General features: G+C 66.9%; 41 protein-coding genes. 21 read left to right on the top strand and 20 right to left on the bottom strand.

The genetic code is table 11. The features are described from left to right. From V7787_RS32850 to V7787_RS32840, 3 genes are all read left to right on the top strand, one after another. The coding region (locus tag V7787_RS32850) for a DUF7507 domain-containing protein (protein WP_336091586.1) at window positions 1–6,576 on the top strand (6,576 nt) is incomplete at its 5' end. 10 nt (window positions 6,577–6,586) lie between these two features. Next, complete coding sequence (locus V7787_RS32845) at window positions 6,587–10,345, top strand: hypothetical protein (protein WP_336091585.1); 3,759 nt, start codon at window positions 6,587–6,589, stop codon at window positions 10,343–10,345. A 236-nt stretch (window positions 10,346–10,581) separates the two neighbouring features. Further along, entirely contained in the window at window positions 10,582–10,797 is a 216-nt protein-coding gene (locus tag V7787_RS32840) for a transcriptional regulator (RefSeq protein WP_036110112.1), read from the top strand. Window positions 10,798–11,306: 509 nt separating this feature from the next. On the opposite strand, the gene V7787_RS32835 is transcribed toward V7787_RS32840, so the two are convergent. After that, the gene (locus tag V7787_RS32835) at window positions 11,307–12,173 is read right to left on the bottom strand and encodes a LysR family transcriptional regulator (protein ID WP_336091582.1); all 867 of its coding nucleotides are present in this window, start codon (window positions 12,171–12,173) and stop codon (window positions 11,307–11,309) included. 106 nt (window positions 12,174–12,279) lie between these two features. Between V7787_RS32835 and V7787_RS32830 the strand changes: the two genes are divergently transcribed. The 4 genes from V7787_RS32830 to V7787_RS32815 all read left to right on the top strand — a co-directional run bounded on the left by V7787_RS32830 (window position 12,280) and on the right by V7787_RS32815 (window position 15,230). Next, window positions 12,280–12,717: a tautomerase family protein gene (locus tag V7787_RS32830; RefSeq protein ID WP_336091580.1), complete on the top strand. Its 438-nt coding sequence runs from the start codon at window positions 12,280–12,282 to the stop codon at window positions 12,715–12,717. A gap of 369 nt (window positions 12,718–13,086) precedes the next feature. Further along, window positions 13,087–13,866 (top strand): HipA family kinase, encoded by a 780-nt coding sequence (locus tag V7787_RS32825; RefSeq protein WP_336091577.1) that lies wholly within the window; start codon window positions 13,087–13,089, stop codon window positions 13,864–13,866. Further along, on the top strand, window positions 13,844–14,242 hold the full coding sequence (locus V7787_RS32820) for a DUF3037 domain-containing protein (protein ID WP_336091575.1): 399 nt from the start codon (window positions 13,844–13,846) through the stop codon (window positions 14,240–14,242). Before V7787_RS32825 ends, V7787_RS32820 begins: the two co-directional genes overlap by 23 nt. A gap of 115 nt (window positions 14,243–14,357) precedes the next feature. Further along, a complete protein-coding gene (locus tag V7787_RS32815) occupies window positions 14,358–15,230 on the top strand; it encodes an EcsC family protein (RefSeq protein ID WP_336091574.1) in 873 nt (290 codons plus the stop codon). Window positions 15,231–15,348: 118 nt separating this feature from the next. Here V7787_RS32815 and V7787_RS32810 read toward each other — a convergent pair whose 3' ends face one another. Beyond that, entirely contained in the window at window positions 15,349–16,650 is a 1,302-nt protein-coding gene (locus tag V7787_RS32810) for a sensor histidine kinase (RefSeq protein WP_336091573.1), read from the bottom strand. Beyond that, window positions 16,634–17,359 carry a response regulator transcription factor gene (locus tag V7787_RS32805; RefSeq protein WP_336091571.1) on the bottom strand — a complete coding sequence of 242 codons (726 nt, stop codon included), beginning with the start codon at window positions 17,357–17,359 and terminating at the stop codon, window positions 16,634–16,636. The genes V7787_RS32810 and V7787_RS32805 overlap by 17 nt, the downstream gene beginning before the upstream one ends. Before the next feature lie 337 nt (window positions 17,360–17,696). Between V7787_RS32805 and V7787_RS32800 the strand changes: the two genes are divergently transcribed. Both V7787_RS32800 and V7787_RS32795 read left to right on the top strand, forming a co-directional pair. Continuing rightward, window positions 17,697–18,512, top strand: coding sequence for a phosphatase PAP2 family protein (locus tag V7787_RS32800; RefSeq protein ID WP_336091569.1), 816 nt, complete (start codon window positions 17,697–17,699; stop codon window positions 18,510–18,512). Beyond that, window positions 18,509–20,182, top strand: a complete 1,674-nt coding sequence (locus V7787_RS32795) for a phosphoethanolamine transferase (protein WP_336091568.1) — start codon at window positions 18,509–18,511, stop codon at window positions 20,180–20,182. Before V7787_RS32800 ends, V7787_RS32795 begins: the two co-directional genes overlap by 4 nt. Before the next feature lie 3 nt (window positions 20,183–20,185). Here V7787_RS32795 and V7787_RS32790 read toward each other — a convergent pair whose 3' ends face one another. The 3 genes from V7787_RS32790 to V7787_RS32780 form a co-directional block, all read right to left on the bottom strand. Beyond that, complete coding sequence (locus tag V7787_RS32790; RefSeq protein ID WP_336091566.1) at window positions 20,186–21,457, bottom strand: patatin-like phospholipase family protein; 1,272 nt, start codon at window positions 21,455–21,457, stop codon at window positions 20,186–20,188. A gap of 307 nt (window positions 21,458–21,764) precedes the next feature. Then, window positions 21,765–23,165: a glycosyltransferase gene (locus tag V7787_RS32785; protein WP_336091565.1), complete on the bottom strand. Its 1,401-nt coding sequence runs from the start codon at window positions 23,163–23,165 to the stop codon at window positions 21,765–21,767. Window positions 23,166–23,175: 10 nt separating this feature from the next. Continuing rightward, window positions 23,176–27,192, bottom strand: a complete 4,017-nt coding sequence (locus tag V7787_RS32780) for an amino acid adenylation domain-containing protein (protein WP_336091564.1) — start codon at window positions 27,190–27,192, stop codon at window positions 23,176–23,178. An 881-nt stretch (window positions 27,193–28,073) separates the two neighbouring features. On the opposite strand from V7787_RS32780, the gene V7787_RS32775 reads away from it, so the two are divergent. Then, window positions 28,074–28,733, top strand: a complete 660-nt coding sequence (locus V7787_RS32775) for a TetR/AcrR family transcriptional regulator (RefSeq protein WP_336091563.1) — start codon at window positions 28,074–28,076, stop codon at window positions 28,731–28,733. A 52-nt stretch (window positions 28,734–28,785) separates the two neighbouring features. Here V7787_RS32775 and V7787_RS32770 read toward each other — a convergent pair whose 3' ends face one another. The 3 genes from V7787_RS32770 to V7787_RS32760 form a co-directional block, all read right to left on the bottom strand. Beyond that, the gene (locus tag V7787_RS32770; protein ID WP_336091562.1) at window positions 28,786–29,235 is read right to left on the bottom strand and encodes a hypothetical protein; all 450 of its coding nucleotides are present in this window, start codon (window positions 29,233–29,235) and stop codon (window positions 28,786–28,788) included. A gap of 104 nt (window positions 29,236–29,339) precedes the next feature. Further along, window positions 29,340–30,692, bottom strand: a complete 1,353-nt coding sequence (locus V7787_RS32765; protein ID WP_336091561.1) for an ATP-binding protein — start codon at window positions 30,690–30,692, stop codon at window positions 29,340–29,342. Beyond that, window positions 30,693–31,391: a response regulator gene (locus tag V7787_RS32760; RefSeq protein ID WP_336091559.1), complete on the bottom strand. Its 699-nt coding sequence runs from the start codon at window positions 31,389–31,391 to the stop codon at window positions 30,693–30,695. Window positions 31,392–31,588: 197 nt separating this feature from the next. Between V7787_RS32760 and V7787_RS32755 the strand changes: the two genes are divergently transcribed. After that, window positions 31,589–32,098: a hypothetical protein gene (locus V7787_RS32755; protein ID WP_336091558.1), complete on the top strand. Its 510-nt coding sequence runs from the start codon at window positions 31,589–31,591 to the stop codon at window positions 32,096–32,098. Window positions 32,099–32,321: 223 nt separating this feature from the next. On the opposite strand, the gene V7787_RS32750 is transcribed toward V7787_RS32755, so the two are convergent. Beyond that, window positions 32,322–33,323, bottom strand: a complete 1,002-nt coding sequence (locus V7787_RS32750) for an alpha/beta fold hydrolase (RefSeq protein ID WP_336091556.1) — start codon at window positions 33,321–33,323, stop codon at window positions 32,322–32,324. 146 nt (window positions 33,324–33,469) lie between these two features. Between V7787_RS32750 and V7787_RS32745 the strand changes: the two genes are divergently transcribed. The 3 genes from V7787_RS32745 (at window position 33,470) to V7787_RS32735 (ending at window position 35,210) form a co-directional block, all read left to right on the top strand. Next, the gene (locus tag V7787_RS32745) at window positions 33,470–34,345 is read left to right on the top strand and encodes a helix-turn-helix domain-containing protein (protein ID WP_336091554.1); all 876 of its coding nucleotides are present in this window, start codon (window positions 33,470–33,472) and stop codon (window positions 34,343–34,345) included. A 63-nt stretch (window positions 34,346–34,408) separates the two neighbouring features. Further along, the gene (locus V7787_RS32740) at window positions 34,409–34,867 is read left to right on the top strand and encodes an SRPBCC family protein (protein WP_336091552.1); all 459 of its coding nucleotides are present in this window, start codon (window positions 34,409–34,411) and stop codon (window positions 34,865–34,867) included. Further along, a complete protein-coding gene (locus tag V7787_RS32735; RefSeq protein ID WP_336091551.1) occupies window positions 34,857–35,210 on the top strand; it encodes an ArsR/SmtB family transcription factor in 354 nt (117 codons plus the stop codon). Before V7787_RS32740 ends, V7787_RS32735 begins: the two co-directional genes overlap by 11 nt. 5 nt (window positions 35,211–35,215) lie before the next feature. Here V7787_RS32735 and V7787_RS32730 read toward each other — a convergent pair whose 3' ends face one another. The 3 genes from V7787_RS32730 to V7787_RS32720 are packed head-to-tail and all read right to left on the bottom strand — an operon-like array spanning window position 35,216 to window position 37,290. Next, window positions 35,216–35,689, bottom strand: coding sequence for a cupin domain-containing protein (locus V7787_RS32730; RefSeq protein ID WP_336091550.1), 474 nt, complete (start codon window positions 35,687–35,689; stop codon window positions 35,216–35,218). Between the two features lie 31 nt (window positions 35,690–35,720). Continuing rightward, on the bottom strand, window positions 35,721–36,527 hold the full coding sequence (locus V7787_RS32725; protein ID WP_336091549.1) for a hypothetical protein: 807 nt from the start codon (window positions 36,525–36,527) through the stop codon (window positions 35,721–35,723). A 40-nt stretch (window positions 36,528–36,567) separates the two neighbouring features. After that, window positions 36,568–37,290: a glutathione binding-like protein gene (locus V7787_RS32720; protein WP_336091548.1), complete on the bottom strand. Its 723-nt coding sequence runs from the start codon at window positions 37,288–37,290 to the stop codon at window positions 36,568–36,570. A 90-nt stretch (window positions 37,291–37,380) separates the two neighbouring features. Between V7787_RS32720 and pdxR the strand changes: the two genes are divergently transcribed. Further along, a complete protein-coding gene (pdxR, locus tag V7787_RS32715; RefSeq protein ID WP_336091547.1) occupies window positions 37,381–38,844 on the top strand; it encodes a MocR-like pyridoxine biosynthesis transcription factor PdxR in 1,464 nt (487 codons plus the stop codon). A gap of 1 nt (window position 38,845) precedes the next feature. Here pdxR and V7787_RS32710 read toward each other — a convergent pair whose 3' ends face one another. Then, on the bottom strand, window positions 38,846–39,298 hold the full coding sequence (locus V7787_RS32710) for a hypothetical protein (RefSeq protein WP_336091546.1): 453 nt from the start codon (window positions 39,296–39,298) through the stop codon (window positions 38,846–38,848). Window positions 39,299–39,519: 221 nt separating this feature from the next. Between V7787_RS32710 and V7787_RS32705 the strand changes: the two genes are divergently transcribed. From V7787_RS32705 to V7787_RS32695, 3 genes are all read left to right on the top strand, one after another. Next, window positions 39,520–40,005, top strand: coding sequence for a hypothetical protein (locus V7787_RS32705; protein WP_336091545.1), 486 nt, complete (start codon window positions 39,520–39,522; stop codon window positions 40,003–40,005). A gap of 184 nt (window positions 40,006–40,189) precedes the next feature. After that, on the top strand, window positions 40,190–40,675 hold the full coding sequence (locus V7787_RS32700; protein WP_336091544.1) for a hypothetical protein: 486 nt from the start codon (window positions 40,190–40,192) through the stop codon (window positions 40,673–40,675). A 26-nt stretch (window positions 40,676–40,701) separates the two neighbouring features. After that, on the top strand, window positions 40,702–42,195 hold the full coding sequence (locus V7787_RS32695) for an XVIPCD domain-containing protein (RefSeq protein WP_336091543.1): 1,494 nt from the start codon (window positions 40,702–40,704) through the stop codon (window positions 42,193–42,195). Between the two features lie 91 nt (window positions 42,196–42,286). On the opposite strand, the gene V7787_RS32690 is transcribed toward V7787_RS32695, so the two are convergent. After that, a complete protein-coding gene (locus V7787_RS32690) occupies window positions 42,287–45,412 on the bottom strand; it encodes a TonB-dependent receptor domain-containing protein (RefSeq protein ID WP_336091542.1) in 3,126 nt (1,041 codons plus the stop codon). 280 nt (window positions 45,413–45,692) lie between these two features. After that, window positions 45,693–48,458 (bottom strand): hypothetical protein, encoded by a 2,766-nt coding sequence (locus V7787_RS32685; protein ID WP_336091541.1) that lies wholly within the window; start codon window positions 48,456–48,458, stop codon window positions 45,693–45,695. A gap of 804 nt (window positions 48,459–49,262) precedes the next feature. Here V7787_RS32685 and rpoH point away from each other — a divergent pair. After that, window positions 49,263–50,141 (top strand): RNA polymerase sigma factor RpoH, encoded by an 879-nt coding sequence (gene rpoH / locus V7787_RS32680; protein WP_336091539.1) that lies wholly within the window; start codon window positions 49,263–49,265, stop codon window positions 50,139–50,141. Window positions 50,142–50,309: 168 nt separating this feature from the next. Beyond that, complete coding sequence (locus V7787_RS32675; protein ID WP_336091537.1) at window positions 50,310–50,780, top strand: DUF1203 domain-containing protein; 471 nt, start codon at window positions 50,310–50,312, stop codon at window positions 50,778–50,780. A gap of 91 nt (window positions 50,781–50,871) precedes the next feature. On the opposite strand, the gene V7787_RS32670 is transcribed toward V7787_RS32675, so the two are convergent. From V7787_RS32670 to tal, 4 genes are all read right to left on the bottom strand, one after another. Beyond that, on the bottom strand, window positions 50,872–51,669 hold the full coding sequence (locus V7787_RS32670) for a phytanoyl-CoA dioxygenase family protein (RefSeq protein ID WP_336091535.1): 798 nt from the start codon (window positions 51,667–51,669) through the stop codon (window positions 50,872–50,874). A gap of 253 nt (window positions 51,670–51,922) precedes the next feature. Further along, a complete protein-coding gene (locus V7787_RS32665) occupies window positions 51,923–52,729 on the bottom strand; it encodes a phytanoyl-CoA dioxygenase family protein (protein WP_336091534.1) in 807 nt (268 codons plus the stop codon). 217 nt (window positions 52,730–52,946) lie between these two features. Further along, window positions 52,947–54,227: an NAD(P)/FAD-dependent oxidoreductase gene (locus V7787_RS32660; protein ID WP_336091533.1), complete on the bottom strand. Its 1,281-nt coding sequence runs from the start codon at window positions 54,225–54,227 to the stop codon at window positions 52,947–52,949. 10 nt (window positions 54,228–54,237) lie between these two features. After that, window positions 54,238–55,191, bottom strand: a complete 954-nt coding sequence (tal, locus tag V7787_RS32655) for a transaldolase (protein WP_336091531.1) — start codon at window positions 55,189–55,191, stop codon at window positions 54,238–54,240. Between the two features lie 163 nt (window positions 55,192–55,354). On the opposite strand from tal, the gene V7787_RS32650 reads away from it, so the two are divergent. Next, entirely contained in the window at window positions 55,355–56,176 is an 822-nt protein-coding gene (locus V7787_RS32650) for an NYN domain-containing protein (protein WP_336091530.1), read from the top strand. The last annotated feature ends 57 nt before the right edge of the window (window positions 56,177–56,233 follow it).

Here is a 56,233-nt window from a genome sequence, read left to right as displayed (position 1 = left end):
CAGCCCGCCGCGTGGACGCTGACGGCCACCGGGCCGGTCACCATCAGTGGCGCCACCGGTGCGGCTGCGGTCACCAACGCATCGGTCGATGCCGGCACCTACTCCCTGTCCGAGTCCGGCGGCCCGACGGGCTATATCGCCGGCACCTATAGCTGTGTGCTCAACGGCGGCGCGGCGGCGGCTTCCAATTCGATCAGCTTGGCGGCCGGAGATGTCGCGACCTGCACCATCAACAACGACGACCAAGCCGCGACTCTGACTCTGGTCAAGAACGTCGACAACACCGCAGGCGGCACCGCGGTCGCCGCCGACTGGACCCTCAGCGCGACCGGACCCAGCACGATTTCCGGACCCGGCGGCATCGCCGCTACCGCCGTCAGTGCGGGCACCTACACGCTTTCGGAAACGACGGGACCGGCCAGCTACACCGCCGGCAATTGGAGCTGCACGGGCGGAGCCCTGGCGGCGAACCAACTGACTTTGACCAATGGGCAAACCGCCAGCTGCACCATAACCAATACGTTCCAGGCCGCGCCGTCGCTGACCCTGCTCAAGACCGCGGGTACGCCGACGGATGTCAACGGCAACGGCTTGGTCGATGCCGGCGACACCATCGCTTACAGCTTCGCCGTGTCGAACACCGGCAACGTCGTGTTGAACAACACGGTGATCAACGACAGCAAGCTGTCGGCCACGCCGATCGCGTGCACCCCGTCCAATGTTCCGGCCGGTGGCACCGCCGATTGCGGCCCGGTGACCTACACGATCACCGCCGCCGATGTCGCTGCCGGTAAGGTGGACAACAGTGCGACGGCGACCGGCACGCCGCCGGGCAGCCCGCCGGTGGACAGCCCGCCGTCGACCACGACCACGCCGACCACCGAACCGAAGCCGTCGTTGACCCTGCAGAAGACTGCGGGTGCGCCGACCGACGTCAACGGCAACGGCCTGGTCGATGCCGGCGACACCATCGCTTACAGCTTCGCGGTGTCCAACACCGGCAACGTCGTGTTGAACAACACGGTGATCAACGACAGCAAGCTGTCGTCGACGCCGATCGCCTGCACCCCGTCGAACGTTCCGGCCGGCGGCACCGCCGATTGCGGCCCGGTGACGTACACGATCACCGCTGCCGATGTGACCAACGGCAAGGTGGACAACAGCGCGACCGCGACCGGCACCCCGCCGGGCAGTCCGCCGGTGGACAGCCCGCCGTCGACCACGACCACGCCGACCACCGAACCCAAGCCGTCGCTGACCCTGCAGAAGACTGCGGGTACGCCGACGGACGTCAACGGCAACGGCCTGGTCGATGCCGGCGACACCATCGCTTATAGCTTCGCGGTGTCCAACACCGGCAACGTCGTGTTGAACAACACGGTGATCAACGACAGCAAGTTGTCGTCGACGCCGATCGCCTGTACCCCGTCCAATGTTCCGGCCGGTGGCACCGCCGATTGCGGCCCCGTGACCTACACGATCACCGCCGCCGACGTGACCAATGGGAAGGTGGACAACAGTGCGACCGCAACCGGCACGCCGCCGGGCAGCCCGCCGGTGGACAGCCCGCCGTCGACGACCAGCACGCCGACCACCGAACCCAAGCCGTCGCTGACCCTGCAGAAGACCGCGGGTACGCCGACGGACGTCAACGGCAACGGTTTGGTCGATGCCGGCGACACCATCGCCTACAGCTTCGCCGTGTCGAACACCGGCAATGTCGTGTTGAACAACACGGTGATCAACGACAGCAAGCTGTCGGCCACGCCGATCGCGTGCACCCCGTCGAACGTCCCGGCCGGTGGCACCGCCGATTGCGGCCCGGTGACGTACACCATCACTGCCGCCGATGTCGCTGCCGGTAAGGTGGACAACAGCGCGACCGCGACAGGCACCCCGCCGGGCAGCCCGCCGGTGGATAGCCCGCCGTCGACCACGACCACGCCGACCACCGAACCGAAGCCGTCGTTGACCCTGCAGAAGACTGCGGGTACGCCGACGGATGCCAACGGCAACGGTCTGGTCGATGCCGGCGACACCATCGCCTATAGCTTCGCGGTGTCCAACACCGGCAACGTCGTGTTGAACAACACGGTGATCAACGACAGCAAGCTGTCGGCCACGCCGATCGCCTGCACCCCGTCGAACGTTCCGGCCGGTGGCACCGCCGATTGCGGTCCGGTGACCTACACGATCACTGCCGCCGATGTCGCTGCCGGTAAGGTGGACAACAGCGCGACGGCGACCGGCACCCCGCCGGGCAGCCCGCCGGTGGACAGCCCGCCGTCGACCACGACCACGCCGACCACCGAACCCAAGCCGTCGCTGACCCTGCAGAAGACTGCGGGTACGCCGACCGACGTCAACGGCAACGGCCTGGTCGATGCCGGCGACACCATCGCCTACAGCTTCGCCGTGTCGAACACCGGTAACGTCGTGTTGAACAACACGGTGATCAATGACAGCAAGCTGTCGGCCACGCCGATCGCGTGCACCCCGTCGAACGTTCCGGCCGGTGGCACCGCCGATTGCGGCCCGGTGACGTACACCATCACTGCCGCCGATGTCGCTGCCGGCAAGGTGGACAACAGCGCGACCGCGACCGGCACCCCGCCGGGTAGCCCGCCGGTGGACAGCCCGCCGTCGACCACGACCACGCCGACCACGGAGCCGAAGCCGTCGTTGACCCTGCAGAAGACTGCGGGTACGCCGACGGACGTCAACGGCAACGGCCTGGTCGATGCCGGCGACACCATCGCCTACAGCTTCGCCGTGTCGAACACCGGCAATGTCGTGTTGAACAACACGGTGATCAACGACAGCAAGCTGTCGGCCACGCCGATCGCCTGTACCCCGTCCAATGTTCCGGCCGGTCAAAGTGCCAACTGCGGTCCGGTGACCTACACGATCACCGCCGCCGATGTCGCTGCCGGCAAGGTGGACAACAGTGCGACCGCGACCGGCACCCCGCCGGGCAGCCCGCCGGTGGACAGCCCGCCGTCGACCACGACCACGCCGACCACGGAGCCGAAGCCGTCGCTGACCCTGCAGAAGACTGCGGGTGCGCCGACCGACGTCAACGGCAACGGTTTGGTCGATGCCGGCGACACCATCGCCTACAGCTTCGCCGTGTCGAACACCGGCAATGTCGTGTTGAACAACACGGTGATCAACGACAGCAAGTTGTCGGTCACGCCGATCGCGTGCACGCCGTCGAACGTTCCGGCCGGTCAAAGTGCCAGCTGCGGTCCGGTGACCTACACCATCACCGCCGCCGACGTGAGCAACGGCAAGGTGGACAACAGCGCGACCGCGACCGGCACCCCGCCGGGCAGCCCGCCGATCACCAGCACGCCGTCGACCACGACCACGCCGACCACGGAGCCGGAGCCGTCTCTGACTTTGCTCAAGACCGCCGGCACCCCGACGACGAACCTGGGCGCCAACGCATCCGCGACCGACGCCGGCGACACCATCGCCTACCGCTTCGCGATCACCAACACCGGCAACGTGACGCTCACCAACGTGACGGTGACCGACGCCAAGCTGGACGCGCCGGCGGTTTGCGATGCGACCACGCTGGCGCCGAACGCGAGCACCACGTGCACCGGTACTCACACCATCACTCAGGATGAAGTGAACGCCGGCAGCGCGAACAACACCGCGACCGCCACCGGCACCCCGCCGAACCAGCCGCCGGTCACCTCGCCGCCTTCGTCCACCCAAACCCCGCTGCCGCGCAACGGCGAGCTGCGTTCGATCAAGGCGTTGACCGCCAACGCCGACGAAGACGCCAGCGGCTCGGTGACGGTCGGCGACACCCTGAGCTACACGATCACCGTCACCAACATCGGCACTATCGATCTGGGCAATGTGGTCGTGACCGACGACAAGATCGCGCCGAGCACCATCACCTGCGCGATCGTGACGCCGGGCGCGACCTGCGTGCTGACCGGTACCTACAAGGTCACCGCGGCCGACGCCAACGCCGGCACGATCCGCAACACCGCGACGGTGGTCGATACGCCGCCTCCGGGTGGCGATCCGGTGTGTCCGATCGGTTCGGCCGATCCCAAGTGCAAACCGCGCGTGGATGTGCCGGTGACGCAGCAGCCGAATCTGACCTCGGTCAAGGCGATGACCGGCAATGCCGATGAAGACGGCGACGGACGTGTGAGCGTGGGCGACACGCTGACCTACACCGTCACCGTCACCAACACCGGCAATGTCGACCTGGTCGATGTGGTCGTGAGCGACGACAAGATCTCGCCGAACACCATCGCCTGCGCCCGCGTCGCGCCGACCGGCACCTGCGTGCTGAGCGGCAAGTACAAGGTCGTCCAGGCCGATGCCGACAGTGGTTCGGTGGTCAACACCGCGACGGTGAACTCCAGCACGCCTGGCGTGTGCCCGGCCGGTTCGACCGAAGCGCGCTGCCGCCCGACCGTGGTCGTGCCGATCCAGGCGCGTCCGGCGGTGGAGATCGTCAAGGTCGCGACATTGACCTTGGATCAAGGCAAGCAGGGCGTGGGCAATGCCGGCGACGTGATCACCTACGCCGTGCGCATCACCAACACCGGCAACATCACCCTCAACGAGATGGCCACCAGCGACGTGATGGAGAACTATCCGGCCACCGCGCTGACCTGCGGCGCGACCTCGTTGGCGCCGGGAGCGAGCACGGACTGCAATCCCTACACCCACACCATCACCCGCGATGAAGCCGACATCGGCGGTACCCTGGACAACGTGGTCAAGGTGACCGCGCGCTACGGCTCCATCGGCGGCGGCACCGTCGCCGGAACGGCGACCGCGCAAGCCAGCGCGATCATGCCGGTCGAGCCCGAAGCCAGCAGCGATTTGTTCGTTACCAAGCAGGCCACTCCGCGCGACGTGAAGATCGGCGACCTGGTCCGTTACACCGTGACGATCAAGAACGTCGGTCAGACCGACACGATCGATGCGACCCTCACCGACACGCCGCCGGTCGGCTTCAGCCTGGTCGCGGGCAGCGTACAGGTGGCCGATCGCGACAGCGCCGGCCGGCAAGTGGGCAGCGATCCGGTCAAGGTCGATCAGATCGACATCAAGGCCGGCGAAAGCGCCAGCGTGATGTACCTGCTGCGAGTCGGGGCCGGCGTGCGTCCGGGTATCCACATCAACCGCGCCTACGCCGAGGACGGCGACCAGCGTTCCAACGAAGCGACCGCGGAAGTGCAGTTGATCGCCGATCCGCTGCTCGATGAGTCGTTGCTGGTGGGTACCGTGTTCGACGACCGCGACAGCGACGGCTGGCAGGATCCGGCCGACTTGACTCGAGTGCGCGTGCAAGGCGGTTTCGCGGCCGAAGCCTATGTCGCCAACTCGACCACGGTCGATCGCGGCGACGGCGCCAAGCCCGAACCCGATGCGAGCTCGCCGATGCTGCACGGCATCGACCTGGGCAAGATCGGCGCGCGTCAGTCCGAGGCCGATCCGGTCGCCGATCACCGTGTGGTGATCAGCCAGTTGTTGCGCGAACCCAAGTTCGACGACGGCTTCGCGTTGACCACGGCGCAGGGCATCACCGTGCGCATGGACGCGGCGGGCAAGACCCGCACCGAGCTCAGCGGCGACGCGGCCAAGAACCTCACCGCCGCCGATCCGAAGGTCGAACGCCAGGTCGCGCAAACCGCCGCGGGCTATCGCGTCGACTACATCGTGAGCAACCACGGCATCGACGAACGCGGCATCCCCGGCGTGCGCATCGCCTCGGTCGAAGGTCTGCTGATCGAAACCGATCAGTTCGGCCGCTATCACCTGGAGGGCGTGGCCGGCGGTCCGTGGGAACGCGGCCGCAACTTCATCCTCAAGGTCGATCCGGCCACCGTGCCGCCGGGCGCGACGTTCACCACCGACAACCCGTTGGTGCGGCGTCTGACCCCGGGCATTCCGGTCCGCTTCGATTTCGGCGTCAAGCTGCCGCCGGGCGAACTCCCCGGCAAGCGCGAGCAGGTCGAAATGCGCATCGGCGAGGTGTTGTTCGCACCGGGCAGCGCCGAGGTCACGCCGCAGTACCTGCCGGCGATCGAGGACATGGCGTCGAAGGTCGAGCAGTACGGCGGCGGCGAGATCGTGATCACCGCCAATGGCGAGAGCGAAGTGTTGGCGCTGGACCGCGCCTTCGCGGTGCGCAAGTCGCTGGAGACCCGGGTCGATCCGCAACTGTTCAAGGCGCTGCGGATCAGCGTGCGCACCGATCCGCAGGATCCGGCCACGATGGTGGTGGGTTTCGCCGAGTGGCCGTTGCTGGGCACGGTGTTGTTCGACACCGACAAGGCGACGATCAAGCCGCAGTACCTGCCGGTGATCGCCAAGATCGCCGCGGCCCTGGAGCAATTGCGCGGAACCCGCGTGATCGTCACCGGCCACACCGACCTGCGCGCTTCGGACCAGTACAACGTCGCGCTCGGCATGCGCCGCACGCGGGCGGTGTTCGAAGCGATCGTCGCCCACGCCGGTCCGGAACTGCGCAAACACCTGCGCGTCGACATCAGCAACGACCCGGCAGCCCCTGCCGATAAGCCGGGCAAGTGAGGGGGCCGCCATGAACATGAAAATGAAACTGCTCGATTACACCTTGATCTGCATCCTCAGCGGCTTGGCCAGAGTCGCCAGCGCGCAAACCGGCGCGCCGGTGCCGGCGCCGGCGGCGCAGCCGAGCGCGTCGCCCGCCGGACCGCGGGCCGGAGCCGAGGTCAACTGCGATGCCTCCGGTTGCGGGAGCGACCAAGGTGTGTTGTTCGAACTGCGTACGCGCGGCGAACGCCAGCCGATCACGCACGGCAACAGCGAGCGTTCTTCGTCGCAGATCCTGCAGCCCGATCGGCGGGTGACCGTCGAGGCCGAGGACGTCCGCTCGGAATGGCGAAACAAGCCGATTCCGGGCAAGGCGGTGGTGGTCGGGAAGTGGTCGATGCAACTGCCCGGCGGCGGGGTGATCTGGGCCACCGAGGACCCCGATCTCGGCCGTCCGGAAATGACCGTGTCGGCGCCTTCGCTGGTCGCCTTCAATGGCGGCAAGATCGCCAAGCCGGTGCGTTTCTACGCGTACAACAACTACGCCGCGTTCATCAAACGCGCGGAGGTGTCGATCTATCGCGCCACCGACACCGATCTGGTCCAGCCGATCGCGACGGTGCCGATGCCGCTGGCGGCGGTCGCCGACGTCGAATGGGACGGCGCGGTGCCGGCCGGAATCGAGTTGCGCGCATCCGATGAGTTGATCTACATCGTGCGCGCCTACGGCGAGGACGGCAGCTTCGACGAAACCTTCCCGCGCCGGATCCAGTTGGTCCGGCCGGAGGAAGCCGAGCGCGGCGCGCAGATCCTGCGCGACGCCGCGCAGAAGCAATTCGGCGCGGCGCTGAGCTTGCAGGAGGCAGAACAACGCAGCCAGGTCGAGAGCATCTTCGGCCAGGACAACCTGCGCCAGCAGAACATCCCGATCTACGGCTCGCGCGTGCGTCTGCAGGGGCGCAACATTCCCGACGGCGCCACGATCCGGATCAACGGCCGCATGCACCCGGTCGATCTGGAGCGCAAGCTGGTCGCCGAGTATCTGGTGCCGGTAGGCAAGCACCGTTTCGACATCGAGGTCGGGCGCAAGAATGAGCCGGCGTTGCAGCACGCGATCGATGTCGACGTCACCGGGCGCTATCTGTTCGCGGTCGCCATGGCCGATGTCACCGTCTCGGGCAACAGCGCGTCCGGTTCGGTCGAGCCGGTGGTGCGCGAGGATCGCTACGACGACAACTTCCTGATCGATGGCCGTCTGGCGTTCTATCTGAAGGGGAAAATCCAGGGCAAGTATCTGGTTACCGCCCAGGCCGACACCCAGGAACGCGAAATCAGCGAGCTGTTCAACGGCTTCTGGGACGCCGATCCGCAAGACGTGTTCCGCCGTCTGGACCCGGACCAGTATTACCCGGTGTACGGCGACGACTCGACGACTTACCGCGATGTCGACACCATGGGCCGGCTGTACCTGCGCGTGGACTGGGACAAGAACCAGGCGCTGTGGGGCAATTTCAATACCGGCATCACCGGCACCGAGTACGCGCAGTACAACCGCTCGCTGTACGGCGGCGCCTTCGACTGGCGCAGCCGCCGCACCACCGCCATCGGCGATCCGGGCACGGCCTTGCGCGTGTTCGGCTCGCAAGCGCAAACCGCGCCCGGCCACACCGAATTGATCGGCACCGGCGGCCGTTTGTACTACCTCAAGCACGGCGACGTGCTGCCCGGCTCGGAGAAGCTGGTGGTCGAAGTGCGCGATCCGACCACCGGCCGGGTCGAGAAGCGGGTCGATCTGGTGCGCGGCGCCGATTATGAAATCGATGAGCTGCAGGGCCGCATCCTGCTCGAAAAGCCGCTGTCGCAGGTGTCGCAGCAAGGCCTGAGGACCTTGACCCACGACACCCCGCTGGACGGTTATCAGCAAGTGCTGCTGGCCGACTATGAGTACGTGCCCGACGGTTTCGACGCCGACGATATCTCCGCCGGGTTCCGCGGCAAGAACTGGTTCGGCGATCACTTCGCGGTGGGCGGCACCTACATCGACGAAAAACGTTCGGGCGAGGACTACAGCCTCAAGGGCGCGGACGTCACCTTGCAGGCCGGTCGCGGCACCTTCCTCAAGCTGGAGCAATCGCGGACCCGGGCGACCAGCGCGCCGGTGTTCTTCTCCGACAACGGCGGCCTGAGTTTCACCGAGCTCAACTCCGGCCTGACCGATCGCGAAGGCAAGGCGCGTTCGCTCGAAGCCAGGGCCAACCTGCGCGAGCTGGGCTGGACCCAGCAGGATTGGAGTGCGGGCGCATGGTGGCGCAAGGTCGACGCCGGTTATTCGATTTCGCGCTACGACGCCGGCTTGCCGATCCAGGAACGCGGTTTCGAATTCTTCGGCGAACTCACCCCGGCGGTGCGTCTGTTCGGCCGCTACAGCGTGGCCGAGCGCGGCGAGGAATCGCTGACCCAGGCCCAGCTCACCGGCGAGTGGCGTCTGAACGACGATGTCACCGTCAGTGCGGAACTGCGACGGGTGCAGGAGCGACGCTTCAGCGGCAGCGCCAACGGCGTGCTGGCGGCGGTCGAGTATCGCCAGCAAGTCGGCACGCAGTGGGAACTGTTCGGCACCGCTCAGGCCACCGTCGACGACGACGGCGGCAAGTACGCCGACAACGACGCGCTGAGCCTGGGCGCGAAGTACTTGTTCGGCGAGTTGTCCAGCGTCGGCGCCGAGCTCACCAGCGGCGACCGCGGCGACGCGGCCAAGCTCAACGCCGAGTACCGGCTGGCGCCCGATCACAGCTTGTACGGCACCTACACCTATTCCACCGACAGCACCGAGCACGATCCCTTGTTCAACGACCGGATCAACACCGGCTGGACCCTGGGCCAGCGTTGGCGTTTGTCCAATCAGGTCAATCTTTTCAACGAAAGCCAGTTCCTCAAGGCGCCCAACGAGTCCGGCCTGGCGCATACCTACGGCATGGATTTCTATCCGGGCGAAGGCTGGAACCTGGGCTTCACCTTGCAGGAGGCGAGTCTGGACCGCAGCGAGGAGTTGGGACAGGTGGACCGGCGTGCGATCAGCCTCAGCGGCGGCCGCAACTCGGTCGATACGCAGTGGTCGAGCAAACTGGAGTGGCGCCGCGACACCGGCGCGGAGCGGCGCGAGCAATGGACCTCGAGCAACCGCCTCATGCACAAACTCAACGACAGTTTCCGCATCGCCGGCCGATTGAACTACTCGCAGACCCACGACCGGATCGACCGCGGTGCCGGCGCCAAGTTCGTCGAAGGCAACATCGGCTTCGCCTGGCGCCCGTACAACGACACCCGCTGGGCCTTGCTCGGCAAATACACCTACTTATACGACTTGTCGGCGCTGCAGCAGACCGGCCCCAACATCGCCAACTACGACCAGCGCAGCCAGGTGCTGTCGTTCGAAGGCATCTACCACCCGAACCACCGCTGGGAGTTCGCCGGCAAGCTGGCGCGAAGGGTCGGCGAAGTGCGTTTTGGCCGGATGCAGGGCGAGTGGGCGGATTCGTCGACCACCTTCGTCGCGGCGCAAGCCCGCTATGAGTTCAAGCAAGTCTGGCACGGTCTGGCCGAATACCGCTGGCTGGATGTCCGCGATGGCGGCAGCAAGCGCGGCTTCCTGGTCGGCGTCGATCGCGATATCGGCAAGAACTTCCGCGTGGGCGTGGGCTACAACTTCACCGACTTCAGCGACGACCTGACCAATTTCGACTACGACCACCGCGGCTGGTTCCTGAACATGGTGGGCAGTTACTGATGTGTTTGTGCATGTCCGCGAATGCGGCCTCGTTGCGATATCTAGGATAACCGGATGCGTGATCAGTGCCTGAACTCGGCTCCGGTGAAACGCGAAGGCGCAGATTTTCAATGGAAATCATGCAAAGGAGGGCATAACCGCCGCCTACGGGCACCGGGTTTTGGATCGGGTTTCGCATCGGGCCGGAGTCGTCGGCCAGCTTGTTCGAACTATTCAGTCAACACACGAGGTGTAAGGTGAAAGAAACCAGACGTCGTATGACGCTCAATCTGGCCGGAAGCGAAATGCAGTTTCTTGAGGAACTGTGCGTGCGCAAAGGCGTCAGCAAGACCGCCGCCATCCGTCAGGCGCTGCGGTTGTATCAGGTGGTCGAAGATCGCGCCGACAAGGGCAAGAAGATGTTCTTCGTCGACAACAGCACCAAGGAGCGATCGGAATTGATGTTGCTCTGACCGCCAGTGCCGTTCCGCCGCATTCCGGAAGGTGCGGTGGAGGGCCTTGGCCGATCCCCGCGCCGCGCCATGCGGTGGCGGTGGATGAGTTCAACGGCAGGCGCACGATCGGCTGGTTCGGATCGACGCGGATCTTCATCGATGCACGTGCTCGAATGAGGTGGCGACGATCGCTGGGAAGGACGGCCCTTCGATAGGGGGCGGCGCCGTTCATGTCGTGAGCCGCTGCGCGAAGCACAGATTCGGCCGTACTTGTGGCCGATGCTCGCGGCGGTATCGCGATATTCAGATGACCCGAATCCAGGCCGCCGGTATCGATGCGCGCGGCCGTGGAAGATTGAGCCGAGGCCGGCTGGCATGGTCGCGGCGCTTGCGGCGATGGTTGTCGATGCTGTCAGAACGTGTGGCGGCTCATGAGGCCGGCCCGCACCGCTGGCGCCAGCCGCAAAACGGGGCCGACGACGTCCGGTGTGGGGCCGCTGTCGCACCCGCCGTCCTGAACGCGCGCGTCAACGAAAGAACTCGCGCAGCACCGCTCCGGCGTCGTGCAGGTTCGAGGCGGCCTCGGCCGGCGGCGACAACAACCCGAAGCTGCATTGCGGCAAGGACGGCAGCCGCGCCGAGCGCGCGATCGCCAGCCCGGGCCCGAGCGCCGAGGCATTGAGACAACCCAAGCCCAACCCGGCGCGCAATGCCGCTTGTACGCCGGCGACGCCGCTTGCGGTGTGGGCGATGCGATAACCGGTGCGCTGCCGCTGCAGGTTGCGCACGGCGGTCTGGTGCAGGCCGCAGCTGGGCGGCAGCAACACCAGCGGCAGCTCGGATTCGCGTCGCAGGTCCAGGCCCGGCGCCGCGACCCAGGCCAGCGGCTCCTGCCGCAACAGCGTGGCCGATGAGGCCGCGGCGCGGCCGCGGCGGGGCTGGGCGATTTCCATCGTCACCGCCAGGTCGTAGTGGCCGTCGGCGTGGCCTTGCGCCAGCGCGGCGCTTTGGCCCACGTCCACCTGCAGGCGCAGGTGCGGGCAGTGCCGGCCCAGGTGGGCCAGCAGTTCGGCGATTTCGTCGGGACGGAAGTAGTCGCTGACGGCCAGGCGCACGTCGGCGCGCAAGGGTTCGTTGCGCACGTCGTGCAGGGCCAGCTCGCCCAGGGCCAGCAGGTGCCGGGCGTGCCCGATCAGGCGCTCGCCGGCCGGCGTGGGCGACACGCCGTTGCGCGAACGCAGCAGCAGGGCGGTGCCGGCGGCGGCTTCGAGCTTCTGGATTTGTTCGCTGATCGCCGATTGCGAGCGGAACACCCGGCCGGCGCCGCCGGAAATGCTGCCGGCCTCGGCGACGGCGACGAACGCGCGGAGTTGTTCGAAATCCAGACTGCGCATCGCAGCCCTCCTTGATATCGGATAAACCGATGGATGGGGTCTGATCTTCCCGCTATTCCGATGGTTCCGGCAAGTCTAATCTGAACCTGCATCCCCGAGCCGAGTCATGCCGGCCCGCCCAGAGCCCGCCACCATGCCGCACCTGAACCTGCAACTGTCCGGAACCCCCGATGCCGACCTGAGCCGCCGCGCCACCGCCTTGATCGCCGATCTGACCGTGGAGGTGCTGGGCAAGCCGCGCGAGCTGATCGCCATCGCCGTCCATTACGTCGACCGCGCGCATTGGTTCATCGACGGCCGCTCGATGGAGGAGTGGGGGCGCAATGCTTACCACCTGGACATCAGCATCACCGATGAGACCAACACCAAGGGGGAAAAGGCCCGCTACCTGGAGCAAGTGCACGCGCGCTTGTCGGAGCTGATCGGCAACGTCCACGACACCTCCTACATCCACATCATCGACGCGCGGGCCGCCGCTTACGGCTATGGCGGTTCGAGCCAGGAGCGGCGGTATCAGCTGGCGCAGTTGCGGGCTGAGCCCTGAGCCCGGTCTCCCGACGCCGCCACTCCCACGCCGTCATTCCGGCGGAAGCCGGAATCCATTTTGCTGTTGCTGTGCGGCGCGATGCGGGAATAGCGCAGAAGCAAAATCAAAATGGATTCCGGCTTCCGCCGGAATGACGGTGAGGGGAGAACGACGGTGAGGGCGAGGGGGCGTAAGCCGCAAGCCGCAAGGCGGTCGATTCGATCGCTGAAGACCCAATAAGGACCAGAACGGCTCTCAACATTCGCCGCCCGCCGTTTGCCCCGCGCCGCTACGCGCCCCTTCCGCTTTTCCGCCCGCCCGCCTAATGTGTGCGCTCCGGGCATCGCGCGTTTCGCGCACGCCCACGCACCGCGCCAGACCGCCATCGTGTTGAGGACCGTCGCCGCCACCCGTTATGTCACGCCGCTGCGCGAAGGCGGCTCGTTGCCGGCTGTGGTCGAGGCCGACGACGAAGGGCTGTACGTGATGAAGTTCCGCGGCGCCGGCCAAGGGCGCAAGGCGCTGATCGCCGAGATCGTCGCCGGCGAACTGGCGCGCGAGCTGCAGTTGCCGATCCCGGAAATCGTGCTGGTCGAGCTCGACGCCGACATGGCGCGGACCGAGCCGGATCCGGAAATCCAGCATCTGATCCGCGCCAGCGCCGGGCTGAATCTGGCGCTGGATTATCTGCCCGGTTCGGTCAACTACGATCCGCTGGTCGACCGCCCGGACCCGGAACTGGCTTCGCGCATCGTCTGGTTCGACGCCTTCGTCGCCAATGTCGACCGCACCGCGCGCAACACCAATATGCTGTTGTGGCATCGGCGCCTGAACCTGATCGATCACGGCGCGGCCTTGTATTTCCACCACGACTGGGCCAACGCCGCCAATGCCGCGTCGGGCCGGTTCGCGCCGATCAAGGATCACGTGCTGCTGCCGCTGGCCAGCGAGATCGCGCGGATCGACGCGGACATGGCCGGGCGCATCGCGCCGGAACTGGTCGACTCGATCGTGCGACTGCTGCCCGAATCGTGGCTGGCCGACGAGCCCGGTTTCGCCGACGCCGAGCAACACCGTCGCGCCTACGCCGACTATCTCAACCGCCGCGTGCAATCGCCGCGCGCGTTCGTCGAGGAGGCGATCCATGCCCGCTCGCTCCAGCTATGACTATGCGGTGATCCGCGTGGTGCCGCGGGTCGAGCGCGAGGAATTCGTCAACGTCGGCGTGCTGGTGTCGTGCCCGCAGGCCGGGCTGTTGGTCGCCGGGATCGAACTGGATCCGGGCCGTCTGCGCGCGCTCGACCCCAGCGTCGACGTCGAGGCGGTGCGCTTGCATCTGCAGGCGATCGAGCGGATCTGCCAGGGCGGCCGCGATGCCGGACCGATCGGTCAGTTGCCGGCGCGGGCGCGCTTCCATTGGCTGACGGCCAAGCGCAGCTCGATCATCCAGATGTCGCCGGTGCACACCGGACGCTGTCTGCAGCCGCAGGACATCGCCGAGCATCTGCTGGAGCGGATGGTGCGCGTGCCCAAGCCGGGCTGAGCGCGGCCGTCGGCGGACTCGGACAGGCCTTGGCGCGAGCCGGCCGCGGCCCCATGTCGGGCAAGTACGCGGCATCCCGCCGCGACGGCGGCTGTGCGCATCGAGCGAGGCGAGCATGACGGAGCAGACACTGGGCCCATTGGACGACCCGCGCGACGCGGCCGATCTCAAGCGCGCGGTCGCGTTGCTGGAAACGCCGTCGATCACCGCGCGCATGGCCGCGCTGGCCGGCGCGCCGATCGAATTCGGCATGTCCAAGCTGCCCAAGTTCGCCCACAGCCGGATTCAGAAAACCGTGCACTCGGCTTTGCACAAGGCCGCGTCGGCGGCGCTGTGGACGGTCAAGGACGTGCCCAGCAAGGGGCCCTCGACCAAGACCCACAAACTGGCGGCGGCGGTGTCCGGCGCGGCCGGCGGTTTGTTCGGCGTGGCCGGATTGGCGGTGGAGCTGCCGGTGACCACGGTGATCATGATGCGCTCGGTCGCCGACATCGCCCGCAGCGAAGGGTTTTCGGTGTCCGATCCGTGGGTGCAGGCGGCCTGCGTGGAGGTGTTCGCCTTCGGCGGCAACAGCAAGGACGACGACGCGTCCGAATCGGGGTATTACGCCTCGCGCGGGGTGCTGTCGGAGCTGACCAAGAACGCGACCAAGGAATTGGTGCACATGGCCGGCCATCGCGGCGCGCATCATGTCACTCACGCCTACGCGAAGAAACAGGCCGCGTCGTTTTTGGCCAAGCTGATCGATGCGGTGGCCACGCGTTTCGGCGTGATCATCACCGAGAAGACCGCGGCGCAGATCGTGCCGGTGCTCGGCGCGGCGACCGCGGCGACGATGAATGTGCTGTTCACCAATCACTATCAGGACATGGCGCGCGGGCATTTCATCGTCAAGCGGTTGGAGCTGAAGTACGGGGCGGCGGCGGTGGAAGAGGCGTATCGGGCGGTTCGGATGGGTGAGGCGGTGGCGTTGACGCACGAAGGTTGATGGGGGCGGGTGCGGGCGGGCCGATGGCTCTTGGTTAACAAGCGCAGAGCAACGTCAAAATGGATTCCGGCTTTCGCCGGAATGACGGGTGGTGGTTGCGCGGCTATGGGCGGCGGCGTTACAGCGTGCCGCGCAACGCGAGCGTGGTGCGCGTGCCGCGTTCGGCCTGATCGAAGCGCAGGGTCCAGCCCAGGTGTTCGCACAGGCGCGAGATCAAGTCCAGGCCGATGCCGCCGCCCTCGCGGCCGCCGCGGGCGATGCGGGTGTAGAGCGCGCTGATTTCTTCCGGGGTCATGCCGTGGCCGGGGTCTTCGATGACCACGGTAGCGTCGTCGCGCAGTTGGATCGTTACCTCGCCGCGGTCGCTGTTCTCGATGGCGTTGCGCAGCAGGTTGCCGATGGCGACCTGCACGATCGGCAACGGCGCGACGATCTCGCAGTGCGGCATCGGCGCCAGCGACAAGGTCAGGTCCTTGTCGCGGGTCAGGTGGCGGTGGTCTTCGACGATCTCCGGCAGCAACTGGTCCAGGGCGACGCGGTCGGCGTTGGCGGTCAGGCGTTTGGGGTCCTTGGCCAGCACCAGCAGCAGCGAGATCAGTTGCTCGACGTCGCGGGCGGTGCGGTGGATGCGGTTGAGCTGATGGCGGGTGCTCGGGGCCAGGTCGTTCTGGTCCAGGGCGATTTCGGTCGCGCCGGCGATCACCGCGATCGGCGTGCGCAGCTCGTGGCTGGCGCTGTCGATGAAGGCGCGTTCGCGTTCGACGAAACGGTCGTTGCGTTCGACGTAGTCGTTGACCGCTTCGGCGATCACCACCAGTTCCGAACTCGCCGCTTCCGGCACCTCGACCCGCTGCCCGGCGCGATGCGGCTGCAGGTTGCCGATGCGTTGGGCCATGTTGCTGAGCGGGCGCACCAGCCGGTGCACGCCCCAGCCGATCACCGCGCACAACAGCAGCAAGGTGGTGATGGCCGAGCCGGCGATGGTCAGGGCCAGATCGAACTCGCGATGTTCCATGTCGTCGATGTTCAGGGACAAGGTGAGCCGGCGGCCGTCGATGTCGCGCACCAGCATCACGTACTCGACGCCGTGATAGACCACTTCGTCGTGCACGCCGGGCCCGAGCGTGGCCAGTTCGCGCGGCGGCGGGCGGGTGGCGCTGTCGTACAGGCTCAGGATGTTGGTGTCGATCCAGCGGTAGTCCGGATCGATCCGGCTGCGCTCGATGAAATGGTCGAGCTCGGTGTTCATCAACGAAGTCCACACCAGATGCTCGGCGTGTTCGTTGACGAAGAAGCCTTGCACCACCACCGCGATCGACAGCAGCGTGGTGTAGCCGAACAAGCCCAGCATGATCCGTTGGCGCAGGCTGGAGCGGCGCCGCGGTTTGGTGGCGGCGGGCGGGTCAGCCGGTGCGGTCATCGTGGCCGTCGTGTTCTGCCGCGTGCGCCGCTTCGGCCGGCGCGGCCAGGCGATACCCGACCCGCGGCAAGGTCTGGATCAGCTTGAGCGGGAACGGCCCGTCGACCACCCGCCGCAGTTCGTAGATATGCGAGCGCAGCATGTCGCCGTCGGGCGGGCTGTCGCCCCACAGCGAATGCTCCAGGCGGTCGCGGGTGACCGCGCCGGGGCTGGACTGCAGCAGCACTTCCAGCAATTTGCGGCAGGCCGGGTACAGGTGCAGCGGGCGGCCGCCGCGGCTGACTTCCAGGGTGGTCAGGTCGAGTTTGAGATCGGCCACCTGCAGCACCCGGTTGCGGCCGCGGCCGGCGGCGCGCGCGGTCAGCGCTTCCAGCCGCACTTCCAGTTCGGGCAGGGCGAAGGGCTTGGTCAGGTAATCGTCGGCGCCGGCGCGGAAGCCGGCGATCTTGTCGGGCAATTCGTCGCGTGCGGTCAGCATCAGCACCGGCACGTTGGAGCCGGCTTCCTCGCGCAGGCTGCGCAGCACTTCGCGGCCGTCCAGGCGCGGCAGCATCCAGTCCAGCACGATCGCGTCGTAATGCTGGGTGACCGCCAGATGCAGGCCGGTCGGACCGTCGGGCGCGGCGTCGAGGGTGTGGCCGCGCGCTTCGAAGTAATCGAAGAGGTTGGCGACCAGATTGCGGTTGTCTTCGACCACCAACAGGCGCATGCGCCGAATTCTCCTGCCGCCGGGTGCGGCCATGGCGATATTGCCCCAAGCCGGGGCACTGCGTCGCAAATCGGGTCGCCGCCGTGCCCCTGGGGCCGCGCAGTGTCGCCGGCCCGTGTCGGAAATTTGTAGGAATCGCCTGGCCGCATTGGGCGTTTGGCGGTTGTGGCCGCGGGCCCGGGGCGCCGTGGCTGAACGCGCGCGGTCGCTTAACGCGGCCTCAACTTAGTTCCGACCGGTCTCCGACAACGCCGCTTCGATCATCGCCACGGCCCGGAATCCTCCCCCTTCGGGCTGCTCGCCCACGGCGAGGCCCGTTGCCGAATGAGTCCCGTCGATGAGTTTGTTTCCCGCGTCCCGGTCCAAGCCTGGGGCCAGGCAGATCCAGGCCATACCCGCCCATCCCCGATCCGGGGCGGGGCAGGCGTCGGCGCGCGACTTCCTCCGCGCGCATGCGCTGTGGCCGCTGCTGGCGTTGGTGGTGCTGAGCGCGGTGTGTCTGGGACTGGGCGGCGATTTCTGGTTGGCCGATCGTTGGTATGCGCTGCAAGGCGGGCATTGGGCCTGGCAGGACGCGTTCGTGACCGAACGGCTGATCCATCGCTTCGGCCGCGATGCCAGCACCGCGGCGTGGCTGGGCGTGTTCGCGTTCTGGATTTTCGCGCGGTCGCGGGCTTCGCTGGCGGCGTGGCGGCGGCCGTTGGCGTACCTGCTGCTGGCGACGCTGATCGCGGTGTCGCTGGTGTCGGGGCTGAAGTCGCTGACCAACATGGATTGCCCGTGGGACCTGAGCCGTTACGGCGGCGCCAACGCTTACTTCGGTTTGTTCGATGCGCGTCCGGCGGGACTGGATCGCGGCCAGTGTTTCCCGGCCGGGCATGCCAGCGCGGGTTATAGCTGGGTGGCGTTGTACTTCTTCTTCTTGTGGGTGCAGCCGCGCCTGCGCTGGGTCGGATTGGCGATCGGCCTGGGGCTGGGCGCGCTGTTCGGCTTTTCCCAGCAACTGCGCGGCGCCCATTTCGTCTCCCACGATGTGTGGACGCTGGCGATCGCCTGGTTCGTCGCGCTGGCCTTGTACCTGAGCATGGCCCGGCGCCCGGCCTCCGCGCAGGCGCCGGCGGCGTTGCCGCTGTTGCGGAGCCTGGGCCGATGAACGTCGTCGCCCGTCCGCAACTGCGTTGGCCGGCCTGGTTCGCCTATCGGCCGCAGGCCAGCGTGGAAACGCTGATCCTGTTGGCCAGCGTGTTCTTCGCCGCGTTCGCCAACAACGCGTTCTGGCGCGCGGTGTCCGCCGCCGGCGCGATCGGCACCGCGCACGGCGCCTGGGTCGCGGTCTGCATGTTCGTAGCGTTGGTGGCGATCACCGCGCTGTTGCTGGGCGTGCTGCTCAACCGTTGGACGGTCAAGCCGCTGCTGACGGTGCTGCTGCTGGTCACCGCGGCGGCGGCCCACTTCATGAGTCAGTACGGCGTCTACCTGGACACCGGAATGATCCGCAACGTGCTGCAGTCCGACGGCAAGGAATCGGGCGAACTGCTCAGCGTCGGGTTGTTGTTGCCGGTGGTGCTGTTCGGCATCTTGCCGGCGCTGCTGCTATGGCGGGTCAAGCTGGTGCTGCGGCCGCTGGGGCGCGCGTTGCTGATCCGGGCGGGCTTGCTGCTGGGCTCGTTGTTGATCGCGGGCCTGGCGATCCTCGGCTCGTTCCAGGACATCTCGGCGCTGATGCGCAACCACAAGGAAATCCGTCACCTGGCGACGCCGGCGAACTATCTGGTGTCTTTGGCCCGGGTGGCGCTGGACGACTCGGCCTCGCGCGTGCGCGGACGCGCGCCGATCGGCACCGACGCGCGCATGGCCGCGCGTCCGGCCGCGAGCAAGCCGCGGCTGTTGGTGATCGTGGTCGGCGAGACCGTGCGCGCGCAGAACTGGGGCTTGAACGGTTACCAGCGCCAGACCACGCCCGAGCTGGCGCGGATCGCGCCGATCAATTTCCCCGACACCACCGCCTGCGGCAGCAGCACCGAAGTCTCGGTGCCGTGCATGTTCTCGCCGTACGGGCGCGAGAACTACGACAAGGACAAGATCCAGGGCTCGGAGTCGCTGCTCAACGTGCTGGAATACGCCGGCATTCAAACCTTGTGGCGCGACAACCAGACCGGCTGCAAGAACGTGTGCAAGGGCCTGCCGTTCGAGTCGTTCGAACACGACACCGATCCGGCCTTCTGCGACGCCGAGCGCTGCTTCGACGAAGTGATGCTGCGCGGCCTGCGCGAGCGCATCGACGCCAAGCCCGGCGACGCGGTGGTGGTGCTGCATCAACTGGGCAACCACGGCCCGAGCTATTTCCGCCGCTATCCCCAGCGCCTGCGCCGCTACACCCCGACCTGCGACACCAACGAGCTGGGCCGCTGCAGCCGCGAGGAAATCGTCAACGCCTACGACAACGCGATCCTGGCCACCGACGAATTCCTCGCCCGTACGATCCGTTATCTGGCCCAGGACAGCTCGCGCGATACCGCGATGATCTACCTGTCCGATCACGGCGAATCCTTGGGCGAGAACGGCTTGTACCTGCACGGCGTGCCGTACGCGATCGCGCCCAAAACCCAGACCAAGGTGCCGATGGTGATGTGGTTCTCGCCCGGTTTCAGTTCGGCGCGCGGCTTGGACACCCAGTGCCTGCGCAACGAATCGGCGCGGCCGGCCAGTCAGGACAACCTGTTCCACTCGGTGCTGGGATTGATGCAGGTGGAGACCAGCGTGTACCAAAAGCGCCTGGACCTGTTCGCGCCGTGCACGCGCGGAGCAACGGCGAACGGCTGAGGCTCAGCTGGCGCCCCACCAGCGCCGGTGCAGCACGCGCGCGTGGCTGCGCCGCAGCCAGTGACGGACCTGGGTTTCGTTGGCTCGGTCCGGATACGGCCACGCCAGCGCCGCGGTGGCGTCGGACACCCAGCCGTTCTGCCGCGACAGCGCATCGGCGCAGGCGAAGTAGCCGTGGTTCACCAGGACCTCGAATTCGACGTCGAGGAAGCGGTCCAGGTCGGTGCGGATCCGGCCCAGCACCTGGGCCACCAGGGCCGGGCTGTAACCGTCGGCGCCTTCGTCGCGATTGCCGGTCAGGCCCCAATACACGCCGGTGATGCTGCCGCTCTCGGCCTGGCCGAAGAACAGCCGCTTGCGCAAGGCTTCGGCCTGATTGCTCATGACCTGGGTGTAGCGCATCAACTGCTGCAGCCACCAGCGCTTGCTCTGGAACACGAACGGGCCGCCGGCGTCGGAGACCAACACTTCGCGGTAGCGCCGCAGAGTCGGCTCCGTGGCCAGGTTGTCGTACACGCCGCCGTCGCTGAGTTCGATCCGCGCGCGCAGTTCCTCGGCGTCGTCGCCTTGGTAGTGGCCGCGCTGATATTCGCCGGGCGCGGTTTGGAAACGCACCGGGCCGAACACCGGCGGGAACGAGGATGAGGCCGCGACCGCGCGGCTGAGCTGCACCCGCTGGGCGCCGTCGCGCAAATAGCCGGCCAGATAGTCGCCGACCCGGCGGCGCGAAAATTCCCAGTTGACGCCGAAGGTCAGGTCGGTAGCGCAGAACACGAACGCGGGCGTTTCCGGCAGATCGTCCAGATGGCGTTGGCCGAACATGCGCTGATAGCCGCGTTCGAGCAGGGCGATGCGGTGCGAAGGCCACAGCAGGTTGTGCGCGGCGGTCGCCAGCACCGGCCAGGTGCGCAGATCGCGCGCGGCGACTTCGCGGAACGGCTCGACCACGCTGGCGCGGAAGTCGATCCGGTCGGACCACTCGGCGAAGGTTTCTTCGGCGTCGCGGCGGGTGTCCAGATAACGGCAGGCCAACCACGCCGCGACGATGCTGCCGCCCGACACCGAACTGACCATGCCCAGGCCGGCGAGCAGGCCGGCTTCGTGCAGACGCAACAGGCCGCCCAGGTGGAACAGCGCGGCGCGGTAGCCGCCGCCGGACAGGCACAGCGCGCGGCCTTCGCGCTCGTTGCGGTCGCGCGATTGCGCGGCGAGTTCGGCGCGGCGGGCTTCGCGGCGGACGCGCAGGCGTTCGAGTTCGATGTCGGTGCTTTGCATGCGGACGGCTCTCGGGCTGTGGCGCGATTAGAGCATTGCGCGGGGGACCGAGTATTGTCCGGTGGGAGCGTTGCAGGGGGTGCGAATAGAGCTTCGCGGCTTGCGGGCCCTCACCCCAACCCCTCTCCCGCAAGCGGGAGAGGGGCTATCAAACTCTGGGAGAAGGTGGGTTACGAGCCCTTCTCCCGCTTGCGGGAGAAGGTGCCCGAAGGGGGGATGAGGGCCGCCAACTGCAAGCGCACCACGCCCCGACCTGTCCGCGCTGGCGGACAGGCCGGGGCGCTCGCACCCAGTTCGAAGCGCGCGCTCAAGCCACCTGCACCAACTCCAGCGCGGGCTGCGCGGTGGCTGGCGACTTCGCTTCGTCGCCGCCGCGCAACGGCGGCAGCAGGCCCCACTCCCCTAACGTGCGCACCGCGGTGGCGGTGCCGTTTTCGGCGTGAATCTTTTCGCCCAGTTCGCGCGCGGTCTGCACGCGTTCGGGCAGCAATGCGTCTTTGATCGCCTGGGCCATCTGCTCGGCGGTGACCGTGCGCCGGTCCAGCGCCGGCGGCGCGGTGCCCAATTCGTTCATGCGCCGGGCCCAGAACGGCTGGTCGCCGAAGAACGGCACGAACACCGACGGAATCCCCGCGCGCGCCGCGGCCACGGTGGTGCCGGCGCCGCCGTGGTGCATCGCCATCGCCATGCGCGGGAACAGCCAATCGTGCGGCGCGGCTTCGATCACATACAGCTGATCGTCGTGACGGCCCGGATCGCGGCGCAGGCCGCCCCAGCCGGTCGCCAGCACCGCGCGGCGGCCGCTCAGGCGCACCGCGTCGACCACGATATCGGTGAAGGTTTCGGCGTTGTTGGCCAGCATGCTGCCGAAACCGATGTAGATCGGCTTCTCGCCCTCGGCCAGGAAATCGGTCAGCGATTGCGGCGGCTGCCATTCGTTGGCCTGATCCAGGAACCAACTGCCGGTCACCCGCACTTGCTCGGGCCAATCGTCCGGACGCGGCAGGATGTGGCGGCTGTAGCCGTACAACACCCGCATGCGCAAGGGGTCTTTGTCGAAGAACGGCCCGTACCACGGAAACAGCGGCAGCTTGAGCTGCGGCCGGATCGCGCCGTTGACCGCCGGCTTGAGCGTGTACCAGGCCAGCAGCTTCATGACCGCGAACAAGGCCATGTTGACCGAGCCCGGAAATTCGCGCTTGGACCAGAACGACAGCGGCGAGAGTTTGCGCGAGGGCGTGAACGGTTGCAGATGCGCTTGCAGGAACGGAACGCCTTCGGATTCGCCCAGGGCCTTGGCCAACTGGGTGACGATGCCGGTGCCGATCAGCAGCGCGGCGCCCTTGCACACCGGCCGGGCTTCCTGCGCCCAGGTCGCGGCCCACTCGGCGAATTTGGCCCGAGTGTGCTTGACCAGGAACCAGGGATTGAGCGCCTTGTCGACGGTCTCGGGATTGTTGGTCAACAGGTCGCTGAAGTCGGCGCTGATCGCGCAGAACTCCAGACCGCCCTCGCGCACCAGCGAGGCGAAGTTCTCGCTGGTGACGATCCGCACCGGATAGCCGGCGCGGTGCAGCGCCTGGCCCAGGCCGACGCAGGGACGCACGTCGCCCTGGGTGCCGACGGTGAAGATGACGATCGCGCCGGGCGCGGAATCGCTGTTGGCGGCCGGGATGTTGAGCGAAGCGGGAAGCTGGGTAGCGGACACGTGCGTCTCCTTACGAATAGGCGGCGACCGCGAGCGGCGCGGCATCCGGCAACGGCGCCGGCAGCGGCGTTTCGCGGCGTTGCGGCTCGGCCTGCGGCAAGCGCAGGCGCTCGCGCAGGATCCGCGCGATGTGCGCGGCCGGGCGCGGTTCGAGCATGGTCTGGTGATGGCAGTCGACGTCGTGCACGTCGATGCATCCGCCGACGAAGGGTTGCCAGGCGTGCGCGTGGTAGTGCAGCAAGCCGTCCAGGTCGACGTGCTCCTTGAGCCCGGCGTTGAAGAACACCACGTCGGCCTGGATCTGGGTCGGCCGATAACGCCGCGCCAGACTCAGGTTGTTGCGGGTGACCGCGGCGACGTTCTCGATCAGCTTGGCGTCGGCCTTCATGATTTCCTGCACCAGCGGGATTTCGAACACGTCGTATTCCTGGCACAGCAGATCGGCCAGGCTGCGCATGTCCTGCGGCGGGTTGTCGTAAGCGCGGTGCTGGAAGCCGAGGAACTTGAGCACCGCCTGCGCCTGCTGGGCTTCGCTGGTTTCCGCCGGATCGGCGACGAAGGGGTAGGAGTCCATCATCGCCAGCAGTTCCACCCGCTCGCCGACGTGTTCCAGCTGCGCGGTGATCGCGTGGCCGATCAAACCGCCCAGCGACCAGCCAAGCAGACGGTACGGGCCGCTGGGCTGGAGCTTGCGCATCTGCGCGATGTAGTCGGCGGCGATCTCTTCGATGCTGGCCGGCAGCGCGCCGCCGCCGCGCAGGCCGCGCGATTGCAGCGCGTACACCGGCACGCCGTCCAGATGCCGCAGGATGCCGGTGTAAGCCCAGCTGAAACCGGTCACCGGATGGATGCAGAACAGCGGACGGTCCTGATCGGAAGGCCGCAGCGACAGCAGCGCGCCGAGCGGATCGTCCTCGCCGCCGCTGCGTTCCAGGTACGCGGCCAGACTGGCGATGGTGGAGCCTTCGAACAGCGCGCCCAGCGACAGCTCGGAGTTGAAATGCTTCGGGAACGCGGCGACCAGCTCGGCCGCGGTCATCGAGTCGCCGCCGAGTTCGAAGAAGTTGTCGTGGATGCCGATCTGTTCCAGGCCGAAAATCTGCTGCCACACCAGCACCAGCTTGCGCTCGGTCTCGCTGCGCGGGGCTACGTACGCGGCCTGGCGGCTGCGCGCGGGCGGCACCAGCGCCTTGCGGTCGAGCTTGCCGCTGGCGGTCAGCGGCAACGCGCTCAGTTCGGTATAGCTCGACGGCACCATGTAATCGGGCAGGCGCACGGCCAGCGCGCGGCGCACGGTTTCGGCGTCGATGCGCGCGCCCTCGGCCGGGACCAGGTACGCGGCGAGCAGGGTCTGGCCGTTGCCGTTGCCGTGCAGCGCGACGGCGGCTTCGGCGATCGAATCCAGCCCGCACAGGTGGGTTTCGATTTCGCCCAGCTCAACCCGGTGGCCGCGGATCTTGACCTGATGGTCGGCGCGGCCGAGGTACTCGATCACACCGTCCTCGCGCCAGCGCGCGAGGTCGCCGGTGCGGTACATGCGCGCGTCGCCGCCGGCGAACGGATCGGACAAGAAGCGCTCGGCGGTGAGGTCGTCGCGGTTGAGATAGCCCTTGGCCACGCAGGCGCCGCCGACGTACAACTCGCCGACGCTGCCGGTCGGCACCGGCTGCAAGCGCGAATCCAGCACGTAGGCCTGGGTGTTGAGCAGCGGCCGGCCGATCGGCGGCGAGGCGCCGTCGGCGACGTCCTGCGCGGTCAGCTCGATCGCGCTGGCCCAGACCGTGGTTTCGGTGGGGCCGTACAAATTGGTGACCCGCGCGGCCGCGGCGATCAAACGCTGCGCCAGTTCCGGCGGGCAGGCTTCGCCGGTGGTCAGCGCATGCACGCCGTCCAGGCGCACATCGGCGTTGGCCAGCAGCATCCGCCACAAGGTCGGCGTGGCCTGGACGAAGTTGAGCCCGTGCTCGGCGATCAACCGCGCCAACGCGATCGGATTGCGGATCACATCGGCGGTGGTCATGACGATGCGGGCGCCGACGCTGAGCGGCAGGAACAGCTCGAAACAGGCGATGTCGAAGGCGACCGTGGTCTGGGCCAGGAAGCGATCGGCCGAAGTCGGCGCGAACAGGCGCTGGGTCGCGGCGAGGAAGTTGGTCAGATTGTGCTGGCTGACTTCCACGCCCTTGGGCCGGCCGGTCGAGCCGGAGGTGTAGATCAAATACGCGGTGGCCTCGGCGCTCGGACGCGGCAGCGGCGCGGCGATGTGGTCGTCGTAGTGTTCGTCCTGTTCGTGCGCGAACACCAGGCTCAGGTTACGGCCGGCGAAGCCGTCGGCGAAACTCGGCGTGGTCAGCAGCACGCTCGGCGCGGCGTCGTCCAGGGTCGCGGCGATGCGCTGCATCGGCGATTCCGGATCCAGCGGCAGATACGCCGCGCCGGCCTTCCACACCGCCAGCAGCGCCGCCATCAACACTTCATCGCGCGGCAGGGCGATGGCGACGATGTCGCCGGGACGCACGCCGCGCGCGATCAGGCGATGGGCCAGGCGGGTGCTGGACCGGTCGAGTTCGCGATAGCTCAAATGGGTGTCGCCGGCGACCACGGCGATGGCGTCGGGCGTGCGCTCGGCCTGCTGCTGGAACTGCTCCAGCGCGGTGGCCGCCGGCAACTCCGCGGCGGTGTCGTTCCAGCCGTGCAGCACGCGCGCGCGTTCTTGTTCGCCGAGCACGTCGATCGCGCCGAGCGCGATGGTCGGTTCGGCCAGCACCGCATCGATCAGGCGCATCAAGCGCGAACGGTGTTCGTCCAGATGCGCGGCCGGGTACAAGGTCGGATTGGCGTCGAAATCGATGATCAGGCCCTGGCCGTCGAGACGGTCGAACACGAACACCATCAAGTCTTCGGCGCTGCCGTTGTGCAGGTTCTTGCCGCTGGCGCGGTGGCCGCCGAAGTTGCCGTAGTCGTAGGGCTCGATGTTGATGCCGAGCCAGGCCATATGCTGATCGGGATTGACCAGGCCCAGGTCGCGGCGCAGGTCTTCGTAGCGGTACTGCTGATGGCGCAGCGCCGATTTGACCGCGCGCGAGACCTGCGCGAACAACTCCGGCATCGACATGTCCGGCTGCATCTTCAGCCGGATCGCGACCACGTTGGCGACCATGCCCGGAGTGTTGCGCATGGCGTGATTGACCCGGCCGGTGACCGGCATGCCGAACACCAGATCCTCCGCGCCGCTGGCGCGGTGGTAATACGCGGCGATCAGGCCGATCAGCACCTGCGGCAGACTCACCCCGCAGTCGCGGGCGATCTGGGCCAGACGCTCGCGCGAGGCTTCCGGCACATGGCCGCTGGCGCGGCGCAGGCCGCCGTTGTTGCGCACGCGGCGGCGCGCGAGCGTCACCGCTTCGGGCAAGTCGGCCAGTTGCTCCAGCCAGTACTCGCGATCGCGGCGGAAGCGCTCGGAATCGCGGTAGTCGGTTTCCATCTGCACCAACGCGGCCAGGGTGCCGTATTCGACCGGCTCGGGTTCGCGGCCTTCGATGTAGGCGGTGTACAGCTCGTTCAAGCGCTTGGCCGCCATGCCGCCGCTGAAACCGTCGTAGACGGTGTGGTGCGCGCGCTGGTACCAGCAGTACAGATCGTCGGCGTATTTGAAGATCGCGCCGACCCACAGCGGGTCGTGGATCAGATCCACCGGCTTGTTGAGCTCGGCCTGCATCCAGCGCTCGCCCGCGGCGCGCGGATCGGCTTCGCCGCTGAGGTCGATGTAAGGGAATTCGAACGGGTACTGATCGCGCACGATTTGATACGGCATTCCGCCGTGTTCGACGATACAGCTGCGAGTGGCCTCGGCCTCCTGCGTGAACTGGCGCAATGCGCGTTGGAACAGCGCCGGATCGATCGGTCCGTGGATCTCCACCGCTTCGGCGATATTCAAAGTGGCTTCGACTGCGGCGAGCTTTTGTCCGACCCACAAACCGCGCTGGGCGGTGGTCAGGGGCAAGCCGGGGGGATGGACGTGATTCATTGCGCTTTCCTTTGAGCGGCCGCCGGGCCGCACGCCGCCATCGACCGACGGACTCGACGTCCGCCGGCGCGTGGTGTTCAGCGCGCGCGAGCCTGCGGCCAACTCGTTCTTACGAGTGGCCCCCTCTCCGTGTGTATTGCGAATCTAAGTACAAACATGGCCGCGACGCTGCGCGCCGGGGCATGGCCTCTTCCGTGTGCATCCGGCGCTTGCGCGCGGACGGCGGGCCTGAGTTCTTATAAGTGTCGCTGCGGGTCGGGCGGGTGTGCATGTGCGATTCGCGTCACGCGCCGTACTCGGGCTGACCGTGCGCGCGAACCGTTGTGTTCGAAAGCGGCACTGCGCGTATGCGTGGTGTTGCGCCTTCCGAATCAATATCCCCGAGCGCTCAAGTCATGTCCATCAAGCCGGGTGAGAGACGGATCACAAGTCGAGTATTTACAAAGCGAGCGTTGAGAGACGGATCACAAGACGGATATGTGAAGCTTTTACTGCAGCGACGGCGCTGGCGAAAAAATCACCTGTCCTTCGCGCGGCCGCGATTTTTCCCTGGGAAATCGGCGTTTTTGCTCTCGCTACGGCAAGCCCGCGCCAGGTCACGCGCGAGTTGTGATGATTTCGGTTTTGTTTCCGCCGCTCGCATTTCGATTTTGTTTTCGGCAAATGATTTAGTCGCAAACGAATGTCGATCGTCGTCGCATACGCTGGTGAGCGATGGTGAAAAATTGTCCTCTCGGGAAAATCGCGGACGCTTTGGCGAGCGGAAAAGTCTGGTCCCAGGGCGAAGGTTCGATGTCCGGACGGTGGGGTATGCCGGGCCGGGCACGGCCGGCCGGAATGCGCTATGATGAGAATGATTCTCATCTGTGGAGGTGGCGGCGATGTCCGTCCTGTCCCCTGTGGCCGCTTACGCGCCGGCGTTCGCGCCCGCCGCGGTCGCCCCGGCCGACGACCATGAGGCGCTGCGCGCGGCGGCGCTGGACGCGGCCGAGCGCTTGTTCATCGAGCGCGGCACGCGCCGGGTCGGCTTGAGCGATATCGCCGCCGCGGCCGGGTTGCCGCTGCGCGCGCTGCGGCGCTGTTATCCGTCCAGCGAACGCCTGCAGGCGGCGGTGGAGACGCGCTTCGTGCAGCGCTTCTGCGCGCACGCGGCGCAGGCGATGGACCGCTGCCGCGACGGCGATTGGAGCGCGCGTCTGCGCGCCTGGGTGCGCGCGGCGGTCGACGGCTATCTGGATCACGTGGCTTTGCACGATGCGGTGTTTCACGACCTGCGCACCCACGACCGCCAGCAGTGGCAAGACAACCCGGTGGTCGATCAACTGGTCGAATTGCTCGAAGGCGGCATCGCCGCGCGGGTGTGGGCGGCGCCGGATCCGCGCATGACCGCGGTGATCTTCTTCACCGTGATGCACAGCGCGGTGGATCGGGTGATCGCCTGCGGCGACCCGAGCGAAGATCCGGCCCAGGTCCGGCATCGCCTGGCGCAGACCGTGATCGGTCACTTCGAACGCACCGTGCAATGGTGGACGCGCTACTGAGCGCGCCCCGATCCGGATCCGGTTCGGGGCGAGGTTTGCGAGACCGGTAAGCTCAGGCCGCGCGCGGCTGAGCCAGCAGCCGCGCGATCGCGTCGCGATGCTCGGCGTCCACCGCTTCCAGGAAACGCGCGCCGATCATCGATTGCGCCTCGCGCAGCGGCTCGACCGCGGCGTCGGCGCGGCCGCCGCGCAGCAGCGCCTGGCCCAGCAGCAGCGCCGCCAGCGGCGTGTGTTGTTGCAGGCACCAGGCGCGGGCCTCGCGCGCGGCGACGATGCAGGCCGCGTCTTCGCCCAACTGGTACAGCGCTTCGGCCAGGCCGCTGCGCAGCCAGTAGCGGATCTCGTCTTCGTTCATGCCGGCGTCGGCCAGGGCGATCGCCCGGCGCCAATGCTGCGCGGCCTGGCCCGGCTCGCCGTTGACCTGGTGGCCGATGGCCTGATTGGCCAAATCCAGTACCTGCGACTCGACATCCTCGTGCGCGGGCGTCATTTCCGTATGCATCGCGATTCCTTCCTGGGAGCCCGTCACAGCGTGAACGAGCGTGGTGGCAAGGGCCGTAACCTTCGGCCCGCGAACCAGTTAACGTACTGCGCGCGAAAAAAGGGTCATTGGATGTGAAACGAATGATCCAGTTCGTCCTCGCCTTCGCCGCGCTGCCGTCCCGGCCATAGCCCGGGGCGCCGCGGCAGGCGCGCGACAAAGCGCGCCCCGCCCAGCGCCGAGGCCTCGACGTGGACCGCGCCGCCGTGCCGCTCCACCACCTGGCGGACGATGCTCAGGCCCAGGCCGAAGCCGCCGGTGGCGCGGTCGCGGCTGCGGTCGAGGCGATAGAAGGGTTCGAACACCCGGCGGCGATCCTCGGCCGGGATGCCGACGCCGTCGTCTTCGACCACCAGCAGCCAGTCCTCGCCGTCGATCTCCGCGCCGACCCGGATGGTGTGGTCGGCGTAGCGCACCGCGTTGCGCATCAGGTTGGAGAACGCCCGGCGCAGGGTGCGCGGCTCGACGTCGACCTCCAGGCTCGGCGAGATCGCCCATTCGATCTGGGTCGAACGGATCCGCAGTTCTTCGGCCGACACCCCGGTGGAGGCGCGCAGGAACGCGGCCAGCTGCACCGGTTCCAGGCTCGGCGCGGCGCCGTTGCGTTCCAGCATGCCCAAGGTCAGCAGCTCGCCGACCAGCAGATCCAGCTCCTCCACATCGCAGCGCAGCGCGTGCACCCGCGCCCGCGCGACCCGATCGTCGAGGGTGTCGGCCAGATTGGCCAGGCCGAACTCCAGCCGGGTGATCGGCGTGCGCAGTTCGTGCGAAGCGGCGTTGACCATGTCGCGCTGGGACTGGATCAGCCGGCCGATCTGATCGGCCATGTTGTTGAAGTAGGCGCACAGCTGGCGGATCGATGAGCCGCCGCGCAACCGCGCGCGCGCGCCGAGATCGCCGTCGCCGAACTGCGCGGCGGTCTCGCGCAGCCGCTCCAGATCGCGCCAGTGCGGTTGCAGCCAGATCATCAGGCCCAGCAGCACCATCGCGAACACGGTGAGGTAGGCGATATAGCGGATCGGGAAATCGTTCTCGGTGTAGCCGATCTCGACGATCTCGCCGCCGCTCAGGCGCAGATAGATGTGGTGATGCTCGCTGCTGACGTGATCGCTGGAGGTGCCGCTGGCCTGCAAATCCTCGCGCACCCGCGCGGGCAACGCGGCCAGGCGGGCGGACGAGACCAGGTTGTAGCGGCCCGGGGTCTGCCGGTTGAGTTCGGCCAGGCGCAGGCTCAACTCCGCGCCGCTGGCGCCCTGCAGGCGGTCGCGCAGCAAGGTGAGCTCGCCGACGAACTCGTGCCGGGCCGAGGCGGAGTACTGATCCGGAAACAGGTAAGGAAACACCTGCTGCACCATCAGGATCGAGCACAGCAGCAGCCCGGCGACGGTCAGGTACAGCCGGACCAGCATCGAAAGCATTCAGTCCTCCCAGGCGATCGGGCTGAACAGGTAGCCTCGCCCCCATACGGTTTTGATCTTGCGCGGCTCGTGAGCGTCGTCGGCGAAATGCCGGCGCAGCCGCGAGATGCTGACATCCACCGTGCGGTCGACGCCGTCGAAGCCGATCCCGCGCCAGCGCCTGAGCAACTCGTCGCGGCTGAGCACCCGGCCGGCGGCCTGCGCCAGGATCACGAACAGATTGTAGTCCGCGGTCTTCAGGTCGACCTCATCGCCTTTCCAGCGTACCTGACGCGCGGTGAGGTCGATTTGCAGCCCGCCGTAGCTCAGCATCGACGGCCCGGCCGCCTGCGGCTGGGCCTGGCTGCGGCGCAGGATCGCGCGCAGGCGGGCCAGCAGCAGGCGCGGTTCGACCGGCTTGAGCACGTAATCGTCGGCGCCCACTTCCAGGCCGGTGACCTGATCGAACAAATCCGCCCGCGCGGTGAGCATCACGATCGGCAGACTGGACTGCTTGCGGATCTGGCGGCAGACATCGAAGCCGTCCATCCCGGGCAGCATCAGGTCGAGCACGACCACATCCGGCGGATCGTCCTCGATCGCGGCCAGCGCCTGATCGCCGCGCAACACCACCGAGGTCTGGAAGTCGTAGCGTTGCAGGTACTCGGAGATCAGCCCGGCCAGACGGGCGTCGTCCTCTATCAGCAGGACTTTATTCATGGCCACCTCATGCGAGCCGGCATGGTAGCGCCGGCGGGTGCGACACGTTGGGGCGATACAAACAAACACATCTGCCGTTGAGGCTAGCGTCAGGCGGGGTGGCGTGTGTGAACATGCGGATCCGGGGCAGGGGGAACCCAGAGGGGCAGACCCCGTCCGCGTCGGCGATCGGGGAGCGTAACGGCATGCGGCAATCGATGAAGCTGTTGGTATTGATACTTGCCGGAGGCGGATGGTTGCAGGCGCATGCCTGCGAATGCATTCCGCCATTGAGCGAGACCGGCATGCGCGAAGCGAACCGGATTTATACGTTCGTTTTGCTCGAAAGCGAATCGGACCGTCCGCGCGGTACGAACATGGTGGCGCGCGAGGTCGTCAGCAAGGTCCGGGTGTTGTCGCGCGTTCGCGGCGAGGCGCCGCCTGCCACGGTGCGGTATTACCGCGGCGGTTGCTGCGGTACGCGGATGCGCGCGGGCGGCTACTACGCTGCGTTCTTGCGCGAACCCGGGGACACGGTGGGAATGGAGAATCTGCTCTATCTGGGCGAGAACGAACGCGCGTATGCGCGGACGCTGGCTTCGGTGCATGCGTTGCTTGGGCAAGCGACGCCGCTGCCGCGCGGCGTACTTGAAGCCAGTTACGAGCGCCTCTACGGCGGCCCGCCGCCGCCCCCGGAGCCCAAGGCGCGCAAGCATTCGACTAAATGATTAGAGGGCGACGCGTTTCGAAAGCGGCAATGCTGCGGTCGATGTTCGTGTGTCCGGCATCGCGCAGCGCAAGCCTGCGCGCGGCGGTTTCCGTTGCGGCAGCGCACTCGCCACAAACGAATAGCGCGGGCAAAACCGGCGCTATTCGCTGACACTTGTCATGGCATCGCTATGCCGTCTGGGTTGGCGCGATCACCGTGCGGCGGCGCAAGCGTTCGTTACCTCAAGCGCCGCTCCAAAGCTTCAACGCCTCGGCCGCGATCTCCTGCGGAAACTCTTCCGGGAAGAACAGCTTGGCGCCTTCGATCTTGCGCACGCCGCGCGAGTTCGGGAACAGCTTGTCCAGGTACTCCGGCGCGGCCGGGGTGAAGATCGTATCGCCGGTGCCCCACAGGATCCGCACCGGCAGATCGCGCTGCTTGAGCGTGGCGGCCACGCCGGCCAAGGGGTTGGGGTCCAGGCCGATCGCATAGGCGTCGGTCAAACGAACCCGTTGCGGCGATTCCACCAGCGGACGGAAGTAGGTCTCGATGGCCTCATCGCTGGGGTGCTGCGGATAGGTGAAGCACAGCACGCCGATGCCTTTGTCCGAACGCGCGAATTCGTGGTCGGCCAGCTGCGGCGGGAAGGTGTCCAGGGCGAAGCGGCCGCGGCGCGCGGCTTCGATCACCGGCAACACCGCCGGCGGCGGGCTGTCGATTTCGGTATCGCAGTTGGTCAGCAGCAGGCTGCGCACCCGCTCGGGGTGCGCGGCCACCAGCAACTGCGCGGCCTGGCCGCCGCTGTCGTTGGCGATCACATCGACCTGGTCGATGCCGAGCTTGTCCAGAAACGCGATCAGCATGCCGACCTGCGCGTCCGGCGCCACGCTCTGGCCTTCGGCGACGCGGGTGTAGCCCAGGCCCAGCCAGTCCGGGGCGATGCAGCGGCGGTGCGGCGCCAGTTCGGCCATCACCCCGCGCCATTGGAAGCCATTGAGCGGGAACCCGTGCAGCAGCAGCGCGACCGGGCCGCTGCCGCGTTCGACATAGGCGATCTCGCCGAAGGAGGTCGGCACGAAGCGGCGCGCGGCATGGAAGGCCGCGGCGTCCCACGCGCCCTTGGCGCCGGCGCCGGCCGCGCCGCCGCCACCGGCCGAGGCGCCGGTCAAGCCGACGGCGCAACCGCCGAGCAAGCTCGCGCCGACCGCGCCCAAGCCCAGATGGATGAAAGTCCTGCGATTCATGAGGTGTCTCCTGAGCCCCGGCGGGGCGTTTCGATGGGAGGCGATGATTCGCGCTTCGGGTCATGGGCTCAATGACGCGGCAGGTGCAATCTGCATGACCTGCGAGGTCATGGTTTCGGCTCCGCGCCGCTTCTATGATGCGCGGCATGACTCCTGCCCACTCTTTGTCTTCCGCGCTCAAGGCTCCGGCCGCGCGCTCATCGGCCCGCGACGTCGGCGTCGGCGCATTGCTGCGCGAATGGCGCTCGGCGCGGCGGCTGAGCCAGCTCGATCTGGCCCTGGACGCCGGCGTGTCGGCGCGGCATCTGAGCTATCTGGAAACCGGCAAGTCGCACGCCAGCCGCGAAATGATCGCGCGCCTGGCCGACGCGCTGGAGATGCCGCTGCGCGAGCGCAACGCCTTGCTGGTCGCGGCGGGCTTCGCGCCGATGTACCCGGAAACCGCGTTGGCCACCCCGGAACTGGCGCAGATCCGCCGCGCGATCGAGTTCGTGCTCAAGCAGCAGGAGCCGTACCCGGCGTTCCTGCTCAATCGGCATTGGGACGTGGTGATGGCCAATCAAGCGGCGGTGCGGGTCAACCGCTTCGTCATGGACGGCCGGCCCAACCGGCACAGCAATATGATCCGGCAGATCTTCGACCCCGAGGACCTGCGTCCGGCGGTGGCCAACTGGGAAGAAATCGCCGGCGAGCTGATCCGCCATCTGCACAACGCGGTCGCCGCGGCGCCGTCGGACACGGTGGCGCGCAATCTGCTGGCCGAGGCGCTGGCCTATCCCGGCGTGCCCGCGCACTGGCGCCGGCGCCAGTTCGACACCGCGCCTTCGCCGCTGCTGCCGACGATCCTGCGCCACGGCGACAGCGAGCTGCGCTTCTTCTCGACCATCACCACCTTCGGCACCCCGCGCGACATCACCCTGGATGAGCTGCACGTGGAGTGCTGTTTCCCGATGGACGAAGCCACCGCCCAACTGTGCCGCGAACTGGCCGCGCAAGACGCCGCCGTCCCGGCCTCCGCTTAACAGGCAACTTTACGGTTGCATTTTATCCGGGCAGGATGAAGTGCACCCAGGAGGTTGCCTATCATGAACGCATCCAGCACCGATCGCATCGAACGCGAAATCCTGCTCAAGGCGCCGCGCGCCAAAGTCTGGAACGCGCTGGCCGACGCCGAATCCTTCGGCGAATGGTTCGGGGTGAAATTCCAGGGCCAGCGCTTCGTTCCCGGGCAGACCACCCAAGGCCACATCACCTACCCGGGTTACGAGCATCTGTTGGCGAAGTTCGTCGTGCAGCGGCTGGAGCCGCAGCGGTTGCTGTCGTTCCACTGGCATCCCTACGCGGTCGATCCGGACAAGGACTATTCGCAGGAAGAGCCGACCCTGGTCGAGTTCATTCTGGAAGAGGTCGAAGGCGGCACCTTGTTGCGGGTGATCGAATCGGGCTTCGACAAAGTCCCCGCCGCGCGCCGCGAAGAAGCGTTCCGGATGAACTCCGACGGCTGGGATCAGCAGATCCTCAACATCCAGCGCTATGTCGAATAAGCCCGCTCCGGCCCCGCTCAAGGCCCCGGCGCTGCGCAAATCGGCGCGGGTGTTCGGTGCGCTCGGCGATGAAACCCGTCTGCGCCTGATGATGGCGCTGTGCGCCGGCGGCGCGCTGTCGATCGCCCAGCTCACCGCCGGCACCCAGATCAGCCGGCAGGCGGTGACCAAGCACTTGCAGGTGCTGGCCGAAGCCGGACTGGTGCGCGACCTGAAAAGCGGGCGCGAGCGCCTGTGGGAGTTCGAGCCGTCGCAACTCGATCAGGCGCGGCAGTCGCTGGAACGCATCGCCCAGCACTGGGATCAGGCCTTGTTGCGCCTGCAGGCGTTCGTGGAAGGCTGAGCGGATCAGCGGTCGGTCAGATCCAGAATCGGCCGGCGCTGTTCGCGGCAATAGCGCTCGTAGTCCGCGCGCTGGGTCTGCGCGGTGGCGCGCAGGCGCACCGTGCCGCCGGGGCCGAGGAACTCGACCGCGCCCATCACCACCACCAGCGCGATCATCGGTTCGTCGCCGACGATCTTCCACCAGTCCACGTTGCCGGCCGGTTCGAACACGTAATCGCCGGGGCCGATCAGTTCGCCCGTGCACAGCTGGCGGGTGCCGCTGAGGTTGTAGGCGTGGATTTCGCCGGTGTGGCGATGCAGCGGCATGGTCAGGCCGGGGTCCATCCGCAGCAGTTCGACGAAGCCGCGGTCGTCGGCGAGAAAGCGCAAGGGCTTGGCGTACTTGCCGGGCGTGGACGAAGGAATCCACGGCAGATCGGCGCTGGCGCCGATGCGCGCGGGCAGGTAATCGAGCAGGGCTCGCGGTTCATGGCTCATGACGGTGCTCCCGACGCAGGACGACGACGGTTCAATCCGCGATCGCGGCGAAGTAACGCTCAAACGAGGCGTCGACCGCCTCGCGGCCGCCGCCGACGATGTTGCGGGCCCAGGTGTAGCCGTACACGTCTTCGAACCCGTAGCGCGCCACCCGCTCGCGCATCGCCCGCACATCGGCCGGCTTCATCGGGATGTAGTTGGGGTAGCTGTACATGAAGGTGACGTGGCGGCGGTCGGAGACCACCTGCAACGCATCGCCCGGGAACAGCGCGTCGCCGCGCTCGCCGCCGCGGCGCCAATGCAGCGCGGTGCTGCCGGTGAAGTGGCCGCCGCAGCGGATCAGGGCCACGTCATCGGACAGTTTGAGTTCGTCGCCGCTCCAATAGCGGATCAGCGGCGAGGGACGCTGCACCCATTGTCGATCGGCCTCATGCAGGTAGATCGGCACGCCGCCCAGCGCCTGGCTCCATTCGATCATCGCCGCGTAGAAATGCGGATGCGAGATGGCGATGAAGTCCACGCCGCCGCGCGCCTGCAACGCGGCCACCGCTTCGTCGGTGACCAGGGCCAGGCTTTCCCACAGCAGATTGCCGGCGCCGGTTTGCAGATAGGCCATGCGCTGGTTGATCGCGAAATCCGGGGTCAGGCCGATGCCGAGCACGCCGGCGTCGTCTTCCAGCTTGAGCGCGTAGCGTTGCGCCAGCGATTCGTGGGTGGTCCAGCGTTGGCCGTTCCAGCCGACGTATTGGCGTTCGTCTTCGCAGATCGGGCAGTGCGCGGGCGGCGCGGCGGTGTCGGCGAACTGGGTGCCGCAGGTTTCGCAGATCGGGCAGGGCATGGCGGACCTCATCGAGGTTGGCTGGGCGTGGCGGCGGGGCTCAGGATTTCGGGTTCTGACCGAACAGCACTTTGCGTTCGGCCTCGCTGAACTTCGGCGCCTTCGCATACGGATCTTCGATGCCCGCGTAGACGCGCTGGGTCGCCGGACGTGCGCTGATACGTTCGAACCAACTTTGCAGATCGGGCGTGTCGGCGAGGTTCTGGCCCAGGCCGGTGTGCACCCAGATCCACGGATAACAGGCGACATCGGCGATGGAGTATTCGTCGCCTACGATGAACTCGCGTCCGCGCAATTGGCGGTCGAGCACGCCGAACAAGCGCTGGACTTCGCGGGTGTAGCGCTCGATCGCGTAAGCCACCGCTTCGGGCGCATGGGCGCGGAAGTGTCCGGCCTGCCCGGCCATCGGGCCGAGCCCGGCCATCTGCCAGAACAGCCATTGGGTGGCTTCCCATTGGGCGCGTTCGGCGCGCGGCCACAGCAGGCCGGTTTTGCGCGCCAGGTACAGCAGGATCGCGCCGGACTCGAACACGCTGACCGGCTCGCCGCCGTCGGCCGGTGCGTGGTCGACGATCGCCGGGATTTTGTTGTTGGGCGAAATCGCCAGGAACTCGGGCTTGAGCTGGTCGCCGGCCGACAGCCGCACCGGCACCACGCGGTGGGCGATGCCGGTCTCTTCCAGGTACAGCCTGAGCTTCAGGCCGTTGGGGGTGGCGGCGTAATAGAGGTCGATGGCCGCGGCGGTGGAGGTCGGATCGGTCATGGCGGGCTCCGGGCGGCGTCGGCCGCTGCTTTCATGGGCCCAGCATAGGAGTACTCTGGCGCCCTGATCGGGCCAGAGCGGGGAGATTCGATGGAACCAGTTTTCCAGTTTCCGCTGGCCCTGCCCGAACGCGGCCAGGGCAATCTGGCCCAGGAGCTGCACCAGCAACTGCGTTCGGCGATCCTCGACGGCCGCCTCGCCGCGGGTTCGGCGCTGCCGGCCACCCGCCAGGCCGCCGCCGCGCTGGGCATCGCCCGCAACACCGTGGTGAGCGCTTACGACCTGTTGATCGCCGAGGGCTATGTGGTCCCGCGCCAGGGCGCCAAGGCCGTGGTCGCCGACGTCGCCGCGCGCCGCGACCGGCGCGGCCCGAAGCCGCTGTCCGCCGGCCCCGAAGACACCCGCTTGAATCCGATGTGGCGCACCCCGTTCCTGCGCCCGGAAGCGCCGCGGCAACTGCCCGAGCGCTGCTTCCGTCTGGGCATCCCCGACCATCGCCATTTCCCGCACGACATCTGGCGGCGGCTGTCGGCGCAGTCGCTGCGCACCTGGTCGAAGACCCGCTTCAGTTACCCGCCGTCGGAAGGCATCGCCGAATTGCGCGAGGCCATCGCCCAGCACGTCGCCTTCGCCCGCGCGGTGGCGTGCGTGGCCGACGATGTGATCGTCACCTCCGGCGCGCAGCAAGCCTTCGATCTGCTCGCGCGCTTGTTGGTGACGCCGGGCCAGACCCGGGTCGCGGTGGAAGAGCCCGGCTACCCGCCGGTGCGCGCCGCCTTCGCCGCGGCCGGCGCGCGGCTGGCGCCGATGCCGGTCGACGAAGAAGGCCTGTGCGTGGACGCGTTGCCCGACGACGTGCGGGTGATCAGCGTGACGCCCTCGCACCAGTCGCCGACCGGCGTGGCGCTGTCGATGCGCCGGCGCCGCGCGCTGCTGGACTTCGCCCGCCAACGCAACGCGATCGTGATCGAAGACGACTACGACGGCGAATTCCGTTTCGGCGGCCGGCCGCTGGACGCCTTGCAGACACTGGACCGCGACGGACTGGTGTTCTACGTCGGCACCTTCTCCAAGAGTCTGTTTCCCTCGCTGCGCAAGGGCTTCATCGTCGCGCCGGCGTGGGCGCGCGATGCCTTGATCTCGGTCAAGCACTGCGCCGACTCGCACAGCGACACCATCACCCAATCGGTGCTGGCCGCGTTCATCCGCGACGGCCACCTGGCCCGACACGTGCGGCGCATGCGCGCGATCTACCAGGAGCGCCGCGAGGCCTTGATGGAAGGCCTGCGCGGCCCGCTGGCGCCGTGGCTGCAACCGATTCCGTGCGAAGCCGGACTGCACATGGCCGCGCACATCCGCGACCCGGAACTGGCGCCGGCGATCTTCGCGCGCCTGCAACGGCATGTGCCCGGCGCGCAGTCGATCGCCGAATACGCGATGACCACGTCGGAGCGCCCGGGGATCACCTTCGGCTATGGCGTGATCGACGCCGACGAAATCCGCATCGCCCTGCGCCGCTTCGCTGCTTCGCTGGCCGAATTGGGCGCGCGCTGAGTCAGCGGCGCGCGCCGCTCACCGGGATGAAACGCACCGGGCGCATCCGGCCGAAGTCGGTGCGGCGTTCGCTGCGCACGCGTGCGTTCGGGTCGAGCACGCAGGCGCTGCCGGCATCGCGCAGATGTACGTCCCAATGCCAGCGGTCGTTGCTTGGATCGTGATTGATCGCGACGATGCCGTCGCCGTCGCATTCGCGCCAATCCGACACCGTGCGTTCGGCACCGGCGGCTAAGCCGAGCACGCGCAACATGCGTCGCAGTTGCCGCGCATCGGTGAAGTAGCCATCGGGCGCGCTGCGTACGCCCGCGCCGACGCGGTGGCGATACGGCTTGGGGCCGATGTCGAGTGCGCGTGCCAACGTGCGTGCCTGGGCGTAGCCGATTCCGGCCAGCATCGCGACGCAGGCTAGGCCGCAGCCGCTGCGGTCTTGTTGGAGTTGGCGTTGGAGCATGGGGCGGTTGGACGTGCTAATGAGGTGTCGGCTATGAGATTAGCAGTGGTGCGGATGGAATGCCTCGCCGATCGGATGGCATAGATTTGAAGCAGAAAAGGTAGCGAAAAGACATTGAAAGAAATGGTGCAAACCGTATGTGGCAGCGCTGGCAGAGTCCATTCTTTGGAGTTTGGTTCGGTCGGCCTACACTGGCCACGCTTGGCAAAAGGAGACCCGCCATGAAATTCCGCCCCCTCGCGCTCTTGGTCATCGTGGTGTCCTGCGCGCTGATGAGTTGCAAAACCATCGATCCAGCTAACAGCATGCTCAAGGATATGCAGGAGCGCGCGACGCCTGAACCCTATGACAGCGTGTCGCCCGCGCACGAACAGCGACGCGCAAAAGCGGAGATGGTGCGGTGGGTCGAGCGGTATCTGAAGCATGAATATCGGGTAGTTGATCGACGTTTCGTCTTGGCCGCTCCCGGGGACACCAACTTCGCGTGGATCGGCTCTAAGGCGCACCAATTTGTCACGCAGACCCTGGGTGGGACAATGAAGACCGATGGCTGGTTCGACGATGATAATTACATGATGTTTCTGTGGGAGTTTGGCGGTGGACCGCCGCGCTATGTCGCTTTTGCGATCACCAATGATTTCTTACCTGGCACGCGTGAGCGCGCCTTAATCGGCTATTTTGAACTTTTGCCCTCGACTAAACGTTGACGAAAACGGCCTGGATATGAGATCGATGTGGCAAAGGAGCGGCAACGCCCAACGGCAGGCTTTTAGGGGGCGGACGGTCGCCCTCTGCCGCTGATATCCGTTGGGGCGACACCGGACCAAAACACATGGGCGCGCGCGACAGGTCCGGTCTAAACTGATCGAATTCGGCAAAAGGAGATTCGCCATGAAATTTCGCCCTCTCGCGGCCTCGCTGGTCCTGATCTGCTGCGCGCTGGCGAGCTGCAAAACCATCGAGCCTGCGAACAGTACACTCAAAGACTGGCAAGAGTCGGCGACGCCTGAGCCGCTGGGCACCGTGTCCCCTGCACAAGAGCAGCAGCGAGCAAAAGCGGCGATGCTGCAATGGGTCGAGCAATATCTGAAGCATGAGTATCGGGTGGTGGGGCAGCGTTTCGTCTTGACCCGGTCCGGAGACACTGCAGGGGCGGGCGTCGGCTCCAGGGCGCGTAGCTACGTCACTCAGACGCTAGGTGGCGTGATGCAGACAGATGGCTGGTATGACGACGATAGTTACATGATGCTGGTGTGGAAATTCGGCGGTAGCTCGCCGCGCTATCTGGTCTTCGTCTTGACTCGCGATTTTCTGCCCGGCACAGATGAGCGCCGCATGGCAGGCTATTTGGAACTCGCGCCCGCGACGAAGAACTAACGAACGCATTGCGACAGGGAAACGTTATGGCCAGGGAAGAACGACAGTACACAGACAAAAATCTATATGGAGCCGATAGCCTTCCGCATGCGGCGGATATCCGTCAGGACGACATCTACAACTGCTATTTTCTCGCGCCGATGGGCTCGCTCGGCGAGCAGCAGCCTGATCGCATTCGAGATGCGATCAGCTTCAATGCCGAGACCGGAGAGTTCACTGTAGCGCTCTATCGCCCACCGAGCACGCAGGAGCGTAGTCAAGGGCGGACCGACCCGATCAGGGAATCGATTGTTGTGTCGCAAGAGGATATTCGCCGGAACATCGATAGGGGCGGTGGCGGAACGGTAGACAATAATCGCAGGGGAGATGGTCCCTTGTGGCCTACCGTGATCGAAGCCGGGTTCGCAGAACTGTACGGCCGTGATGCGCAGGGACAAGTCAATCTGGGTCGAGGCTACCGCACGATCGGCGATTCGACAGGTGGCGGTGGCCTGGCCGACGGCATGTATGCCTTGACCGGAGAATCAGGCCGCAATCTACGCATCATCAATCCCGATGCCCCTCCGATGCGGCCCACCGGTCCCGATCATGTCCAACGCTCCGAGCCGCCTCCTTACCGCGCGCCCTTACATGGTGCCAGGGTGCAACTGGATACGGCTTACGCTGAGGTAGAACAGGCATTGGCGGCAAATCGGTCGGTATCGATGGCGACACAGGGACGGGACGTTCGCGATGGCCTTGAGCAAAGTCATGCCTATATGGTGGTGGGCTTGTCACGCGATCCGCGAACCAACGAGGCTCTGATCACGTTGCGCAATCCTTACGGCCATAACCAGTTTGCCCAAGAGGGAAACCAGAACATCGGTGCAGGCTGGACCACGGACAACCCGGAAATCACAGTCAACCTCAACCGCCTGGTCCGCGACGGCAGTTTCGCCGAGTTCAATATCGGCCCGGCGGCGCGCGTGCAGACGCAGCAACAAGGCGCGCCCGCACCCGCGCAAGGCGCACCAGTACAACCGGCGCCAGCGCAACCCGCTCAGGCTGAGCCGCAGCCGCCGGCACCTTCGCCTCCCGGCGCGCTCTCCATAACCGACCGCAATCACCCAGGCCACGAACGCTTCCAGCAAGCGCTGACCGCGATCGAGCGCTCACCGAACATCCCGGCCGGCGCGTTGACGGGCGAACGCCTGCAGCAATCCGCCGCCAACCTGGCTTACGCCAGCCTCGCAGGCGCGCAGCGCCCGCAAGGCGGCCAGAACGAGCGCTTGGACCGAATCGATTTCGTCGTCTTCAACAACGACCGCAGCGGCCTGATCGCCGGTCAAGGCGAGTTGGGCAACCCGACCGCAAAACTGGCCTTGCTGCCTGGCGCGCAAGACAGCGCCACGAGCTTGGCGCAAGCCTCGCAGCAGGTTCATTCCACGCTGGCCCAACAGCAGTCGCAAACACCGAGCGCGGCGCAACAACCGTCCACGCAGACGCCGGACGACCCGACGCCGAAGGGGCCGAGAGTTTAACGAGCTGGCGTGCGGCAAAGACCTCCTGCGGATTTCGCCCGAAGGTCGACACACCAGCCCCCCTCGAGGGAGGCTGGTGCCAACGCCAGACTCAGTTGAACCGATACGTCACGCTAAGCCCATACCGCCGCCCAAGGATGTCGTAAGTGCCGATACCGACCTCGCTCGGCGTCGTACCCAGCGGCGGATCCTTGTCGAGCAGGTTCTGCACGTTGAAGCGCACGATCACGTTATCGCCGAAACGATAATTGGCGCCCGCGCTGAGCAGCCAGTACGACGGCACGCGCAGGATGTCGCGGGTCTCCACCGTGTTCTCGTTGTCGAACACCGACGAGCTCAGATAGCGCGCCTGCAGGTTCAGGCCCAGCGCGTTCTTCTGATAGTCCACGCCGAACTGATACTGCCGCTCGGCCATGCCGATTTCGCCCAGGTCGTCGTCCACCGACACGCCGGTGGTCGAGCTCTCGAAGCGCTTGACGATCAAGGCGTTGGCGGTGAAATCGAACTTGCCCCAATCGCCTGCGTCCCAGCGGTAGCTCAGCTCGCCGGTGATGCCCTGGAAATGCATGAAATCGCCGTTGCGGTAACGTACGCCGACGATGTCGAACTGGCCGTCGGCGCTGCGCCGCACCTGTTGGCAGTAGTAGTTGGCGTTGTTGACGTTGGCGGCGTTGAAGTCGGGATTGTCGTAGCAGGCCGACAGCACGTCGTTGATCGACTGGGCGAAGATCTGGTCCTTGAGCTTGACCTCGTTGTAGTCCACCGCCAGGCGCAGGCCGCGGATGAACTCGGGCTGCCAGACGATGCCGGCGGTCCAGGAGTCGGCCGATTCGTTGTCCAGGTTCGGCTCGCCCTGGCGCGCGCCGCGGGCGTTGGCGCTGTTCTGCTGGAAATCCACCGGGTTCAGGCCGTACTGCTGGTAGAACGCCGCGCAGTTGCGCGCACGCACCGCCGGGTCGGGGCCGGCGGTGACGTTGCGGCGGTCGCAGGGGTCGGAGGTGGCCTGGAACAACTCCACCTGCGGCAGGAACAATTCGGTGATCACCGGCGCGCGCAGCGAGCGGGTCTTGTTGCCGCGGATCAACAGGCCGGCGATCGGTTCCCATTGCAGGCCGTAGGTGTAGGCGTTGAAGCCGCCGTTGACGCTGTTGTCGACGCGGCGGAATTTGCCGGTGATGTCGAGCCGGTGCAGGCCGGGAATGTCGGCGTCGGGCGACACCAGCGGCAGCAGCGCTTCGGCGTAGTACTCGTTGGTGTGGTACTTGCCGTTGAGCGGCGGAATCGCCACCGCGCGGCCGAGTCCGCGCCGGGTGAAGTCGTTCGGGGTGAAGCCGCCTTCTTCGAGCCGGTACTCGTAACCCAGGGCGACGTTGAGCGGGCCGCTCCACAAGTCGGCGACGTTGCCGTTGATGAAGGCGCTGAACACCTTCTGCTTCTGTTCGAAGTCGGTGGACGCGCGGTCGGTGACGTAGTCGATCGCCGCCTGCGAGGGCCGGCCCTGGCCGAACAGATCCAGCGGCACGCAGTTGGGATCGGCGATCGGCTCGGAGTTGGCGCCGGCCGAGGCCAGATACACCGCGTTGCGCGCGCTCGGATCGCAGACCAGGGTGCCGCCGACGTTGCGCACGTTGATGGCGTTGATGAAGTTCTGCTGGTTGAGCGCGGTCGAGGAGACGGTGGCCTGCATGCGCCCGTAGTTGGCCGAGACTTCCCAATCGAACGAACGCGAACCCAGGCCGAAATCGCCGCGCGCGCCGACCACGATGCGGTCGATGTCGGTTTCCACCCGGTCCGGGGTCAGGCCCAGATCGGCCGAGGTGCGGGCCAGGCGGAAGCTGCCGATGTTCAGCGCCGACAACTGCTGGCGCGCTTGCGCGTTGAGCAGCGGATGCGTGGACGACACCAGCAGCGCGCTGTTGAGGCGGGTGCCGGCGGTGGTGTTGCTGGTGCTGCCGATATCGACCGGCGGGTTGGCTTCGGAGTGGTAGTGCATGCCTTCCACGAACAATCGCACGTTGTCGGCGACGTCGTAGTGGGCGATCACGTTGGCCGATTCGCGCTGCAGGCTGGTCAGCAACGCGGTGATGTCGGCGGTGTTGAGGCCCTGGCCGCCGGACGCGGTGGCGGTGCCGAAGTTCACGCCCGGGTCGTAAGGCACGATGTCGCCGTTGGGCGCGAACTGCAGATACGTGCGTTTGTTCGGGCCGAAACCGATCAAGGCGCCGCCGGTTGAGGTGATCGCGCCGCTGGCCGGCAGGATCAGGCCGCCGAAGGTGTTGGTGAAGGTGCGCGCATCGCGGATCAGCACAGCGCCGGGGATGCCGTCGGCCGGGCCGGTGTCGAAGGGAATATTCGGATTCACCCGCCCATCGGTGGCTGGATTGCGGCCGGGCTGATTGGCCGCCATTTGCGCGGCGTTGGGATTGGCCGGGAATGCATAGGCGCGGGCGAAATCGGTGCGGTCCGAACGCACCAGGCCCTCGGAATCGTCGTAGGAGCCGCTGAACATGACGTTGCCGCGGCCGTCGGCGAAATCAGAGCCGGCGACGAAGCTGTAGCCCAGGTTCTGGTTGTCGCTTTGGTCGCTGATGCCGTAGTTGAAGTTGACCTCGGCGCCCTGGAAGCGGTCCTTGAGGATCACGTTGACCACGCCGGCGATCGCGTCGGAGCCGTAGGTCGGCGCGCCGCCGATGGCGACGTTTTCGACCCGGTCGATCATCTGCACCGGAATCGAGTTCAGATCGACCTGCGCGCCCGCCGACGAGCCGAAGTTGGTCAACGCGCGCGAGGTCACCACGCGGCGGCCGTTGATCAGGGTCAAGGTGCGGTTGCTGCCCAGGCCGAAGCGATTGACGAAGTTGACGCCGGCGGCGAAGTTGGCCTGACCGCCCTCGGGCGTTTGCGCGATGCCGAAGCCGACGGTCTGATTGAGCGCGTCGGCGATATTGGTGAAACCGCGCTCGCGCACTTGCTCGCCGCCGACCACCGTGGCCGGTTCCAGGGTGTCGAATCCGGTGCGCGGAATGCGCGAGGCGGTGACCTGGATGCCTTCGAGTTCGGTGGCGGCGCGTTCGGCCGGCGCCGCGGCGGCTTGGCCGGCAGCTGCCGGCGCATCCTGCGGCCCGGCGACCGCAAGAGCGGGCGCGGCCAGAGCGAAGGCGATAGCGATGAGCAAGGGACGGCGCCGCGGCGCCTTCCCGTCGGTGATGGTGACCATGTTGTTCCCCGTCGTGCGCCGGCCCGAGGCGGCCGGCTCGTTCACTTAGCGCCGCGTGGGCGTCGGCTCGCAACCGGGTGATGTGCGGGGAAGCAATAAAAAAATGTGACAGGCCACCTTATCTTACTGATTCTGTTAAGTCGCTCGAACGGCATAAGCGATTTTAGCGATCCAGGGCCAGTCGATTGCGCGATTCGGGCGGATCGATTAGCAAGTGCGGTGCATGCGCGCGCCAGCGCGCCGACCCGTTATCGGCGGCGCGCGAATCCCCAATCGGCGGCTACAGCTTCAGCACCCAATCGTTGTAGCCGGGGAAGTAGGTGGGATGTGCCTTCATGTACTCATCGACTTCGTCCATGTGGTCCTTCTCGCGCTTGAAATCCAGATCGCGCTTGTCCGGATCGAGGAATTCCACATAAGTGTCGGCGCCGCGGTTCTTCTCCCACTTGGTTTTGAAATCGGCGAATTCCTCGCGATGGAAATCGAAGATGCTGCGGTCGCCCGGCGCTTGCCGCCCGCCCCAGTCGGCGCCGCGCAGCTCGCGCAGGTTGTTGATGTAGTCGCGGGCGTTGCCGAAGCTGTTGAGGGTGGTGACCGCGTAGTCGTACTTGAGGTTCCAGTCGCCGTGGGTCACGCCGTCGTCGCCGAGCTTCTTGAACCACTCGTACTGTTCCTTGGCTTCCTTCTTGTCCTTGGCGTTGTTGACGAACACCGACACCAGTTCCGAAACCACGCTCAGGGCGATGCCGATCGGGCCTAGCCCGCGGGTGATCGCGCCGACCACGCGTTCGGCGACCGCGCCGGCGGCCTGGCCGCCGACCGCGGAAACGAATTTGCTGCCGGCCTTCAGCACGTCCGGGGCCAGATCCAGCGTACCGGACACCACCCCGAGCACGGCTTCGGCCTTCTCCGCGGCCGAGCTGTCGTCGGAGAACGCCTTGGCCGCGTCCATGCCGCCGGTGACCACGCCGAGCACGCCGCCGGCCTTGCCGGAATAATCGGACAAGACCTTGAGCGTGGACTGGGTGATGCGCGAGAGATTGCCCTTGGCCGGGTCGCCGGCGGCCTGTTCCAGGCCCTTGAGGATCTGGTCCTGGTTGGCGACATCGGTGGCGGGAATCTTGGCGTCGGCGACGTTGTCGCCGATCGCGCGCACCGCCTGGTTGCCGTAGCGCGTGTCCACGCCGATGTTGTCCTTGACCGACTTGTCCACGCCGAGCAGGTCCAGCGCCGAACCGTCGACGCCCTTGCTCAGGTTCGACAGCAGCTTGGCCGCGTCGGGCAGCGAGCCGGCCATGCCGATGATGCCGCCGGCCACGGCGAGCTTTTCTTCCGGCGTCTCGCCGAGCCCGTCCTTGACCAGGCCGCGCACGGTCGAGGCGATGCCGATCGCGCCGGTGACCGACGGCAGCAGGCCGCTGGAATCGAGTTGGCCGACCAGCTTGCGGATGCTGTCTTTCTTGTCGCTGGCGAAATCGACGTTGGCGAAGGCCTTGTCGATGTCTTCCGGGGCGTAGCCTTCCTTACGCAGTTCCGCGGCGACGTGGGCGAAGTCGCGCTTGGCTTCGTCGCCGCCCTTGTCGAGAAATTCCTTGATGCCTTCAGCGGTGTCGAACGGCAGCTTGGCCTTCTCCATCGCATTGGTGACCGCGCCGAGCCCGGCTTCCACGCCGTCGACTTCGGCTTCCGGGGCGAACGAATCCGAGGCCAGGCCGGCGTCGATGTCGCGCGCCAACGCGTTGACCGCGAATCTCTGTCCCGAGGACTTGGCCCGATCGGGATCGAGCAGGGACAACTGCGAGATCGCGTCTTCGACATCGGCCTGCGCGCGCGGCTGGTCCCACTTGGGCAGCTTGCCGATCTCTTGCACGTAGTCCGCGCTTTCCACGGTCTTGGCCAGTTTGTCGGCCATCTTGTTGCGTTCTTCCTCGGGCACCTTGCCGATCGCTTCCTTCAGGCTCTTTTGATAGAGCGAGGAGACCTGCTCATCGCGCATCAACGCGTCCAGGCGTTGATTGATCTTGCCCTCGTCGAGCATCTCCTTCATGTCGGCCGGTTCGAGCTTGAGCAGGTTCTCGGTCTCGGTCTTGGTGCGTCCGCCGACGTTGATGTGGCGGTTCTCGTAGACCGGATGGATGAACTTGCCGTCGCTGACCGCGCTGCGCGCTTCGATCATGCGCAGGAATTCGGCTTGCGGGCTGCCGTCGTACAGATTGTCCTTGCCCTTGAGCTCATCGATCATCAGCTTCATCGCCGCGTCGCCGACCTTGAGCTTGTGGCCGTCGACTTCCTCGGTGGTCTCCAGCGAGAACACGTCGGTCTTGGCGATCGGATCGAGCCCGGCGCGTTCGCGCGCGTTGTCGATGGTCTTCTGGCCCAGGTCGAGGTACTTGCGCTCGGCGGTCGCGTAGACGTCGGGCGAGTTGTTCTGGTTGACCGCGAACTTGTCGCCCTTTTCGGTTTCGAACCGCAGCCAGCCGTCCTTGTACTCGCCGGGGTAGGAAACGTTCTTGATGTCCTGATAAAGGACGCGGTCGTCCTTGCCGACTTCCTTGAAGCCGTCGCCGAGCACGTCCTTCGGCGCTTCGGCGGGTTTATCGTCGCCGCGGTCGGGTTCTTTCGGCGGGGTGTAGGGCTTGTCGGTGTCGATGAACTCGGCGGCTTTGTCCTTCGGGATGTTGTCGTCGGCATAGCCGTGAGACACCGCGTCGAGCACGCGCTGACGGTCTTCCGCGCCGATCCGGCCCTTGTCGACCAGGCCGTCCAGTCGGTCTTTCTGCAGCCACGAGCCCAGCGCGCCTTTGTCTTTTTCCATCACCACGCCGATGAAGCGGCCGCGGTCGGCGGCGCTGAGCGTGGGCAGAAATTCGCTGGCCAACGATTCCAGACGCCGGTTGTAGTCGTCCTTCTTGTGCTTCTTCTCGCCGACGTCGTGCAGCTCCTTGGCCAGTTCTTCCAACTCGGCGCGGGTCGGCGAAACATAGTTGGGATCGTTCTGGGCGGCGGCGTTGACGACTGGCCGGGACTTGATGGCTTCGATGGACATGGTGACCTCGCGTTGATTCACGAATTCCGTGTGACAGCGCTGTCAAGGTTGGTGCCGGTGCGGGGCGCGGTGAACTGGGGCAAACCCTGGGTTCGCGGCGAATGAATGGCACCGGCGTCGTGCTTTTCGAATCGCGGGTGCGATGCGGCCGAGTACTAAAAAATTCGACGTTTCTTCGTGCAATCGATAATCGACTGTCGAGCGATCGCGGTTTCGGCGCGCGTGGGATCGCGAGTCGAAAATCGATCGCTTAAAGGAGGTGTCGAGGCCGCAGGTGGCGCGCCGCTTTGCGGTGAGTTCCGCGGCGGCTGAAGGGGCGAGGCGGAAGCCGCATCGGCCCCAAGCCGAGGGCAGGCGAACGCCGCGCCTTGGGCGGCCTCGATGCCCCGTCGCCGCAGCCGCTACCGCCGCTCGGGCCGCTCAGGCGCCGGCCCCCTCCGGGCAGCCTGCTGCCGGCTGAACAGGGCCGCCGCCGCCCGGCACTTTGGCCGGCGCCCGCGGTCGAACTGGCTCCGCAGCCAGCGTCCGGTAGCGGGGCGGATTCGCGTATTCCCAGGACGGCCACGCTGCGACGGCTACCCCCTGCACCCCGTTGCCACCAGTAACGCTTTGATAGTTATGAATAATTTTTGATTCATCCCGGCGCGGCAGGCTACTCGGGCGAGGCCCTGAAGCCCCGCCGGTCGCGACACGGCCAGGCCTGACCGCGTCACGATCGAGCCGCACCGACGTTCCAATCCCGCAACACAGCGGAACTCTCCCTTGCTTTAGCAGTCCTATAGGCCGACTGCTAAGATGGATCCCATGAACGCTACTGCCCAATCCACTGCTCTAGTCGCCAACAACCTGCCTGTGCCCAGCGCGCTCGGTTCGCTGGACGCGTACATCGGCGCCGTGCACCAGATCCCGGTGCTGACGGCCGAAGACGAGCAGGCGCTGGCGCGCCGTTTCCGCGACGGGGAAGACCTCGACGCGGCCCGCGAACTCGTTCACTCCCACCTGCGCTTCGTGGTCCACGTGGCCCGCGGCTACAACGGCTACGGCCTGCAGATCGGCGACCTCATCCAGGAAGGCAACATCGGCCTGATGAAGGCGGTCAAGCGCTTCGACCCGGAACAGGGCGTGCGCCTGGTCTCCTTCGCGGTGCACTGGATCCGTGCCGAGATGCACGAGTTCATCCTCAAGAACTGGCGCATCGTCAAGGTCGCCACGACCAAGGCCCAGCGCAAGCTGTTCTTCAACCTGCGCAAGAGCAAGAAGCGCCTGGGTTGGATGAACGCCGAGGAAGTCAGCCAGGTCGCCAAGGACCTCAACGTCTCCGAGCGCGAAGTGCTGGAAATGGAATCGCGCCTGTCCGGCCGCGACATCGGTTTCGATGCGCCGGCCGACGAGGACGACGACCACGCCCCGCCGTCGCCCGCCGCGTATCTGCGCGCTGTCGAGGAAGATCCCTCGCAGAGCTACGAGCGCGAGGACGAAGAAGACAACCAGCTCGCCCTGCTGCGCGAAGGCATGGCCGGCCTGGATGCGCGTTCGCGCGACATCATCAAGCGCCGCTGGCTCGATGCCGACAGCAAGATCACCTTGCAGGAACTGGCCGACGAATACGGCGTCAGCGCCGAGCGCATCCGCCAGATCGAGGCCAACGCGCTGAAGAAGATGCGCGGTCTGTTCGCGGCGTAATTCCGCCACGTACCACGCGATGCGATCGAACGGCCCGGGAAACCGGGCCGTTTCGTTTTTGCGTCGCGCGCGGACATCGGTGTCGACGCCGAGCGCAAGCAGCGGATATCGCCGGGTCGCGGCGCGGCCTAGTCTGGCCGCGTCTTCCACGAGAACCCCGAGTTGGCCATGACTTCCTACCGAATCGACGGCCTGGCGCCGGACGCGTTCGCACCGCTGTTCGCGCTCGACGACCACCAACTGCGCGCGCACGGTATGCGCCGCGTCGTTGCCGACAACCCCACCGGCTATCCCTGCCGGGTTTCGCTGAGCGAAGCCGAGCCCGGCGAGACGCTGATGTTGTTGACCTACGAGCACCACGCCTGCGACGGCCCGTACCGCGCCAGCGGCCCGATCTACGTGCGCGAGAACGCCGCGCGCGCGGCGCACTTGGACAATCAGTTGCCGGCGATGCTGCGCACCCGCCACCTGTCGCTGCGCGCCTACGACAGCGACGGCTGGATGCTCGCCGCGCGCGCGCTGGACGGCAGCGAAGCCGATGCGGCGTTGGCGGAATTGTTCGCCGATGCGCGGGTCGCGCAGATCCATGCGCACAACGCGCGCTACGGCTGTTTCCTGTGCTCGGTCGCGCGCGCGTAAGCCGTCGGCGCGATCGCGGGCACGGCTTGGGGCGATGGGTACATCGCCCTTCGCGCGAGGTGGCGATCGCGCCGCGCAGGCTCGCCCGGATTCAGACGATCCAGGCGGGCTTGAAGTAGCGCACCTTGCCGTCTTCGTTCAACAGCGGCCGGTGATAGCGGGCGCCTTCGAAGTAATAGTGGGTGACCTGGCTGTGCCGGGTCCGCAGCGGGTCGCGCGTGATCGAGCCGCCGTGCAGCAAGTTCGCGGCCCAGATGAAGGCTTGGCCTTTGCGTATCGTCGCCAGCGCCGGCTTCAATTCGAGCCTGCAGACCAGGCGCGCGATGTATTCCTCATAGAGCGGGTAGTTGCGGGCGGTGGCGAAAACGGGATTGCGCCCGGCCAGGCGCCTGACCCAGGTCATCGCCCCTTGCGGCGGCGGTGCGCGGCGCGCGCCGAGATCGGGTTCGGCGAACACCTCGGCCATCCGCGCCTCGGGCAATTTGTGGCTGCCGGGGTAATACACCACCGCGCCGTTGTTCTCATCGATATCCTCCAGCGCCACCCACACGCCGCACATGCAACCGGCCGGATCGCTGTTGAAATGGATGGTGTCCGAGTGCACAGGCTGCTGAGTGCCGACCCGGAAATTCAGCGTCTGGAACGCGCGCGCCTTGCGGCCGTGCAGTTCGGCGAGTATCGCCTCGACCGTTGGCGCCAGGGCGATATCGCGTACGCCCGGATCGAGTTTCCACGCGTCCTGGGTGCGCGAATTTCCCTCGCCGTCGGCGAGCAGCAAACCGTTGCCGATGCGTTCGCGCACGCCGTCCAAGGTGGCGCTGTCGATCTGCGGATCGATGACCAGATAGCCGTCGTCGGCGAACTGTTGCTTCTGCGTGGCGCTGAGCATGGCGGATCCTTGGCAAGGGCGGTGCCGACCGCGCAGCGAAGCGCCGCGCGCGATGGGCCGCGGCAAGGTGGGTAGCTCGGGTCGTGGATGGACTGAAGCGGTCGCGACTATAGCGGCGATCGTCGCGGCCGGGGAGCGGCTTAGGGCGGCGCCCGCGCAAGGTCTTTATCTGCCGTTGCCGAACGCCGTCGCGATCCGTCGGCGCTCGATCGGGGCGGCTCGCGCGGCCGAAGCGACGCCGGCGTCGCCGGGCTCAGACGATCCAGTCGGGTTTGAAGTAGCGCATCTTGCCGTCTTCGTTCAACACCGGCCGGTGATAGCGGGTGCCTTCGAAGTAGTAATGGCTGACCTGGCTGTGCCGGGTCCGCGATGGATCGTGTCGCGGCGAGCCGCCGTGCAGCAGGTTCGCCGCCCACACGAAGGCCTGGCCTTTGCGTATCGTCGCCAGCGCCGGCTTGAGTTGCAGGCGCTCGACCATGCGCGCGATGTATTCCTCGTACAGCGGGTAGTTCGCGGCGGTGGCCACGATCGGGCCGTGTCCGGCCAGGCGCCACTTCAGGCTCATCCACGACCACGGCGCATGCGGCGGCGGTGCGCGGCGCGCGCCGAGGTCGGGTTCGGCGAATACCTGCGGCATGGTCACTTCCGGCAGCTTGTGGCTGCCGGGGTAATACACCACCGCGCCGTTGTCTTGATCGATGTCTTCCATGGCCACCCACACGCCGCACATGTAGCCGTTGGGGGCGCTGTTGAAATGGATGGTGTCCGAGTGCACCGGCTGTTGGGTGCCGACGCGGAAATTCAAAGTCTGAAACGCCCGCGTCTTGCGGCCGTACAGTTCGGCGAGGATGGTCTGCACCGCCGGCGCCAGGGCGATGTCGCGCACGCCCGGATCGAGTTTCCAGGCGTCCAGAATGCGCGGAATCTCCTTGCCGTCCGGCACCAGCAAGCCGTTGCCGACGCGTTCGATCACCCCGTCCAGGGTGGCGTGGTCGATCTGCGGGTCGATGACGACGAAGCCGTCGTCGGCGAACTGTCGTTTCTGGGCGTCGCTGAGCATGCGCAATCCTGGGCGTGGGCGGCGCGGCCCGCTCGCGGGCGGCGCGCTCGCAGACGCAGCCGCCTTGCGGCCGACTGCGTCGTTCGGGTTCGAGGCGGGCCGGACTATAGCGGCGACCGAGGTCGCCGATTAGTGCGTTTCGATGACTCTCGCCATGCGCCTTCATCTGCCGTTGCCGAACGCCGCCGCCAGCGGCGGCGCGCTTGCCCGTGTTCGGTCAGGGCCGCTTCGGATCTCCGACGCCGCTGGCGCGCCCGCCGAAAATGATCCGCGCATGCCGCTGGTAAGTGAAGTACGCCCACGACCAGTTGAGCATCACGATCAAGCGGTTGCGGAAGCCGATCAGGAAGAACACGTGCGCGGCCAGCCAGAACGCCCAGGCCAGGAAGCCGGAGAATTTGAAGCCGCGCAGATCCACCACCGCCGCGCGTCGGCCGATGGTCGCCAGATTGCCGAAGTCGACGTAGCGGAACGGCGCCAGCGTGCGTCCGTCCAGGCGCGCGCGGATCGCGCGGGCGACGTAGCTGCCCATCTGCTTGGCGCCCGGCGCGACCCCGGGCACCGGCTGGCCGTTGGCCTGTTTGATGCTGGCCAGATCGCCGGCGACGAAGATCTGCGGATGGCCGGGCACGCTGAGGTCGGGTTCGACCAAGACCCGGCCGGCGCGGTCGCGCGGCGCATCCAGCAGCGCGCCGAGTCTGGATGCGGCCACGCCGGCGGCCCACAGCACCGTGCGCGCGGGAACGAATTCCGCGCCGAGGGTGTAGCCGTCGGCGTTGATGTCGGCGACCGGGGTGCCGGTGACCACTTCCACGCCGAGCCGCTGCAGTTGTTCGCGGGCTTTGTCCGACAGCGATTCGGGAAAGCTCGACAGCACCCGCGGCCCGGCCTCGATCAGCCGCACCCGCGCCTGCGCCGGGTCGATCCGGCGGAATTCGCGGCGCAAGGTCTTGCGCGAAATCTCGGCGAGCGTACCGGCCAGTTCGACCCCGGTCGGGCCGCCGCCGACCACGGCGAAATGCAGCCAGGCGTTGCGTTCGGCCTCGCTTTCGGCCGCTTCGGCGCGTTCGAACGCCATCAGCACGCGGCGGCGGATATGCAGCGCGTCGTCGAGGGTTTTCAGCCCCGGCGCGTCGCCGGCCCATTCGTCGTGGCCGAAATAAGCGTGGGTGGCGCCGCTGGCGAGCAGCAGATAGTCGTAGCCGATGACATCGCCGTCGCTCAGCGAGACGTTGCGCGCGACCGGGTCGATCCCGACCACTTCGCCCAGGCGCACTTCGACATTGTTCTGGTTGCGCAGGATATGCCGCAACGGCGCGGCGATGTCCGGCGCCGACAGGCCGGCGGTGGCGACCTGATACAGCAAGGGTTGGAACAGATGGTGGTTGCGGCGGTCGATCAGGGTGATGCGCACGTCGGCCGAAGCCAGCGCGCGCGTCGCCCACAAACCGCCGAAGCCACCGCCCACCACGACGACGTGCTTGCGCGAATCGGTCATGGCGATGTCCTCAGCCGCTCAGGCGCTGTGCGAGTTGGTCTTCGAGCTTGCGCTGGTCGGCGGCGAAGCGGCGGATGCCGTCGGCGAGTTTGTCGGTGGCCATCGCGTCTTCGTTGTGCTGCCAGCGGAACGCCGATTCGCTGAGCGCGGCTTCGGGCTCGGCGCGCTGGCCGCCGTCGCGCAGCGCGCGTTGCACGTCGCCTTGGGTGGCTTCGAGTTCGCCGAGCAGCTCGGGCGAGATGGTCAGGCGGTCGCAACCGGCCAGCGCCAGCACCTGCCCGGTGTTGCGGAAGCTGGCGCCCATCACCACGGTGCCGTAGTCGTGACGCTTGTAGTACTGCCAGATGCGCGCGACCGACTGCACGCCCGGATCGTCCTGCGGCGTGGCCGGCTTGGGCGCGCCGTTGGCCAGATGCCAGTCGAGGATGCGGCCGACGAAGGGCGAGATCAGGTACACGCCGGCCTCGGCGCAGGCCACCGCCTGGGCGAAGGAGAACAGCAGGGTCAGATTGCAGTGGATGCCTTCGCGTTCGAGCTGCTCGGCGGCGCGGATGCCTTCCCAGGTCGAGGCGACCTTGATCAGCAAGCGGTCGCGGCCGATGCCGGCGCGCTCGTACAGCTCGACGATGCGGTGGGCCTGGGCCAGGGTGGCCTGGGTGTCGAAGCTCAGGCGCGCATCGACTTCGGTGGAGACGCGGCCGGGGATCAGCTTGAGGATTTCGCCGCCGATGGCCACCGCCAGACGCAGGCCGGCGTCGCCGACGCGGGCGGACAGGTCGCTGCCCTGGGCCTGGCCGATGGCGGCGTCGATCAGCGGCGCGTACGCCGGCAGGCCGGCGGCCTTGAGCAGCAGCGAGGGGTTGGTGGTGGCGTCGAGCGGGCGGAACCGGGCGATGGCTTCGATGTCGCCGGTGTCGGCGACCACGGCGGAGAGTTCGCGCAGTTGTTCGAGTTGGTTGCTCATGGGGGAGTCGTCGTTTCGTCGTTGGATTCCCGGCCATTCTCGCCGATGCGGGTTAGCCCGTCATGAAGCGGCCGTATCTTCTGCCCGCGCCGCGACGGCGGTTGCGCTAGGCTGGGGGCACAAGGCCGGCCCGCGTCCGGGCGGCCGCGAGGAGAGCGATCGGATGGCCGTGGCCACGGAAGAAAAGCGCATCGCCCTGCTGATCGACGCCGACAACGCGCCGGCGGCGAAGATCGAAGTGATCCTGGCCGAGGTGGCGCGCTTCGGCGTGGCCAACGTGCGCCGCGCCTACGGCAACTGGAAAAGCCCCGCGCTCAAGAGCTGGGAAGCGGTGCTGCACGAATACGCGATCCGGCCGATCCAGCAGTTCGCCTACAGCAAGGGCAAGAACGCCTCCGACATGGCGATGGTGATCGACGCCATGGACTTGTTGTACGCGCGCAACCTGGACGGGTTCGCCATCGTTTCCAGCGATGCCGATTTCACTCCGCTGGTGATGCGGCTGCTGACCGACGGGGTCAAGGTGTACGGCTTCGGCGAGAAAAAGACGCCCGAGCCGTTCGTCAATGCGTGCTCGAAGTTCACTTATGTCGAAGGCCTGGGCCAATTGCCCAGCGAAGACGCGCCGGCCGACGAAGCGGCGACTACGCCGCCGCGCAGCGCCAAGGAAATGCGCAGCGATACGCGCCTGGTGCGGATGCTGCGGCGTGCGGTGGAAGCGGTCGCCGGCGACGACGGTTGGGCGCATCTGGGCGCGGTCGGGCATCAGATCGCCAATCAGGCTTCGTTCGATTCGCGCAATTACGGTTATCGCAAGCTCAGCGATCTGATCGAAGCGATCGGCTTGTTCGAATCGCGGCGCGACAATCAGATCGTGTGGATTCGCGACAAGGCCAAGAGCGGGGCCAAGCCGGCGGCGCAGGCCGCGCCGGCGGCGGCCAAGGCGGCTGGCGCGGCCAAGCCCAAGGTCAAGCCGAAGGCGTAACCGAGCGGCTGATGGGGTGTCGGTTGGTGCGGGTTGGTCGTAATTGTGGCGTCGCGG

This window comes from Pseudomonas sp. CGJS7, assembly GCF_036961695.1.
This window is presented reverse-complemented; position numbering and strand designations above follow the sequence as displayed.

Coding starts and splice junctions, on each gene's coding strand:
- V7787_RS32685 (WP_336091541.1), bottom strand. CDS start 48,458: ATGTCCATCGAAGCCATCAAGTCCCGGCCAGTCGTCAACGCCGCCGCC.
- V7787_RS32775 (WP_336091563.1), top strand. CDS start 28,074: ATGTCCGTCCTGTCCCCTGTGGCCGCTTACGCGCCGGCGTTCGCGCCC.
- V7787_RS32675 (WP_336091537.1), top strand. CDS start 50,310: ATGACTTCCTACCGAATCGACGGCCTGGCGCCGGACGCGTTCGCACCG.
- V7787_RS32745 (WP_336091554.1), top strand. CDS start 33,470: ATGACTCCTGCCCACTCTTTGTCTTCCGCGCTCAAGGCTCCGGCCGCG.
- V7787_RS32735 (WP_336091551.1), top strand. CDS start 34,857: ATGTCGAATAAGCCCGCTCCGGCCCCGCTCAAGGCCCCGGCGCTGCGC.
- V7787_RS32835 (WP_336091582.1), bottom strand. CDS start 12,173: ATGCGCAGTCTGGATTTCGAACAACTCCGCGCGTTCGTCGCCGTCGCC.
- V7787_RS32780 (WP_336091564.1), bottom strand. CDS start 27,192: ATGAATCACGTCCATCCCCCCGGCTTGCCCCTGACCACCGCCCAGCGC.
- V7787_RS32720 (WP_336091548.1), bottom strand. CDS start 37,290: ATGACCGATCCGACCTCCACCGCCGCGGCCATCGACCTCTATTACGCC.
- V7787_RS32845 (WP_336091585.1), top strand. CDS start 6,587: ATGAACATGAAAATGAAACTGCTCGATTACACCTTGATCTGCATCCTC.
- V7787_RS32650 (WP_336091530.1), top strand. CDS start 55,355: ATGGCCGTGGCCACGGAAGAAAAGCGCATCGCCCTGCTGATCGACGCC.
- V7787_RS32725 (WP_336091549.1), bottom strand. CDS start 36,527: ATGCCCTGCCCGATCTGCGAAACCTGCGGCACCCAGTTCGCCGACACC.
- V7787_RS32830 (WP_336091580.1), top strand. CDS start 12,280: ATGCCGGCCCGCCCAGAGCCCGCCACCATGCCGCACCTGAACCTGCAA.
- V7787_RS32695 (WP_336091543.1), top strand. CDS start 40,702: ATGGCCAGGGAAGAACGACAGTACACAGACAAAAATCTATATGGAGCC.
- V7787_RS32660 (WP_336091533.1), bottom strand. CDS start 54,227: ATGACCGATTCGCGCAAGCACGTCGTCGTGGTGGGCGGTGGCTTCGGC.
- V7787_RS32705 (WP_336091545.1), top strand. CDS start 39,520: ATGAAATTCCGCCCCCTCGCGCTCTTGGTCATCGTGGTGTCCTGCGCG.
- V7787_RS32750 (WP_336091556.1), bottom strand. CDS start 33,323: ATGAATCGCAGGACTTTCATCCATCTGGGCTTGGGCGCGGTCGGCGCG.
- V7787_RS32700 (WP_336091544.1), top strand. CDS start 40,190: ATGAAATTTCGCCCTCTCGCGGCCTCGCTGGTCCTGATCTGCTGCGCG.
- V7787_RS32815 (WP_336091574.1), top strand. CDS start 14,358: ATGACGGAGCAGACACTGGGCCCATTGGACGACCCGCGCGACGCGGCC.
- V7787_RS32805 (WP_336091571.1), bottom strand. CDS start 17,359: ATGCGCCTGTTGGTGGTCGAAGACAACCGCAATCTGGTCGCCAACCTC.
- V7787_RS32670 (WP_336091535.1), bottom strand. CDS start 51,669: ATGCTCAGCGCCACGCAGAAGCAACAGTTCGCCGACGACGGCTATCTG.
- V7787_RS32800 (WP_336091569.1), top strand. CDS start 17,697: ATGAGTTTGTTTCCCGCGTCCCGGTCCAAGCCTGGGGCCAGGCAGATC.
- V7787_RS32690 (WP_336091542.1), bottom strand. CDS start 45,412: ATGGTCACCATCACCGACGGGAAGGCGCCGCGGCGCCGTCCCTTGCTC.
- V7787_RS32820 (WP_336091575.1), top strand. CDS start 13,844: ATGCCCGCTCGCTCCAGCTATGACTATGCGGTGATCCGCGTGGTGCCG.
- V7787_RS32755 (WP_336091558.1), top strand. CDS start 31,589: ATGAAGCTGTTGGTATTGATACTTGCCGGAGGCGGATGGTTGCAGGCG.
- V7787_RS32810 (WP_336091573.1), bottom strand. CDS start 16,650: ATGACCGCACCGGCTGACCCGCCCGCCGCCACCAAACCGCGGCGCCGC.
- pdxR (WP_336091547.1), top strand. CDS start 37,381: ATGGAACCAGTTTTCCAGTTTCCGCTGGCCCTGCCCGAACGCGGCCAG.
- V7787_RS32795 (WP_336091568.1), top strand. CDS start 18,509: ATGAACGTCGTCGCCCGTCCGCAACTGCGTTGGCCGGCCTGGTTCGCC.
- V7787_RS32740 (WP_336091552.1), top strand. CDS start 34,409: ATGAACGCATCCAGCACCGATCGCATCGAACGCGAAATCCTGCTCAAG.
- V7787_RS32665 (WP_336091534.1), bottom strand. CDS start 52,729: ATGCTCAGCGACGCCCAGAAACGACAGTTCGCCGACGACGGCTTCGTC.
- V7787_RS32710 (WP_336091546.1), bottom strand. CDS start 39,298: ATGCTCCAACGCCAACTCCAACAAGACCGCAGCGGCTGCGGCCTAGCC.
- V7787_RS32730 (WP_336091550.1), bottom strand. CDS start 35,689: ATGAGCCATGAACCGCGAGCCCTGCTCGATTACCTGCCCGCGCGCATC.
- tal (WP_336091531.1), bottom strand. CDS start 55,191: ATGAGCAACCAACTCGAACAACTGCGCGAACTCTCCGCCGTGGTCGCC.
- V7787_RS32770 (WP_336091562.1), bottom strand. CDS start 29,235: ATGCATACGGAAATGACGCCCGCGCACGAGGATGTCGAGTCGCAGGTA.
- V7787_RS32790 (WP_336091566.1), bottom strand. CDS start 21,457: ATGCAAAGCACCGACATCGAACTCGAACGCCTGCGCGTCCGCCGCGAA.
- V7787_RS32765 (WP_336091561.1), bottom strand. CDS start 30,692: ATGCTTTCGATGCTGGTCCGGCTGTACCTGACCGTCGCCGGGCTGCTG.
- V7787_RS32760 (WP_336091559.1), bottom strand. CDS start 31,391: ATGAATAAAGTCCTGCTGATAGAGGACGACGCCCGTCTGGCCGGGCTG.
- rpoH (WP_336091539.1), top strand. CDS start 49,263: ATGAACGCTACTGCCCAATCCACTGCTCTAGTCGCCAACAACCTGCCT.